Origin of the sequence: Cyclobacterium jeungdonense, from assembly GCF_010994275.1 — a bacterium.
Lineage (GTDB): Bacteria > Bacteroidota > Bacteroidia > Cytophagales > Cyclobacteriaceae > Cyclobacterium > Cyclobacterium jeungdonense.
On record NZ_WMCD01000011.1, the window covers coordinates 115,343 to 173,013 of the forward strand.

The following is a 57,671-nucleotide window of genomic DNA, read 5'->3' on the forward strand; positions in this document are numbered from 1 at the left end:
TTGCACTTAGGCTTATAGATGAGTATGGTGACATAAATGAAGTTCTTAGTAATCTAAGTTCTAATATGGGGACATACTCTTGGACAGGTTCTGTTGTTCCTTTCCTTGAATCTAAAAAGGAGTTATTTAAGCAATTAACCAATCATAAAACAGAATTAGTAAGAGACTGGGCAACATCTTACATTGGCTTTCTTGACAAAGATATTGTAACAGAAAAAAATAGAGACGCAGAAAATTTCATTTGACTAACGTCATTGACAGAATGAATTCAATACGGAATACAAAAAAAGCCCGAACCGCTAACAGGCGTTTGGCTCAATAGCGGATGAAGTGGTTAATTGAACATTCTACCTCGCATCTACTTTTGTGGTGTATCGACAGTGTTATGCTCCGAAATCCGCCAGTGTGCCAATCGCCAAAACGTTGCCTGCAACTTAAATTCAAAACATAATGGACACTCAAAAATTGATTGACTATATTCCAGCTATTCTTATACTTGTTTCCGTCATGACTATTATTCTTGTAGTTCTGATGAAGTTTGGAAACAAAATTTTTAATAAAGATTACAAGGCAGATAGTGCGCTTATTTTTATCGCTTCATTTCTTTTCATAATTGTTCTTATTTCTCATTTATTCCGAGACCAGTCGTGGACAGCAGACACTTTGAAAGTTATCATCGGTGTTTTGATTGGTGCTGGTTCCTCAAAAGTGGCAAATTCAAAAGACAATGAGACTAAGGATAAAACAATGGAGTTTTCTGGAAATGAAATAAGAGACGGCATTGTTAATCAAGCACTTCGTGACATAAATCAAAAAATTGACCATTTCAATTCTGAATTAAGTCAATTTGAAAATGCAATTGTTAATCAAAGCAATAATTCAACAAAGCCAACAATCAAAAAACCAGAAAGATTTAGACTGGAAACGGAAGACCCATACTTTCTTTCACGTCTCAAAGAAATACAGGACACTCGTGATGACGATTGGGCGTGGCGCTGGATGGAAGAATGTATCAGATATCCGGAATTTCACAAACAGCTAACTGACAAAATTAAAGACTTAGAAGGCGACGGTTGGAAAATTGCTTCAATGAATTTTGACAATACAATGAAAGGGATTCACATAAATATGGAATTAGAAAAACCATTTGATTGAATGCTTGCTGCTTAACGACAAGCTACAGGCAATAGCACCTACCCGCAAGCAGAGGTATCGTGCTTCGTAGGACAGGAAAGTAAATTTAAAGTTCAGTTCTTCGTAGGGAGTTCAGTGGTTAAATTCCCCGACGTGTATAGCTGAGAACCGTGTATGAATTGAAGTCACAAAGCCTTGGAACAGTTTAGTGGCATGCTGATGTGCTGATGGGAGACCAACGCAAGTTGGGCAGGCCTCCTGAACACGCCCTTCCGGGGGAGTTTTCAAAACGTCCTATGCTGCTGCAAAGGAAATGATGTGGACTGATCAACTACTACCACAAATTTTGGTAGGCAGGCATGCGCCAGGTATAGAATGGCCAGAACTATAGTTTGCTAAAATGGGTCAAATGGGAGAAGGGTTTGTATAAATATGCGACAGTTCGCTGGCTCAAACGACAATACAAGGAAGCTCCCGGCTTATTTGAACATTTGAAACTGGTACAACCATGAGTATATTCAAAGCGACAAAGAACATGAAGAGCCGTGTGAGGTGAGAGTCTCACACACAGCCTGTCCCGATTTCGGGAGTTCCGTGGGAAGGTGAGGGTGAAATTCCCTTGCCTGACCCGATTATCTGCAAGGTTAGACAGAACCATCCCATGACAAACAAAAAGCCATATGACAACATTTTACAGTAGTACTACAAACCTAAACCATTGAAAATCAAAAGAAATTTCAAAAAAAAAGAATGCTACACCACAACTCTAACGAGATGTTTATATATAGCGTGATATGACAACTTTGGAAGACATATTAAAGAGCAAAGGCCCAATGATGTCAAGTGAACTTGCAAGCATTATTGAAACGAAATTGAAAATTCCGAAAAACTCAGCAAGTCAAAAGGTTGTTAGAGACAAATCGATTTTGAAAGTAAAAGGTTTTTTTAGTAGCGGACAATCTTTTTGTTACTTAGAGCAACACACAAAGGAGTTTGATTTCTTTGATCGACTAATGAAGTCAATGCTTGAAAATGGTAAAAAGTATTGGTTTTGTTTAAATGCAATAAAAGCAAGTGGTGGTTTGATTAGCCAAAACTATTTAGAGTGTTACACCAACTACCCAATATTGCCGTTAAAAAGTCATTTGCCATTTAAAAAAGTAATGCAAAAATTTGTCGAGAACGACATACTGATATTTAATAATGGATATTATTTTATTGCACCTAAGTTAAACCAGTCAGTTCTTAATTTCACCCAATACCAAACTATTGAATTAATAAAGGAAGACATTATTAATAATTTCAATTCATTAACAAAAAACATAGGGCTAATATCATACAAGACAGGTGAAAAATTTGCAGAGTATGGAAAATTTAAATGGGCTTTTAAAGGTGTTTGTCCAGTTTCAGGTTTAAAAGAAAATAACACATTTGGCTATCTTTTAGCAGACATTTTATTTGGACATCCCATTTATGAAAAAGATGTGCTGTTTTACCTAGAAAAATTAAAAACTATTCAAAGTTTTAAAAAGAGTTCAAGGCTATTGCCCTTTTTGATAGTGGACGACATAGATACAGACGCATTAAAATTATTAAAGAAAAATGGAATTATAGTTGGCTTTATTAGTGAACTTTTTGGCAACAAGTATGCAGAAACTTTGAAAGAGCTTGTAACTGTTTTGAATAATGCAGGAGCAAGTTTGAAAAAAGACCCCAACAAGTACTTGGACTTGATTATTGAACTTAAAAAATATAATCAAGGACTTGCAAATAATATTAAAGGAGCATTATTTGAGTTTGTTGTCGGGCATATTCATTCACTAGAAAATAATTGCAGTATAGAAATTGGGCGTGAAATTTTTGAAAATGGCAAACACGAAATTGATGTTTTTGCAACGAACAACCAGAAAATAATATTTGTAGAATGCAAAGCAACCAAAGGACAAATCACAATTGAGCAAGTCGACAAGTGGCTAGGATTAAAAATCCCTGCCTTCAAAAAATGGGCTTCTAAACAGGAAACTTGGAAAAACAAAGAACTAGAATTTGAATTTTGGTCTGTTAATGGTTTTGAGAAAAATGCCGAAGAGAAACTAAAACAAACATCAACCTCCGCAACTAAAATCAAAATCTCTTTTTTGGACGGTAAAAGTATAAGGGACAAAGCTTTAAAGCTGAAGAACAAGAAACTTAAAGAAGCAATTGATAACTTTTTCTTAAAAACAGAAGTATGAAAAAACCAGGAGATAACGGCACCTACCCAAAAGGCGGGGTTTCGTGCTTCAAAGACATATTTGTGCAAACCGAAAGTTCAGTTCTCCGAATGGAGTTTGGTGGTAAAAATCCCGCCCTTCGGGTAACTGCAAAAAGTTAAATGACCAGGAGTACCCTTATTTCAAGCTGAACAGTCCTAATGATAACCACCTGTATTAAGTAGCCTTCATTAATGTAAAAAAGGAGGGGCATTAATAATAGAAATGATAAGTCTTCTTCCTATTTTGCATCAGAGCAGACAATTGAGTTCTGTGAGATTCTGTCTAAAACTTTAAATGGTCAGATTAGACCATTTAAAATCATTCATGTCAGGTATAATGGAAGAACTTGGATGCATAAAAAGTTGGGCACTTAAATTTGCCGAATGGCTTAATCAAAAATTTGAAACTGTTGGTATATTAGCAATTAAATGAAGCCTATCATTAAGTTGATTTTTTCCAGAGAATGTAATTTTAAGAACAATAACTCTACCTTTTTGATTATTCAATTTGAGGGAATTCACTCATTTAATTCCTCCCTTTTAGTCAGATTAAAGAAAAATTAAAAAAATATGAGATTTTTGTTTTTTTATCCAGTGCCATTAATTAAATTAATGGGTTTAAATATTTGGGTAAATAATGGCTTCGTTAAATTGCAATTCCTGCAAATCTAAAGATATTACAAAGAAAATAATCGGTGACTACTTTTTTCACATTTGTAATAATTGCTTTGGTTTAATCTCCAACCACAAAGCTAACTTAGGTTATTTATGCTGTGACAAAAGCAATATTCAGTATGTTCTCTTTGCTAAGGAGAAGTCAAGTCACGTTGTAAAGCAATGCCTTTCCTGTGGTTTTAAACCAAGCGGAATGTTTAAGAAATCTTTATTAGGGGATAAGGTCCACCTTTTTAATGCCGCATTATATAGCTATTATAAAAAGAAACAATCCAAGCATGATAAAGAAATAAATAAGCTTAAGTCATTTTATGCCTACAAAAGGCGGTGTAGGTTAAAATCTGAATGGTTTGAGGAGGAATACAATGAATATTTATCCTCTGAGGTATGGCATTACAAACGAGAAAGAGTTTTAAAGAGAGATGAAAAGATATGCAGAGCTTGTGGAATCAATGAAGCTACCCAAGTCCATCACCTATCCTACAGATTTGTAGGGAATGAGCCTCTTTTTGATTTAGTTTCTATTTGTGCCAGATGTCATGATAAAATAACGCAATTGGATGAAAATGAGGTGAAAAATAATTTTAATATTGAATAATGGACGCAGTGGAAGAATCAGTTAAAATTTGTCAAACGTGCAATAATAGACTTCAAGTAATTGAACACCTAACTTTCATTGAACTTTACTGCTCAACCTGTTCTATTTATGAGGGTTATAAATTGAATGAAGAGGTCGGCAAACCCTGCTGTGATAATAAAAACATTCAATATACCAAAAGACTAAATAATGGGGTTGGTCACAGATTTCTCTTGCAGTGCCAGTCTTGTGGTTATACTGATAACCAAGCGATTTCCAGAAAGAAATTCGCTTCATGTGAACCAATTTTTCCATTTAATGAGAATCTTTATGAGGCTTTTGAAAAAACCATCCATGAAATAGTTCGTGATAATTGGAAGGAAAGCTATGACGAAAGAAAAAAGAAAGAATTTATTACTTGGCTTAATGAGAATTATTATCCCTATTTAGAGTCGGAAACATGGAGTAGAAAGGTAGGGGCAGTACTTAAGAGGGATAAATATTTATGCCAATCCTGTTTAGTTAATAATGCCACGACAGCCTATCAGATAACCTTTAGGCATGTCTTTAGTGAACCATTATTTGATCTAGTAGCTGTTTGTGTTGGCTGTAAGGAAAAGATAATAAATATGGAAATTGATAATACTGTACGATCTAGAGAATTGAAAAAATTATCTAATACTAATGAGGTAATTTAAATTGAGTTTTAGTCAAGGTAATATTGTGGCGCAAAAAAATAGACAGGAATAATCTTATAAGGTGTTAAATGTACTAATGATAATCATCTGTATTAGGTTCACTTCATTAATGCAAATGTGCAGGGGCATTAATAAGGGAAATGATAAGTCTTCTTTCTTTTTAGGTTAAATTTCATTAGTTGAGCCATATAATACACAATTTAATGGAAACCATACATATAATTTATGTACTTCTATGGTTTTCAAGCCTTCCTTGTCATAAGGGAGGCTTTTTTCTTATTATTTTTCTATACTATTTAAACTCTATACTAATTAATTGTTCATTTGCTTGTACGATACGTTTTTGTACTGTACATTGCTACCTAATTAAACACTTGTTTAAACGGTAGAGAGTAAATTATGAAAGCAGTTGCATACACTAGGGTCAGCACATCAGACCAATCCACCAAAAGGCAGGTTAATGATTTAAAGCAGGTGGAGGGATTCCAAATTCAGAAGGTCTTTTCAGAAAATATAAGTGGGTTTTCCAAAAGTATGGAGGAGCGAATGGAATTGCAGAACATGCTCAAATATGTGAGGAAAGAGCGGATAGAATGTATCATGGTATCCGAGATTTCTCGCTTAGGCAGGAATACCAGAGAAACCTTAACTTTGATCCATAACCTTGAGGAGGCAGGAATTTGCCTTTATATCCATAATTTGGGTATTACCCTTGGTGCAGACAGTGAGAAAGACAGGATATTCAACAAATTGATAATCACTATCATTTCAGATATTGCCAGGCTGGAATCCGAGAACCTCAGCTACAGGATAAAATCTGGTATTAAAAACAGAAAAAAGGAAGGGTTATCCACTGGTAGGAGGGTAGGGTCAATTGAAAGCAGAGAGAAATTCTTAGGCAAGCATAAGGACATTCAAAAATACCTTGTGCTGGGAAGGAGTTACCCTGAGATCGTAAAGCTTTGCCGATGTTCTATGAGTACCATACATAAAGTAAAAGGAGCCTTGGCGGAGGTGGGAGAGGAGTAAATTGGAGACCCCCCCAGTCGCCCTAAAAAAATGGAATGGCAATCATTTGGCAGTAAGGGTATCTGCAAATTTTGGCTTTTTTCAAACTTTTGAGTTCTAGGCAAAGCTTTCCTATTACCTCAAATCCCAAACTAAAATCCAGTGAATCGCTGATTACGAGACCCGTACCCTTGGTGGTGTGAGAGCCTCAACCTGAGCCATTTGGCTCAGGTCGGGCTACTAGATTAGCAGCTTTAGTTTTTACCAATTCTTTTTTAAGACTATCAATTTCCAATATCATCTTATTCTTGAAATTTTTTGCTCTGAGATATTCCATAAACAAAAACCGTTTGCCATTCTCATAATTTGAATTCTCATCGTCATAGTATCTTCTACCTAGTAAAGAGATAATTGTTGAGTCGTTCATTACAGTGTCAAGGGTTAATTGGTACATGGTTTCTTCGTTAATTGTTTCCAGTTTCTCTATTATTTCTTTTCTGATTGAAGCGTTATTCTGAAAAGTCCTTTTCTGAGTCGTGTTGGCTTCATTTAAGAAAAAGACATAAACCACGAGTCCGAGTGCCACAACTGTTGGAAAACCAGAAATAATCATATTACGTCTCTTGAATTTTTCGAGACTGTTCAATGAAGGCTCTATCAATTCTAAGTCATAAATTTCCCTTTGGATTTGATCTAGTTCATTGTAAATGCTTTCTGTATTCCTATCTCTGCTGATGGAAATGATTTCCCTTAACCGAAGGGTAATGTTCCTTAATCTGGCTAATAATTCTTTCATTTGGTTAGTCTTTGTCGTAGATTATTTTCATTTCTTCTTCAGAGTAGGTGCTCTTAAAGAAAAGGTGGAAGAGAGTGTCTATTTTTCTCCACATAGGAAATAGAAATCCCTTCGCTACAAATGTTATATACGGTGCAAGAATTGCTCCCAGAGCCTGTAAGTATTGTAAATAGGAATCATTTCCTGCGTTCTCGCTTATCAGAATCTTCTCAAAGATTATCGCAAGCAATACTAAACTTATAGTGTTTAGAAGAGCGTAAATGAAATTCATAAACAAGATTTGACTCTTGTAGTTTTCTATCTGATTTATAATAAGTCTTCTCATGTTTTTTTATTCTGACTAACGGTTAGTATAAAAAATGGGCAGCGGTTTAAAATCAGTAAAGTATCCCTTGAAACCGCAGTCAGCGAAAAGAACAGAAGACTACACTACCACTGTACCCGCTTGCTCTTTTTTATATAATGTTAGCGGTAGTTTCTATTTCTTTGTCAGTTTGCAAGGGCCACTATTGATGTTCCCTTTATCACCCCAGCCTATCCAAGCTCCATTAAATTCATTTCCTTTTCCGTTTAATTTCATTTGAAAGGATCCATTATATCCAACTCCATTCGCTGGAATCCATTCACCTGTTAAATAAGGATTATGAAACCTAGCCTTTACTATGTATTTTTCATCATCTGAAATTGTATGTATAAATTTCAAGGTGTTTTCGTAATGGAAAACATCCACTTCTTCCTTTATAGGGTCAGGATATTTGTCTGATTCTAAAACCTGCCACATAAATTCCCACCTTCCTTTTAAAACATATTCAGAATTACTAATTATTTGTCTCTTTACTTTAGATGTAAAATTTGATACAGAAGATTCAGGATTATTTAATTTGTTAGTGTCATATTCTCCAATATATAAAGCGGATAGGTCACTAGGTAAATGAAAGTCCTTTTGATTAGAAGGTTTAACAATAAATGCATTTCGTCTTCCTAATTTCCCTGTATACAACCCCAGTTCGTAAATAACATTATCCCTCGCAGCCACATATTCATTGCCCCTTATTTTTGTTATATCATCAGGTGAAAAAATAAAAATCCCAAAGTCAGATTTATCAAGTTTATTTAATAAGTCTTCAAGGGTTGTATTACTTAAGTTAAATACACCATCGGTCCAAAGTGTGACATTAAAATCATGAGAGAGCTTTGTTTCTACAGCTTCAGCTATACTTAGGCCTTCTACTGAAGAACCTATAAATAATTCAGGTTTCATTTATTCTTACCAGTTTATCGTCACTATTTGCCATTCTTTGCTGGCTTGTAACCAGTTTATCGTTCTTATTTGGAACTAATTATTTCAAAGATCGTCAAATGGTGAACGGATTTCTGTGATCTTTTTCTTGCTTACATGCGTGTAAATCTTCGGCGGTTCTTTTACAGGAATTTTTGATTCTTCCACAATTTCTGCATATGCAGTGGTTTTATAGGTGCTTGTTGTAGACATACCAACCATTACTTCTTAATTTTTAGAATTGCCCTTAGAAATCCCCTCTGTTTTGGAATTATTTTTTAGGGATCTTTTTAATCAAAATTTCATTATTTCATTTTCCCATGCAAAATAGTGAAATTTTTGTACTTACTCTGGCTAATGCTTTCTTATGCAGTTCAAATTAAGTCAGTCAGATGTCCGTTGACACATTTTTTCCCTGTGTTGGGTAATGGTTTTGCTGTGTAGTGGGGTCAATTTTTTTCTTTCATTATTCTGAGAGTCTTTAGATGCTTAGTTTCGATCACAGTGCTAATTTCTTTCAGTCCTGGAAGATTCAATGTAGATGATGGGGTAGTAAGTTGATAAATCAAGATTCTAAACTCCTTCTGATATTGGAATCGATCGTCTTTGTGAAAAAGGGATATTTCACCGTCAACTTCTTTAGGATCATAATAACTCACTTTTTTTCCTTGAATCCCGAGATTTTGTTCTGACACAGCTTTGTCTAGTATTTCGAAAAACCGTTTCCAGTCCAAAATAAGAAGAGTTTTATCGCCTAGTTCTAATAACTTTTTGTCAAAGGCAGCTAGGTCTCGGTCAATTTCAAATTCTAACCAATGCAGGGAGCAGCAATGGGTTCTTGGGTCTACTAGGTGTTCAGAAAATTGTCCATTAAAGTTTCTAAAAACTTTATGGAAATGGATTTCCTTTTCTTCAGTCTTTAAGGTCAGGCGGATTATTTGTTTGTTGTTGACGTTTAATTCCTTTCTGTCCAGTCTACCAGTATTGTCAGGTTTAGGACTTCTGAAATTTTTAATGTTGCTGAAAAATAGGTACTCGTTTTCGTACATGTCAATGATGTGGTTCGCTTTCCCTATTTTGCTTAAAATCAAGTACATCTTAAATTGAGGCTAACGTAAAGAAATTTAAACGCAATCTAGAAAAAAAATAACTACTGTTCGACGATGACAAGATCCCGTGATCATAACATACCCTTTTTTAGCCTCTGGTTAAGTAACAAGCAGACTTGATGTTCAACCCTACCCTATTAAGCTTTTTAAGGGCCTGTAAGGGCTTGTTAAGGGTCGCATGGTTACTGATGCCCCCGTGAGCTATCAGTTGCTAGAAGGCCTCTTTGAGGGCTGATTTTTCCTAAGCATAGTAGATTTAGCCATGGCCTCAAGGAATCATAATGATTAAAAGGTTAATTGGGGGAGACGAGAGAAAGGTAGCCGAAATCCCATGTCTATAATTTATGAAAGGCCGGTGATTTCTCATAACGGGGGTAAAAACATTTGCAAACTTGACATTTTTCAGCTTTTAGGCTTTTTTGTCCAAATAAATCCATTGTTCCAATTTGAAACGTTGAAGCCCCCTTATCTTGAAAAAAGGAGGGCTACCCCTACCTTTGGCTGTTGGGGCATATATATTTTTTGGTCAATTTTCAGGTTTTAAAAGTATTTTTATACCCAGGTAAACCCAATGCACCACTTTTGCCTATACTTTGTAAAGGATGATAGAGACCTAGCATAACGCTGAAAACTATATTTTCGTGATGTATCGGTCCAAAGACACAGTTCCGTCATGAATCTTACCAGTGACTAGAAGTGCTCAGAGTCACAGCCGAGAATAAAGCGAAAGCGGTGAGTAAGGATGCAATAACTGTAACGCATTACAATTCGCAAGCCTTTAAGATTTTTAGTTGTTTGTCTTAAGGTATGTGGGAACCTCAAAAACAGTTTCTCATTTAATTCTCTCTGTACTATATGTACCAAGGGAGAATTATGTGTCTTCCTAAAAACAGTGAAAACAAATAAAAAAAATAACCACAAAGGAGAAACACAGTGGAAAAGGCCTTAAAGCCAAAAAGCCATACGCATATTCAGTCAATTATTACAGCATTTAGCAGAAAATGGAAGGCAGGCAGGTAATAATTATTAATGATCAGCAGACTGAAAGGCTTTACCCAGCTTCCCTGTAGGAATTTAAGTGGTAAGCAGGCTGGTTTGAAACAACCATGGCAGGATTTACAGATTTAAGGCAGTAAGATTAGTAAATTGGAGTCTATTTATGAAAAATTAAGTTCAATTTCGTTTATTTGTCTAAAATGGAGAACTTGGCGTAATTGCGCAAATCTCCAAGTTAGCGGAAATGTTACAAAAAACAGATAATGAGATTACACTACGCAGAAGATGTATATGAACATTTGCAAACTTTTTTGAGTGAGTTTATTATTCAAAGGAACAGTATTCTGTCAAATACGCCCAATGTATTGACAAGGGCTACCCTTCAAAACTGCTTTAAAAATTATGTAGAGAATTTCAAAGGAGGTGGAGAGAGCTTTGGCTCCAAGGTTAAGGCTCAATTTAAAGATGCTGATTTGGAAACTAAGTTGGTTTTTGCCCATGCCGAATGGCTTTGGGGCTTTGCAGTGAGAGATATTTCGGTTTGGCGGAAACAAGAACAAACCAAACGCACTACAGGTCTGAGCAATGAAGAATTAAAGGATGTCTATCCTGAAGGTTTTGGCAATGCAGGTATGTACCATAAAAACAACAAGTATTACGAGATAAAATTTGTCTTGTATCTCATAGAGCTGTTGTTTCAAAAAGCGCAAGAGAATGAAGATATTTCTGTCAAGGATTTAGCAACCTACACCGAAGCCTATTGCCTTTGGCATAAATACAAGCAAGAGTTAGAAGAGTATGAAATACCTGAATCAACCAAAGAAAACATACCTGATTGGAGCTTGGCTACATCAAACATTTTACTCTATGTAAGCAATCCTGATGAGTACGAACGAATTGCTTCAGATACACACAAGCGAGACATAGTAAATGGGTTTAAAAGCCTTTTGCCAGATGATGAAGAAACCAAAGAGAAAACAACAGATGAAAAAATCTATCTGATCCGTCAAGAATTAGGCAAGTACGTAACTAATACAGACTTCGACTTCTATGAGGATCGCTTCACGCGTATTTGGAATTATTCACTCACCCAAGAAGGTTTTTCAGAGGTTCAAGGGCTACAGTACAAAAAAGCAATTATCCTGTATGGCCCACCGGGAACCAGCAAAACCCATACCGCTAAAAGGCTTTCAACCGCCATTATTATAGATCAATATCTCTCTAATCGCAATAACGTGAAAACTTACTTTGAGCAGGATGTTGATGTAACAAAAAACAGAATTCACCGATTGCAACTGCACACAAATTATACTTACGAAGACTTTGTAGTAGGTTATCAATTGGTCTCAAACGAAACCAAAGCGGTTAAAGGTAAGCTATTTGAAATTTGTGAAGCGGCCATGGCTGACGGCTTGCCACACGTTTTAATACTTGATGAAATCAATCGAGTGGACTTATCTCGCTTGTTTGGTGAGGTTTTTTCAGCACTTGAAGACCGAGAGCAAGAAATTGACTTGTCCATTGGTGGTCTAAGTCTATCTATTCCCAAAAACCTATATGTAATAGGCACCATGAATGAGATAGACTTCTCTTTAGAGCAAATTGATTTTGCCCTAAGAAGAAGGTTTCTATGGTTTCCTTACGGCTTTAACGAAGATGTCTTAAAGAGCATTATTTGGAATAAAAACACGAGCCTTAATACCAAGCTAAAAGGGGAGGAAGTAAATCGATATATACAAAACTGTAAAGCCTTGAATGATCAGTTGCGAAAGATGCCAGAACTAGGCTCACAGTATGAAATTGGGCACACTTTTTTCGCAGAGATTGTAAACATATACAGCAGCTTCAAAACCATTAATGGCTACTCAAAACTCAAGTATCAAATATTCAGGAATGGTGGTGCGATCGATATTATTTGGAGTATTTCCATAGCTCCAATTATTGATGCCTTTCTAGGCAACTTAGATAAAGAGAGCAAACAAGCAAGCTTGAAGGCATTAGGGAAAACATTTAAAAAATAGTGTCGGACACAATTAAAATATCTGCATTAGACTGTTTGCCTTTTAATGAAAAGGAAGCTAGTGGAGATGTTATTTCTCACTTTATAGAGAAGAGTCAGAAAGCCGTATTTTGGTTTAATCCCTTTTTTGAAAAAGACCAGGACGATTCTCAGTTAGCTGTATATGATTATGGTAAACACAAATGGCGGGCAGGCAGATTTATTGGTGAAGCAAACTTCAATTATCGAGGCAACTCATATCACATTTCAATAAAGCCACGCTTTGGCGAAGAGGTTTTACTGAAAATGCTCGAACAGATTTTCAACATAAGAATTTCACCTTCCCAATCTAAAGTAGCAAATGACACCGATTGGCAACACTTTATAAAGCGACTGATTACCATTATTTGGGTTCAACATTTAGCTAATGCAAATCTTCATGGCCTACCCAAAAAGACTCTAAAAAAACAATATCAAAGCCTTCAGGTCAGAGGTAGATTAGATATTCGGAAATCATTTAAACCATTTAAAACGAAAAACGAACTTGTTTCTCATTCATATGAGAAAGCTATTGATACCGAGATTATATCAATTGTAAATGAGGCCTACCAAATTTTGAAAACCGACTTTGACCTAGGAGCAAGTAAATTGAATCTGCCCGATTCTGCTCAGTCAGCCTTAAATCGAATATTTGATGCTAAAATTCCAAGACAAAACCTTTTGTATTGGCATTATCAGCGAATCAGGTACAAACCAATTTACAGGTCGTGGAAACCCTTGGTTGATTTTTCTTGGGATATTATCTCTCAGAAACAACAAGGTCTCAATCAAGAGGAAAAAAATAAAGGCTTTGGTTTTTTTCTTGATATGGCAGAAATATGGGAGCAATACCTTAGGTCCTTGTTACAAAAGAATCTCATGCCATTGGGTTGGAACCTCAAAAAAAATACTTCGGTTGCTTATGATGGGTATTTTTTTAAGAGGCAACTCATACCCGACTTGGTATTCGAAAATGATGATAAAGCGATTATTTGGGATGCAAAATATAAAAAAATGCAGGCTCGACATACGGATGTAGATAGAGGTGACTTTTTTCAAATTCATACGTACCTACTATCCTACACACATAAGGAAATAAAAATTGGCGGCCTACTTTTCCCTTTCACAATAAATGAAGACTATGAAGAAGATAAATTCAGAAGTCCATATCTACTGTATCCCAATGGGTTAAATGCATGTTTTGGTATTGATGGAATTGAGTTTAAAAGAGAAATGAAGTCAGATGAATTTTTTGAAAAGGAAACCGAGTTTCTAAAAAGAATTAAGAATGATATTATTTGATCTTGGATCCAGTGGTTGCAAGGAGCCTAACCTAAGCCCTGTAGATTAATAAAAATGGGGCAAAACGTTGGGTGCAATTCCCCAGATATGAAACACATTTAATCTCAGAGCTAACGGGGTGTTGTATTATCCAGACTTTTTCTAATGTTGATAAAGTTCGTTATAGGGAGGATTTTCAACTTTTGCTCCTGGTTATTCGGGAAGCAAGGGCGCAATCCTGGTTGGGATGCTTGCGATTGCTTTACTTTAGTGGCGGTCTCGATTAGGCAAGAACCCCTTTCAGAATTTTTTCTTACTAAAAGCATATCCCCTTAGAGCTTAAGTTTTCTGATCATGAGACAGGAATTCGTATCAATTCAAGTCGTCAATCCGCAAGCTGCGGGTATTAATGTAGGCATCCGCTCCCATAGGGTGGCTGTGGGGCAGTCCGAAAAGGATGTGCGTTAATATGGGATCAATCAGGATCAGTTAGCTTTAGCAGATTGGTAGAAAGAAAACATGTCAGAACAGTGGCCATGGAGAGTACCGGAACTTACTGGTAGAACCAGTATGCCGTTTTGATTTCCAGAGGGCCTCATGTGGTGCTTTGTAATGGATAGTTTATAAAAAACATGAATAGTAAGAAAACAGATGAATATACCGGACTAAGCTGACCCCCCCCATCCGGAGCCTTAAAATATGAAAAGTTTATCTTCCAATCCGGGATCACAACAAATATACGGGTGGTCAAGATGAATAGGTATCTACATTAATTAATAAAAGTTTTTTTCACCGACAGCACCAGTTTTACCTATACTATGGAAACTAAGGTTGAGATTGGATTCAGCATTTATGCAAGTCCTCCTTCTGCCTAATTTAATTCATAAACTATTTCACAACAAAAACAAGTAAATCATGGTGGATTTTTACACAGTAAAGGAATTTAAAAATGAACTTGAGTCACGTGGCATTAATGTCTCGGAAAAAGCGATTCGTCATTTTATCGCAAATGGGAACCTTAAAGCCCAAAAAGAGATCTTGAGGCCTAAACGATGGCAAATTCCTGCTTCTGAATTGGGAAGAGTCATAAATTAAGATAGACGAAAATAGTAAAAAAATTAATGTTATGTAGAAGGAGGAAATATGACGATGGAAAACATTATGATGACCACTATGGAAACAGTGATTGAGAAAAAACTCTCAAATACTGAGAACCAAATCCATAATTTAACGATGCAGGTTAATAGCCTTGTCGCTGTTATTAATGACCTTTTGAAAAAGGCCAACCCCGAAGAAAAGCTAACTGTTAAGGAGGCGGCAGAAATTTTAAGGGTGAAAGAGAATACCGTTAGGGAAATGTGTAAAAATGATAAAATTGGCTATGAAAAGCTGGGTGGCCAGTATCGGTTAAAGCGGAGCGCCATTGCCGATTATTTGAACCGTCATAATTAAGCACGAAAATTTATGGAGCAGGCAATTAGTCCGCTCCTCTGCTATTACCCCGTTCATTATATTGCAAAATACAACACTACTCAATGGCAGAAAGCAACATTTTATTCTTTTTATCATCTCCCAATTTTAAATAAATTTCGGTTATGACAGCCGAGCTATGGCCAAGAAGTTCTTTTAAAGATTGCAGAGCCAAAGCTCCTTCAGCTTTATTCATTTCTAAAAATCTCCTCGCAAACGAATGCCTCCCAACATGCATGGTAACTTTTTGCCATTTCTCGCAGGTCAAGACCTTTGGCTTTCCATTGTATAGCTTTGTAAAAGAGACCAAATCTTTCAATCCAGCCGCTCTGGCTATCTTTTGGATATCCTTGTTAATATCACTGTTGTAAGATTTTGGAATATTGTTTTTGTAACGATTAAGGATCTTAACCACCTTTGGGGATAGAACAAATTGAATAGACCTACTATTTTTGAAGGTGATGCCTTGAAAATGATAGGAGCCGTCTACCTCCACAATATTATAGTCCTTAATTTTACTGACATTTTGCCATCTCAATCCAGTATAGCAGGAAATAAGGAACAAATCTTGAGCTAAAACTAATTCTTTGTGGAGGGGAACAAATTCTTCAATCTTCTTTACCTCTTCCCAAGAAAGAGAAAGCCTAAAGGGATTTTGATACATTCTTTTGAAATCCAGAAAATCTTTTGGAATAGGAATATGGTTGAATCTGGTGATGGCATAGGTGCAAATTTTTTTAATTTCCGCAATATGCTTGTCTATTGTGTTGTCGCATATCGGTACATCAACCAAATAGCCCAAGAAGTAGTCATTGTAAAAGTCCTCTGTAAAATCTTTGAAATCAATTTTGGGGTTATACTCCTTCAGGTGCTTCTCAACCTGCTTAAATTTTCTAATAGTTTCCTTAGAATTTTTAGAATTCTTTCTATAATGCTCCACTACTTCCCAAAATGTGGTAGGTAATTTTATTGATTCCTTTTTTAAAGGCCGAGCCACACTCTTTAGATTCTTAAATACTTCATCTATCCTAATTTGATACAAGGCCTTAATGTTTTTCTGGTTTGGCTCCACATCCTTTTTTTCCAGTTCTTGAACAGCCTCGATGAGCAATCCCTTTTTCTTTAAAATCCGTTTATTTATTTCAACACCATCAGGGTCTTTACGACTTACCTTTTGACCTGAAATATCCCATGCCTTTACCAATGCCCTTTCATCTGCCCCAATATTAATTCTGAGGCCATTGTAAAAAAATGAAAACCTGAGTGGGGCTTTTCCTTTATTTTTGCCTTGCTTAATTTCACTTCCTTTGATGATGTAAGTATTTATATCCATAGAAATATGTAACAAAATATGTAACAGTAATGACTCAATACAAACCTACATAAAAAACACTAAACATTAACCTAAAACATAAAAAACCCCTTAAAATGGACCTATAAGCTGTTTTTGAGGCTACCTTTAGTTTAGTTTATAGCCTATTAATAATGGTAAAAGTGGGGACAGGTGGGCCCACAAAATACCTCTTTACAGACCGTAAAGGGGCTTTTTATTTTGTATTTAAAATTGATAAAGCGCGAAGACTTTTCAGGTTCAAAAAACCTTTAAAAAAATTACCACCGGCACCAGCACCCATGCCCTGGTGGTTTTTCAGGTGGAAGGGAATTCCATTTTGGTTCCAAGAAAGGCTGTTTTGCTTTTGGGAAAGACGTTGGATAAATTGGCCAGGGAGGCGCAGGAAATTGGCTTGGGCTATTAGTCGTCCAGCATGATTTCAGCATTACTTGATGCTAATGCCAATTAGCTCGTAACAGCAAATCTAAAGGAGTTTCAAAAAATCCCATTCATTGATTTTTTGAAAAGGGTCTGTCCCAATATTTGCCGGTATTACGTTTTATTGGTGTTTTTTTTGATTTCCAATATTCGCCAAAAATCCGAACGTTTAGTATAAATTTGATTTGGAATGCCACAGAAGATAAACTAATTGAGGGGTTTAAAGGCCGGTAGCATTTTTCGCGGGAAGAACTCTTTGAATTCTATCGCTCTTTTGAACCGGGTCTGAAAGAGGGTACTTTCGAGTGGAGAATCTATGAACTCAAAGACAAAAAAATCATTAAACCACTCAAGAAAAGGCTTTATGTTATTTCCTACAAACCCAAATACAGATCTGAAATATTTCCTGAGTTAATCAAGCTCGCAATGCGAATCACAGACAAATTTGGGGATGGCAAACGCTGAAAGCAACCATGCCGTCAATTTCACCAAACGCTTCAGCTACGCAAAACGAAGGGAAAGAGAACAAGACATCAAGCAGTTTATGACGAAGCATATGTACCACCTTGTAAAAGATATTATCGAATGATCAAGAAACATTGCTTTACAGATGTGTGGTTGGTGGGGTTTAAGAAACAAAAAGGCCACCGGAAAAATCCTCATTTTTCTATTGGTACAAGAGGGTACAATTGATAATCAATAATTGAGAATTCCACCTCCTCCCGCTGTTTTTAGGGGGCTGAATTTGCAGGATAAGGCTATAATTTACAGTAATTATTAAGCAACCAAATGATCTGACAGCCAAACGAATTTTGTATTTATAGCGGACAGGCTATCCTCAACGTATCCTGAGTTTGCCAAATACTTTGCATCCAAACTGGAACCCAAATTTTCGGACTCCTTACACTCGCCCCTATATATATATACTCCAAGGTTTGATCAGTACTGGAATGTTGGAGCAGCTCCCTGACTTCCTCCAAACTCAGGGTAAATTCCCGATAACAAATCGAGGTAAAGGTTTGTCTGGCATCGTGTGTGGTTATGGTTTGATGAAGCTCGAACTCACCTTCTCTGTATTTTTTTTCCACCACACAGGAGGTGTAAACGATCCTGTCAATTTCCGCTCGTTTAGCCAGCCGCTTAATCAGTACGTTTTCGCATTGCTGCTGTACTTTGAGGATTTTCTTCTCGTGTTTATACTTTTCGTAGTATAGATCACTCAGACTGCCTTTCCGGGATGCCGAAATATCCTCCATGAAGTATTTACTATGCCTTGCTGCCGAAGCATGCCTCCAACCCTGTCGTTCATGGTTGCAAGGGTTTGAAGTCAATTAACATCGTTGAAGGTTTACTTGGCCTGCGTGGTTTTTTCTTTTTAAAAGCAATAGTTCAATCGAATTTTCTACCTCTCATTGAATCGCTAGTGCTAGATTTAATGGTACCTATGCTTCATATAAAGTAAAAATAGTCAATTCTTTCATTAAAAGAGACTATTACTTATAGCGTAAAAAAAGACACAGCAAACCTGAATAGACAATAATGTGTCATTACTTATCAATTATGCGCATTTCATTACCAAATTATTATTTTTTACTGCTTTATTGACTATTTATTAACATCTAACTTTAATTACAGGCATACAAAAATAAACACTTAATTTTAGATAGAATATTACATAATTTCAATATTATCTTACTTTAATTTATGAAGTAAAAACAAAACATCTTTTAATATTTTGATTACTGAAAAAATTGCTTTTTAAATACATAAAAAAAATCTATATTAATCATTTAAGAAATAAATCATTAGAAAGAAGTCTAAATATTTGTCATACTTGGGTTTCAGGATTGTTTTCCCGATAAGGATGGATTTGTCATTTAGCATCCTACAAGTGGGTAAATGCAAGTCGGTAGAGAGATTCAAGAAATACTGTCGTCGTCATTATTTTCCGGGTTTCCGGTGACAGAATAGGCAATGTGGAACAGTGAAGTGGCAATAAAGAACTATTAAGTGAATTCGCTACGCTGGTTCGGGAAAACCAGTATAAAAGGGAAAATTTTTACCAACTACTTATTACGACCATATTATCCAAGCCTTAGTGGAGAGGTATGCAATATTCTGCCTACTCCCGCAAACCTATATTAACCATTTTACTAACATTTCCAGTAGTATATGATAAAGGAGGATGGGAAAAGCACCCAAGCCACAAAATTATTCAGTGACAAAAACTCAATTAAATTTTAGTAAACCCAAAACCCAGAGCACTATGTCCACAGGATAAAACGAAAAAAGTATCGAGCAGTATTAAAAGCCGAGGTAAAAAAACGCACAGAACTCGGTTTCAATCCAAATTTATTTAAAAATAAAAAAAATGGAAAAAAAACTATTTTATGAAGATTTTGTAAATCTTCCCCGTAATCCCATGTGGGTTACGCAATTATGTTTGTTTATGTTGATGACCACTTCTGCAATGTTCCTCAGTACCATTTCCTATGCGCAGGGTACAAACATCGAGCAATCGCAGCAAAAAACGGTCACCGGTGAAGTAACCGATACCGAAGGTCTCCCTTTAGTTGGGGTTGCGGTTTTAGCAAAAGGTACCTCCAACGGTACCGTTACGAATCTAGACGGCGAATTTTCACTTACCATTCCTAGGGATACGGAAATTTTGCAGTTTTCTTACATAGGCTATCAACCGCAGGAAGTTGCGATTGGATCCCAGTCAACATTCAACATTACAATGTCTGAAGCTGCAGTTGGGTTGAAGGAGGTGGTTATTACCGCACTGGGTATTTCTCGTGAGAAAGAATCATTGGGATACTCGGTAGGAACAGTTGATGGCGAGGATTTAAATAAAACGCCACAGGCTAGTGTACTTAGCTCCATGCAAGGGAAGATAGCCGGTGTACAGATTTCTCAAACCTACGGAGTTAAAGGTTCTTCTATGAATATGGTTATTAGAGGAGCATCATCTTTAAACTCAGACAATCAACCTTTATTCGTTATTGATGGTGTGCCCGTTTACAATTCTACTGACAACCTATTTAATCAGGCTGACCTTGGCAATGCTATTTCAGACATTAACCCAGAAGACATAGCATCAATGTCAGTATTAAAAGGACCTAGTGCTGCGGCTCTTTATGGATCACGTGCGGCGAATGGGGTAGTACTAATTACGACGAAATCAGGTTCCGGTAAGGAAAAAGGTTTAGGGGTGGATTTCAATTCTTCCTTTATTGTTGACAATCCTTATCAATACCTTCCTGTTCAAAATGAGTTTGCTTCTGGGCAAGAAGGTGCATTTGTATTTGAAAACGATGCCTACGAATTTTGGGGACCAAAGTTAGACAATGGTTTTATTGCACAACAAAGAAACCAGGATAGTCCAGCTGAATTGGTTTCTCATAAAAACAATATAAATCGTCAGCAAGATTTTTATCAAAACGGATGGACACAAGTAAACAATGTGGGGGTTAATGGTAACTATGACAAAGCCAATTTTCGCGTTTCTTTGGGTAACTACCTTAACAAAGGTATTATGCCGAATGTAGATTTGAAAAAGAATAATATCAGCATCAATGGAACCATGAACCTGACTGATAATTTGGAGGTGACGGTGATGACGTCTTTAAATGAGTCAAGCTCGGGTAATAGGCCTAATACGTATAGAAGTTTTCTCACGCCCACAAGAGCCATTTTAACTGTTGGACCGCAAGTTGACATGTCCCTTTATAGCAACCCGGAAACATGGTGGATGCCTAACCAGGAGGGTATCGTTCAAACTCGCTGGAAAGAAAGGTGGAACAATCCTTACCTGATGCAAGAGCTGGCTACCACTAGTTTTGATCGGGTACAGGCAATGACTAAAATACAAGTGGGTTGGGAGATTGCTAAGGACCTGCGCTTTACAGCAAGATACTTACGGAGTCAATTAAACCAAAGAGCAGTTAATCAAAGGCCGTGGGATACAGTTGATTCAAAGAAAGGAAATTATGATATTCAAAATTCCGGTTTTAGGGAACAAAACTGGGAGGGGATTTTCTCTTATAACAAAACTTTTGGGGATTTTGACCTACAGGCCAATGCTGGTGGAACTCTTAGATACAACTACCAGGAAAATATTCATAATTCGACAACTAACCTGGTTATTCCTGGCTTGTATACCATTAGTAATGGAGGTCCGGGTTCGGTCATTTACACCAACTTTTTGAGTAAAAAGAAAGTGAACAGCCTATTCGGCCAAACCTCTTTAGGCTATAAAAATACGGTATATCTTGACCTGACGGCTAGGAACGATTGGTCTAGTACATTGCCAAAAGAAAACCGCTCGTATTTTTACCCTTCAGCCTCTTTAAGTGTGCTGGTAAATGAAATGTTTGCGATGCCAGCTTGGGTTAGCCTCGCCAAGATTCGTGCAGGTTATGCTCAGGTGGGAAATGATGTAGATCCTTATCAGCTTCAAAGATATTATAATTTTGGTGCAGATTGGGGAGATACCAAACGAGCCAGTATTGACAAGGTTGCTAAAAATGCGCAACTAAAACCTGAAATAGCTACGTCGAAAGAAATTGGAGTTGACTTGTCTTTGTTTAATAACAGATTAACACTAGATGCCACCTATTATACTATGGATAATAAAAATCAGGTACTTGGCATTAGTACCCCAATTACTTCAGGGGCAAACAGCAAACTGATCAATGCCGGATTGGTAAGAAGTAATGGCTGGGACATAACGCTAGGCTCCTCTATTATTAGACAACAGGATTTTTCGTTTGATTTAGGATTAAATTTCACTAGAAATAGAACTACCATTGTAGAGCTAGCTGATGGAGTCGAATACTTTGGGTATAGCCAGGGATACGCCTATTTCTATACCTATCCAGGAGATCAAGTAGGAGATATTTATCAAGCTCCTTATTTTAAAGTGGAAGATCCAAACTCTGAGTACTATGGTCATGCCATCATATATAGTAATGGTAAGCCTGAAAGAGATCAAAATCCTGAGAATTTTGAAAAAATTGGAAACTACAACCCTGATTTTATATTGGGCATAAACCCTAATGTGCAATATAAAAACTTTAGTTTTACCGCAGTTTTTGATTGGCGATCAGGAGGTGAATTCTATTCAGAGACGTTGAGGCAAGGAAAGAATGATGGAAGGTTTCCAGAATATATTAACGGAAGCGTGGATTATGACCCCAACGTAGACATTGTACAACAAATCAAAGATAACCCTGAGAAATTTTCACATGAATGGGTTGGAGGACGAGATTCTGAATATGGTGGTTTTCCTTGGCAAGACGAGCAACAACGAGAAACCAGAAGCTATATCAATGCTGATGGGGAAAAAGTATATGTAAATGATGCTAGTTTTGCTGTAGGAGTGAGAGAAGACGGCGAAGGAGGATATATTGAGAATTTTGGAGGCCCGGGAACCATATGGCTAAGTCCCTATAACGCGCAAAAGGGCGCTGATAGATACCTGGCATCAGCTAATCTTTACAGTGCTACTTATGTAAAGTTAAGAGAGGTATCAATTACCTATCGGTTTCCTAAGGCTATCGTAAATAAAATGAACCTCCAAAATATGTCTTTATCGCTATTAGGTCAAAACTTATTTATGTGGACAAAACACAATGTATTCATCGATCCTGAAACGGCTTACACCGCCAGAGGAAATAGGAATGAACCGGGGTATGAGTTTTACTCTGTGATTCCACGTACCCGTAGTCTCGGTATGAAATTAGCTGTTGGGTTTTAATTATAATAAATATTGATCATGAAGAAAATTATAATAATAATATTATCCATTACATTCATTCCAATTTTAAACTCATGTAGTGATTTTGATAAATTGAATGTAAGTCCCAATGATGTAAACGAAGTTGATCCAAACTTTCTATTAACTACAAGTACATACAATTTTGCTAATACGTATAGTGAATTTGGTTATTGGGGTTCAAGAATTCCTTCGTTGTTGCAGTATTACCAAGTGGGTGATGGTTATAAATCGGAGGAATTAAATGCGCTGTATTGGACGCCGGGACAAAGTAGTCCTTGGGGAACTATTTACTCTAATTTAGTAGATGTGCAAGCCATGTCTGATCTCAGTGTTGAGCAAGGAAACGTTTTTACGGAGGCTGTCGCTTTGGTATATCAGGCTGGACTTATAGATTTAGCTACTAAGATCTATGGTGATGTTCCCTTTTCAGAAACCAATCAGCTGGAAGAAGAAATTGTTTTTCCAAAATATGATGAGCAAAAAGAGATTTATGAAACCCTGCTGGTCAATTTGAAAACAGCAAAAAATATGATTGAAGGGATTCCCGGATCTAAAGTTCCTGTATTAGATGGGTATGATTTGTTGTACGATGGAGACAAAGACAAATGGGTAAAGTTTGTCAATTCACTCAGAATCAGGATGTGTTTGTTGTTAAATAACAAAAGAAATGAATTAAGTATTGATTTAGATGCTGAGTTCCAAGATGCTGCTCAAAATGTTTTCACAAGTAGCGATGACAATGCTGTGCTGGATTATCTAGGAAATTCTGCAGCTACTTCTTTTCGAGGGGGACCATTTAGGGCTTCTGAACTGACATATGCCAGGAGAATGGGCTTAGGTTTTCTTAATTCATTAAGAGATCAAAATGACCCGAGATTGTATAGGTGGTTACGACCTGTTGAAAAAAAATGGGATAAGGATATTGCTGCAACAACAACGATCCAATACACAGATCCGCTAGGACAGACATTCCCTATTGAAGTATTGCCATACCCTAATGGCTATGATGACCTGGATACAAGTCTGTACGTTGGATTACCGGTTGGTAGTCAGGCTTCATGGACAGCCTATAATGCCGGTCCTCAAGCAACATCAGTTGAGCCCAAAACTACTCCGTTCAATAGTCGTCTCAGTGAGATTTATTTTCAAAATGCAAATCAATATGTTGGCATGAATATTATTACCTATTCTGAAGTTGAATTTATATTGGCAGAAGCTGCAGCTATTGGGGCATTTGGTGTCAGTGATGCAGAAGGTCATTATAAAAAGGCTATTGAAGCTTCTATGGATGAATGGGGAATATTTGGTGATTATGTAGGAGGATTTGATTTTAATGAATTTTATAGTCAGGAAGATATTGACTTGAGTCAAGCAACCAATGAGCATGAGCGCATTATGACTCAAAAATATATATCGATGTTTTTCAGACCCGAGCCATGGTTTGACTGGCGTAGAACAGGTTATCCGGATTTTGTACCTCCCTATGATGGTGCTCAGCCTGCAATTCCTATTAGGTATCATTATGATTCACCTACCCCTCCTGATCCTCAGTATGTAGCTAAATACAAGGAAGCTGTTGAGAGGTTGGAAAAAACTGAATTTGTACAAGTGCCAACAAATGACGATACCCGCTCACGAATGTGGTTATTGCAAGGTACAAATAAACCGTATTAATTATTTATTGACATCCAATTAGTTAAAGAGGGTTTACTGAAACGGATATCAGTAAACCCTCTTTTCTAAATGAAAATTAATGGTAACAACAATGGGTAGTATTTATGCCGGTTGCAGCCGTACAGGAGAAGCACGATGGTGCGACTGAAGGTGCGGAATGAGTGGCAGAAGGGGCCTATTTGTCTTTGACTAGAGGTTAAAAGTCAGATTTTGGCTGGATTTACCTAGAAACCTGAAGGGAAATGGTCCTGTCGGAACTGCCTGGCAGGACTTTTTTCATGCCGATTCCCCAAGTTAAAATGGGACTGGAAAAAGGCAATCCAATTTTATCTATCTCCTGGCAGTTTTCCAGAAAATCAAAATGAAAATGCTAGTTAAAGGATTCGGTAATTTTCCTATATTTAGTGCGGATTTCTTGATTAGGCTGAAAGCAAAATAGCTGCAAGGGTGCGGTTAACCAGTAATGTTGAACAATATTTTGGCTTTCTCATTTCTTAAATGCAACACAACAAGTTGGACAGGTTCTGTCAAGGGCGGCCTGTGTTGTGTCTATGGCAAGCCGTGATGACTGGTTCTAACCAGCTGTTACCTTTTCATTTGAGATGAAAATACATTTAGGCGCCTGTCAATGTATTCGTAAAAAAAAATAAAACCTGGAACAGCCTAATCGAGGAACGGAGGGATGTGCCCTTGAGGGGTCAGTATGCTCCGGATAATTTAAAACAAGGGCACGACATCTGCCGGATTAACAGGTACATTTTCGCTATTTTTTAGTCTCCGGCTTTGGGGGGCAGCTAAGTCCGGTTTATCCAGGGGCTGAATTGAAAGTATAATTACCTTTGACAAACATTGCCCCTGGTAGACAATGAATGGGGTTTAATTCCCACCTGCTCTTAGCCTTGGCCACTAGGCTCCAGCAAAAGAACGTTTAGAAATGAAGTCAAGATCCATTATCTTAAAAGTCTTCCTGACTGGATTTCGGAATTGTCGTCGGAAAAATCCTAGAAACGTTATCCTACAATGTTCAGCACATCTGCCAGTGCCGTGGCCAATCCCAAAAAACTTAAAAATCCGAAGATGTCAGTCACCGTGGTTAGCACGATCGAAGAAGAGGTGGCGGGATCCTGTCCCAGGGACTTCAAAATTATCGGGATGACCGCTCCCGAAAACCCTGCAATGACCATAGATACCACCATTGAGATACCAATGACCACAGACAGGCCGAAGGAGGAGGCCCAGAAATAAACGATGACAGAAGTGGTTAAGGCTACGGCAAGCCCATTTATCAATCCTACCATAATCTCTTTTCTCGCCACTTTGAACCATTGCCCTATCCTGATTTCTCTGAGTGCCAAACCGCGCATGGTGACGGCCAGGGCTTGTGAACCTGTATTGCCCGACTGTCCTGCCACAACCGGTAAGAAAACTGCCAGCACCGTGATTCTCGCTATTGTATCTTCAAAAAAGCCCACAACGAGGGAAGCCATAAATGCAGTAATAAGATTGATATGTAGCCAGGGTAGCCTGTTCTTTACAGCAAGGGAAACTTTTGACAGGGCACGTTCTTCTCTACCCGCACCAAACATGGCTTGAAGGTCTTCTGTGGCCTCTTCCTTTGAGGCAGCTACCAGGTCACCGTTTCGAATTACGCCCAGTAGCTTGTTATTGATGTCAATAACCGGTAAATGAATGATCCTCTTTTCTTCCAGCAGTTCTACCACATCTTCCACGGGTGCTAAGGCATTTATCACGCCCAAAGGAGCTTGCAGGATATCCTTTAATTTTACATTGGGCTCCGAAATGGCGATTCTTTGAAGTGCCGCTACGCCCAAAAATGTGCCTTTATCGTCTATTACATAAATATTGGCAATACGGCGGTCTCCCAGTACTCGCAGGCGCTTCAGCACCTCTTCCACGGTATTTTCCGGATGGAAAGTAGTTGTCATTGGGTTCATCAAATGACCCGCAGAATCCAGCGGATAGCTCATCAGCTCTTTTATTTCCCGGGCCAGTGTAGGGGATAACAAAGCCGTTTTGGCTTGAGCTTTTTCCTTATCCAGACGGGAAAGCAATCTAGCTCCCAGATAAGCATCGATGTTGGAGAAAATGTGAACAAACAATTGATTATCCATCAGATCAATGACCTCTGTGGCAATATCAGGATTCAGGCGGGCAAACACCTGTTTGGAAACGCTTTGATCCTGTCTTTTGAGATAATCAATGATCTCCTCAGTGGAAAAGCCATTGAGCACCGAAGCAGCATCTCCGGGAAATTTCCTGAAAAAGCCATTTATCAATTTTTCTTTAGCTGTGGTAGGGATTTGTGACATGGTAAAATTTTAGCCTATTTTGATTGAATGGGGATATTGGGGTTTTATTCTCCCGAGCTCCCCAAAAAACCCATTAATCCGACGCGGTAAAGCTCTCCCAGTGCGGCACCCGCCTTGATAGCTTCTTTACCAAGCATTTCTTCGCTTTTTACACTTCCCCGGCGGACGGCTTCCAGCCTTAATGAGCCTACTAGAACCCCCGATCGATCTGTTACCGGCAAGGCATAATAGTAAAGCCAGCTATCATAGTTGATGACCGTTTCAAAATGAACATCATCGTAGAGTTTTGGCACACTAGTATTTGCCAAAGTAGTAAGAGGGGCATCCTTATCGGCCAACAGCAGGTCTTGCAGGTTTACAACACCATGAAGTGATTTGTTATGGTTAACCACAAATACGTAAGGAGAGATCAGCTGTTTGTGCTCCTTTAAGAAGGTCAACGCCTTGCCCACCTTGACGGATTTCCGCAAGGTAAATAGGATTGGATCCATCAAGGCTCCTACCGTGTTTTCAGGGCTTTTCAGCTTCAGGCGCAGGGGACCTGAAACTTCCGGTGCCAGATCTTCCAATAGTGAATCGCGGAGCGGCCCCTCCATCTGTCTGAGTATCAATTCAGCCGTTTTCAGGTCTACATCTTCCAGTATTTCGATTGCGCAGGTTTGGTCAAGGCTTTCCAAAATTCGGGATGCTTTGTAGGCATACATCGGTTCCAAAATTTTTGCTGCCAGAGCAACGGGGATTTCCTGTAACAAGCTCGCCACCTCTTCGGGCTCAAGCTCCTCGAGAATTTGCGTTGCTGCCCGGCCGTGTTCATAAATAAAAGCCTCCAATATCTTTTCATCTGTACCCATTACTTTTCTTTTTTGACCAAGACAGACTTTACTTCATTAAACTCCTTAGAAGGGACAGTCACTTGGCCGGTTTCCGATTCCAAAAGAACTGATGTATTGCGGATCTTAATAATCCTGCCTTCTATATCGCTTATCTTCACATAATCTCCCTCTTTGTACAGTTTATGTATGTAATAGGAAGCGAGAATATTGCTGACCGATGTTTTAGCTCCCAAGCCAAATGCCAGTGCCGCACCGAACAAAAGAGCCGCTAAAAGGATGTTTATCAATTGTGTAAGGAAAGCAATATCGATACCTATCTGATTAACGGCAATAATAATGGAAGTGATGAGAATAGTGTACTGCACTATATTTCCGAGGATATGGCCATAAGAAATGGCAACCTGGGCCGTGGCGGAGGTGATCAAATTCCCCACCATCCTGCCAGCAATGATTCCCACAAAAACTATTAAAATGGCAGCAAAAATTCTCGGTGCATAGGTCAGGACACTTCCTAGCCAGGTGGTAATAATCGATAAACCGAGTACTTCGGTACCGAGAATAAGAAAGAAAACAAAAATAATCCAGAAAAAAGTCTTGCTGATAAATGTGGCTGAAGGGCCGAAGTTGATGTGTTGGATCTTGTCTCTGAACCTGTCATTGATCAGGCTGTTTAAGTAATTCAACAAACGCTTGACCGCCCATTCAATGAGGCGCGCCACCAAATAACCTATTGTAAATACAATAAAGGCAAGGATTAGTTTTGGAAGGATAGTGATCAGGCTGTCCCTGAATCCAAACGCTATTTTATGAAACTCTTCTACTAGCTGACTATAATCCATTGTTTAAACTTGCCTGAATTAAAAAGACTTATCTTTAGTATCTTTCCAAAGTACAAAAAAACTTCAAATAATTTGCAAAAAACATTAATTTCAACCAGAATAGCAGGATGTCCCCGCTGAGTCTCTTGTAAAGGAGTTATCGGTTGAATAAATGCTATCCCGGGTCTATATGGAGCAATCAGACAGTATAAGGAAGTTGCCAATTTTACACCTTTTCTGGCGTTTTCATCCTATCACAGTGTCTGACAGGAAAGGATTTTGATTTGAAGTTTAAATGTTCACTCACCAGGTGGCCAGGCCTTCATTTTGTAAATAAGGTTTGGGTGGAGTTGAAGTGAAAAACCCTCCCTGTCCATCACGATCTCATAAACACCACTTTTGTCCAATTCCACAAATACCCTTTCCTTGACCTGTTTCGGCCGGCTATTAACTTTGTATTGGAGTTGAGAATACCCTTACCCAACCTTCAAGGGGTTTGTTGAACTTTCCTTAAGTTTCATTCCCGTTGACCGGCGGTTCTTTTCAAAACCCCGGATGATCCCATGGTTAGACAAATGGCGGCATGATTTAGCGGTGGGATGCGAGCCTCCTGCAAGTCTGAATGCAGCGGTTCCCGAAACTGATCAGTTTTTGCTGAGGAGCAATAAAAGGGGAGGAGTAATGTGCTCTTTTTCAACAATTTAATTTTTATTTTTGGATTAATCCATACATTTGAACTTGAAATACTTAAGCTTTCGCGTCTTCTTTGGATTGGATTATTTATCAATTTATAGGAACCATTTTCAGGTCAACTAAATTACTTCATCTTGAAAAAACTTGCCATTCTTTTCGTGATCTTTCTTTGTGGGCAATCGGGCAATGCGCAGGAACAGGAAGGGTACTGGGGTCTGGCTGTAGGGATTAGATCACAAACCGTACAGGATCAATTGATTACCCAAAGTCGCTACAGTGGTGGGCCAATCTATTTCATGATTGATCATGAGCGCCGAAAAACCCAAAAACTTAGCCATTTCCAATTTGAAGGAAGTATTGGTTCGCTTAAGACCCGGGAATTTGAAATTGGAAAATCTTTGGGCCGGTACCAGCAGCCGAAAGTTACTTCCTACTGGAATGAAATCAGCTACTCCTCCCTTTTTTTGATCCGGGAGTCTGAAAAGGGAAATTGGTGGTTTGGTCCCTCTATTTCAAGTCTGATCCATGTCCGCTTTTCACCACGCTGGGACAATAGCTCAATCAATTATGATTTCAGTGGAAATTTCCAGGCTGAACTAAGCTATCGCCGTAATTTCCAACTTTTTGGCAAGGAAATGAAAGGTAATACCGGCTTTAAACTTCCTCTTATTGGATTCATGACCCGACCGGTTTTTGCTGGTGTGCCTGATTTTTTGGATCAGGAAAGGCGCTTTGAGAGTCAGTTGTTTGATAATACCAGCATAAGTTGGTTGGGAAACTTTCCCCGTTTTCAATTCGATAATTTTGTGGAGTTTCCTATTTATGGAGGCAATAAAATCCAGTTGATCTACAATTGGGAGTATTATTCTTTCCAAAACCCTAGCCTGGTACAAACTGCTGCCCATACTTTAGGTATCAACTTTCTAATGCGCACAAGATGAAAAAGCTACCTGGAATAATGACTTTATTGACGATGTTGTTTTTTCTCTCCTGCGAGCAGATTCTTTTGGATTCACCACCGGATAATACCAATGCAGAAAATTTTGATATTCTTTGGGAGGTTATGAATGAACGCTATTCCTTTTTTGACTTCAAAAAAATAGACTGGGATAGCGTAAAAAACGTTTACCGACCCATCGCGCTTCAGGCGCAAAATGAAACAGCGCTTTATGATGTAATGGCTGCGATGCTGAATACCCTGAGGGATGGTCACGTAAACCTAAGGACGCCTTTTGACATCAGCCGTTATTTACCCTATCTGGAAGCTCCTTCCAACTATAGTTTCGATGTTTTGGAGCGTAATTACCTGGGGGATTATCGAATCACTGGATATCTTCTCAATCAGGAGATCAACGGTGTCGGCTACATACACTACCGAAGTTTTACCTCAACTATTCTGGAAAGTGAACTGGACCTTGTAATAGAGCGGTTTAAAAGTTTGCCCGGAGTCATCATCGACATCAGAAATAACGAAGGAGGTAATCCGGAAAATGGATTGAAAATTGCCGCCAGGTTGATTGACGAACGCACGAAGCTATATTCCTACCAAACGAAAAATGGTCCTGGTTCGAATGATTATTCACCACAAAAGGAAGTCTTTTTAAATCCAAATACCGAATCCCCGCATTTCGAAGGAAGGGTGGTCGTCTTAACCAATAGAAAAGTGTACAGCGCAGGTTCGTACTTTTCAGCTTATATCAAAGCTATTGATGGGGCAATCCTAATGGGAGATGATACCGGAGGGGGTTCTGGGGTTCCCGCAGGATATGATCTGCCCAACGGATGGTATTTCAACTACAGTTCCACTATAGGATACACCGTGAATGGACTTAATTTTGAGGCTGGGGTGCCGGTGGATATCCGGGTGCAAATGAGCCCTGAAGATATAGCTGAAGGTAAGGATCCAATTTTGGAAAGAGCGATTGAGTACATTAAAACCGGAAGCTAACAGACAGAGGGTTAATAAAGGCCAATGATGATCTATAAAAAAGCCGTGATCCAGCCGAAAATCCAGCCCTTTCTTATTGTCAACCATCGAATAGGCTTAGGATTTTTTCATCTTCTAAAAACCTTCCAACAAGTTGCACTGGTACAGTGAAGGTCTGGCTGAGGTGCGCCTGCGGCGGGCTTTAGGAGAGCCACTTACGAGTCCGGTTGCAGCCATACAGGAGGTGACTGAAGGCACAATTTGGGGGAAGTAACGGATATATGGTTCAGATTCACCAAGAAATTTTAAGGGAAATAATCCTGCAGGAATTGCCTGCCAGGACTTTTTCTATTCTCGTTTCTAAAGATAAAGGGACTGTAAAAAGTCATCTCTATATTACCTAAGGCCTGGCAATTTTCCTGCCTATGAAAATGAGAATGCTAATTGAAGGTTTCGGTAATTTTCCGATATTTAGAGGAGATTTCTTTTCAGGCGATAATCGAAATAACCCTAAGGCTTGCGGTTATCGAGTAATTGCTGGTAATTTAAAAGTAAATAATAGCTTGTAATCGGTTTGAAAAAATCGGTAAGAAGGCTTGCAATAGTTTAACCTACTATATTTATTGTTCCATAGAGATTGACTGTATGGTTTACGCCTAATGCTTTTGCATAATACTTCCAATCGAGCAGCGAAGTGCTGCCAAAGTTAGGTCTTGATGAAGTTTATGATTAAAACTCTGTACAAAGGAATTAGTTAACTCACATTATAATGCCAAAAAATAAAAGCTTTTCCAGCAGAAAATGCCAACCCCAAAGCATTCCTGTTAACGGAAGCGCCAAATCCCAGATGACCGTTTTAGGCAGTCAGGCGTGGTTAAATTCCAGATTAATCCATTCTGCGTTTATTCACTGGAAGGTTGGGTGCTTACTGCTTGTTTTTTTCGCATCCTTGCTGTGGGCATGTTCTCCGTCCAAAGTCCCTTCTGATACATTTTTTGATGGTCAGTCATTTAGTGGCTGGAATGCCCACACAGGATCGGTTTGGCGCATAAAGGATGGAGTCATTACGGGTGGCAGTTTAAAGGGGAATCCGCGCAATGAATTCCTGGCGACGGACAAGGTATATAAAAACTTTCACCTGCGGCTCGAATACCGGCTTGTTGGCACAGAAGGATTCGTGAATGGTGGCGTGCAGTTTCACAGCCGGCGAACCAGCAATCCGGCGAATGAGATGAGTGGTTACCAGGCAGACATCGGTGCAGGCTATACGGGCTACCTCTATGATGAGTCGCGGCGCAATCGCTTTTTGGCGGAAGCAGATTCTGATTTCGTTGCTTCGATTGAGCGGCCAGGCCAATGGAACCATTACGAAGTCATTGCCCGTGGCAAGCAGGTGACGATCATTCTCAACGGTCAAAGGACGATTACCTACCAGGAGCAGGAGGAAGATATTCCGCTGGAAGGGCACATTGCCTTGCAGATCCACGGCAACTGCAAAGCAGAAATTTCGTTCCGCAACCTGCATATTGAGGAGTTGGATGATACCGTCATCCCTCCCAATGAGGCTATCCTGAGTCGTTTCGGAAGCATACAGCACCGGGCGCCGGTTCCCGCCTTCGAAGACGGCACCTTTCAGTTGCAAGAAGAGGATGTTGTCGTATTTGTAGGTCAGGAAAACTTTGTGCGTGAGCAAAGATCGGGCGAATTGGAGTCGCTGTTGGCAGCAGGTTTTGCCAGGCAGCGCCCTCGTTTTCGTTCGATGGCCTGGGAGGGGGATGTGGTCTATGAGCAATGGCGTGATCTGAACTTCGGTGATTGGGGCGATCAATTGGATGCTGTGGGCGCTACGGTGATCCTGGCCCAATTCGGTCAGATGGAAGCACTGGATGGTCCCGACCGACTGGCGGATTTCGAAGCAGCCTACCACCGCTTGCTGGATCAATTAACCCGCCGAACCCACAAGTTGGTGTTGGTGTCACCCATCCGTTTTGAAAAGCCGCTTGCTTCCCATGCACCCGACCTTAGGGAAAGGAATGACGATCTTCAGTTGTATGTGCAATCGATGGAAAAGATTGCGGCGCAACGCAATGCGCTATTTGTGGATCTGACCACGATGCCTTACGGGAATCGGCTCACTGAGAATGGAATCCATCTGACACCGGAGGGGCTTCGCCGGGTGAGTGCGGAAATTGCCAGGCAGTTGGATGTTGAAATCGAGGTGATACCTTCGGAGGCGGTCCGTCAGGCCATCGTTCAAAAAAACCGCCTTTGGTTCGATTTTTGGCGGCCGGCAAACTGGTCCTTTGTCTACGGAGACCGCGTGAATCAAATGTATGGGCAGGGGGCCGGGGCTGAGCCCTCGCTTCAGGTCGCATTTGAGCAACAGCTGCCCCTTGTGGAAAAAGCAGATGCCGTCATTTATGATCGAATAGCAGGTAAAGAAGCACCGGGAGTATCGGTTGCTCCGGTTGTGTACAGTGAGATCGATGCGTTGACACCAGAAGAACAACTGGCAGGGTTCACGACCGCAGAAGGGTATTCGGTCAATCTTTTCGCTTCAGAGCTGGAAGGAGTAGTGAATCCCGTGCAATTCGCATGGGACGAAGAGGGAAGACTCTATGTAGCCTGTTCACCCTCCTACCCGCAGACATTGGCTGGGATGCCTGCGCAGGACTACATACAAGTCCTGGAAGATTGGGACCGTGACGGAGTAGCGGATAGCTCGTGGCGGTTTGCCGAAAACCTGAGCATGGTACAAGGCATAGAACCGGGTGGAGACGGGGTCTACGTCTGCGACTTTGATCGAATTCTCTATCTCCGTGACACCGACGGGGACAAAAAGGCCGATGAGCGGCAGGTAATATTCTCCGGTTTCGGCGTAGGCGATACACATCAAATGGTAAACAGCATTACGCATGGACCGGACGGGACCCTGTGGTTCACCCAGGGACTTCACGCCATTTCCAGGGTGGAGACCCCGCATGGAGTTGCCCGTCTGGACCGAGCCGGAGTTTGGAGATATCACCCCCGCCGCCTGAAATTGGAGAGTTTCTTCGGAGGGGGAATGGCGGGAGCCAATTGCTGGGGCGTGGCGTTTGACGACTACGGCCAGGTCTTTCACAAGACGGGAGATCGCCCGGAAGGCTATTGGACTGTACCAGGTTTGGTTCCATTTCCGGCGCAAGGAGATTCCCGCTACCATGAAGATCCGAACACGGCCTACGAAAAGACCAATCCGGAGCAGTATCATGATGTAGGTCCCCTATTTGAGACCTCGCCCAAAACGACGTCCCTGGAAATCATTGGAACATCGGCCATGCCCGAAGAGCTGCAAGGCGCAGCGTTGATCGGCGGATACTTCGGCTCTGTGGTGGAAGTGCACCAATTCGAAGATGCAGGTTCCGGATTTGCGACCAAACAGCTTCCCCGATTGATCAGCTCCTCCGATAATTCGTTTCGCCCGGTGGACGTATCTGTGGGGCCTGATGGAGCTTTGTATGTGGCGGATTGGTTCAACCCGATCATTGGTCACTACCAGGCGAGCTATGCCGACCCACGACGGGACAAGTCACATGGCCGTATCTGGAGGATCACAGCAGATTCCAGGTCGTCCTTTGACTATCCCGATCTATCCGCGATGGATGCGGGCCAACTGCTAGAACTTCTGGATTCTCAGGAGCGATGGATGCGCTACCAGGCAAAGCGCTTGCTTTATTACCAGCCAACGGAAACGGTTGTGGCTGCGGCAGACGCTTTGGACCTCCAGGATCGAAAAGACCGGTTTCTCCTCGAATTGATCGGGGTCTACCAGGCGCATGAAACTGTCCGACCGGAATTGCTCGATCGCCTGTTGGGGTCGAAGGATTTCCGGATTCGGGCCTATGGTGCCCGTGTGCTGGGAGATTGGGCGTCGCGGCTGGAAGATGGAGCCCTTGGTCGGTTAAGGCAATTGGTTAATGATGCCCACCCCCGGGTCCGCTTGGAGGCAGTGATAGCCGCCAGCTACCTGCGGGAGATCCCTGCGATCGAAGTGGTAACTGCAGCACTCGAACATGAAATGGACCCCTTTCTACAGTATGCGTTGAGGCAGAGTGCACGATCCCTTCAGATTCTCTGGGAGACTCCTTTTCAGGAGGGGGAACTCAAGGCCGCATCGAAGGTTCAGGAAAACTTTCTGCGGGAGCTGTTGGATCAGGGACCTGCGCTCGTTTCTACTGGCGAAGCCTTGTATGAAAAGGCCTGCCTGACATGCCATCAGCCTGGTGGTAAGGGTCTGCCAAAGGTGTATCCACCCCTGCTAGGTTCAAAGCGGGTCACCGGAGACGAAACGAAGCTCATCAAAATCGTGCTCAATGGGCTTACCGGTCCCCTCGACGTTGCGGGAGAAGAATACGGTGCCGGAACCCAGTCCATTCCCATGCCTCCCATGGGTGGGATGAGCGATCAGGAGATCGCTGATGTCCTGACCTACATCCGCAAGGAATTTGGTAACGGATCACCCGCCGTAGCTCCCGAAACGGTTGCGAAAATCCGGGCGGAGGTCTCTGGACGAACCAAACCCTGGACCATCAGGGAGCTGGCCGACTGATCCGGCTTTCCAACTCTAGCCTATATAATAAAATAAACTTTAATTGACAGTCCACTGTTAAATGCTGCTATCCGCCTTTCGATTGGTCGGGCCTGGGTATATGTTCTTAGATACCCGCGCAGGAGTAGCATTTTTCTTCACCTCGGAAATCCATTGTTTCCTGTTTTGTTCGCGACGTGATCGCTCTTTTTTATATCTGTTGATTTTCAGTGGTTTTAAACTAACAGATCATTTAATGAGCTATCCCAATTGGGACAAAGAGCAGGTTCTGGCTGCACTCGAGTACGCAGCCGATATAATTACCAATGAGGAATCGATTGAAACGGAATGATCATCACTAATGAAAATGTCGGTCAAGAATTGATTGAATTATCAAAACCATTAATCTTCTTTAATTCCCATAATCGGATGCAGGCAGGATGCCCAGTATTTAAAAATAATTTTCAGCAGTTCGCCCTGCGCTTCTATCGTCTCAGCCTTTTTAAAATAGCCCTGCACACTATGAGAATAGGCTTTTTTTACCGTTTTATTGGAGGCATCACTGGAGAAAAAAACAAATGGAATGGATTTTTCACGCAGGTAGCGGTCCTTTTCAATTTCCCTCTTAAATTCCAGGCCGTTCATTCCCGGCATGTTAATATCGCTAATGATTAGGAAAATCTCGTCACGGTTTTCTTTTAGGTGTATAAGCGCTTCTTTAGGATCTGCAATGTATTCTACATCAGTAAACCGGTCTATTGAGGCCAATGCTTCTTTAAGTAGTAGTTCTTCATACGGCTGATCATCCACCAGGAGGATCTTTCCGGTTATTTTTTCCATAGAATGTTGATAATTAGCGTTTACACTACTTACATGATTAAATCATTATTAAAAATAAGGTTTTTTAATAAGTATAAAAATTAACTGCGGACAAAAGCTGCTTTGGAAGCAGGGTTACCTGAGCAATATTAATACCAATGCACCTCTTTTGGAAAGCATCTTGCTGCTTATTTGTCAATACCTATCAGGTGGCTGCAAGGTAATGCGTTTGGATCGGAGGTGGTCTGTGACGCAGTAATGCTAAATGAAGTACTGTCCCTTCGGCAGGCTTAGCGAGACCGGCAGCAGGTTATTGATTCAGAATTCTGCGAGCTGACGGTAATGCTCCTGCCTTCCACATCAATTTTGTATTCTTTATTTATTAAAATACGCTTTTTTAACCGTTGAAAGGCTACTATTGGTGTAAGCGGAAAAAGGTTTGCTGTGCTTTTTACCAAAAGTAACCACATCTTCATGAATGACCAGGTCCACGTCGGCAACTTTATATGCTTTCGTTACCTTACGTATTTCAGCATCAGGATCCTGCTCTGATAAAACGACACTGACGACAAAAGCCTCCACCTTATCACCATACCTTTCTTTTAAAATCCCATAGTTTTCAGTTGCACCCGACTCCGGTTTTTCCAGTGGAACGAACCTTCCCGAAATCATTATTGGGGCTTCTTTACGCAAATCAAATCGGGTAAACTAACCTTCTCTTTTAAGTTCGAATACATCGGAATCATCCATTTGTTTAAATACCATGGGGCCACGCTCCTTTTCCCCCTGAACCTGCCAAACCGCCAGTTCCTCGCCTTGCCTTTCAATCTTGTAAACCGGGCTTTTCATTTGTTGCTCCATTTGCGTTTTGCGCATTCCGTTCCATTGCACGGCTTTCTGATGGTTTTTCTCAAAAAATTCATCTACCACTTCATCGTTTTCAAATACTACTTCTCTCACCTCATAGTATTGGGCATTTAAGAAAAAAGGTACTGTCAATAAAACAACTGTCTGCTTCTTCATCATCAATTCAATTATTGGTTTTTGGTTGGGTATAAATTTTAAAGTAAAAAAATAATGTTCTTTACCAAGCCTAATCGAATGATGAAAATCTTGGCTTATTAGGTTGAGATTCACCGCTTCAAATGACTGGTTTTTTATCAGGCAGATTAATGAAACCCGACGCCCCTGAGTCTTTCTGGGAAATGGCCTTTGGGGTTGATAGGAATCGAGAGAACCAGGTGGTTCCATAAAAAAACCTCGTTACCGGTTTAATACAAAGTGGCTAACCAAGATGCTAAGCTAATGGGTGTTTTTGGAAGCAAACTCTTCCTGGCTGCTTAAAGCTTGTTATTAGCAGAAGCGGACTGCTGTTTGATTTAGACAAATCCAAAAATGGAGAGATATTTTTTATTAAACCCAAAAAACGTAATTTTATGTTTAAATATGCGTAAATTGCAGCTAAATATTCTACTAAAAAGAAAGTTGAATTTCTCAGAAAGTTCTGGTATTTTATATTCAGATGGTGGGTAGGGTGTTATTTTTATTTCTAAGTAAGAACCCCTAAGGTAAGAAGAGATGGGCTATAAACATGAGTTGGAAGAAGCCAACAGAAAAATCGAATTTCTTTATCAGGAAAAGGAAAAAAGGGCGGGGGAGTTGTATATAGCTAATCTGGAGCTTATCTACCAAAACGGGGAAAAGGAAAAACGCGCTGATGAACTGGTAACAGCCAATCTGGAGTTGGAATTTCAAAACGAGGAGAAAGAAAAGAGAGCTGATGAATTGATTATAGCCAATCTGGAATTGGACTTTCAAAACGAGGAGAAGAAAAAAAGGGCAGATGAATTAGCTATTGCTTACCTGGAACTTACTTTTCAAAATAGGGAAAAGGAAAGTAGAGCCGAGAAACTAATTCTGGCAAACAAAAGGCTTTCGGTACAAAAAGTCCAATTAGAAGATTTTTTCAATATTGTTTCTCACAACTTACGAGGTCCTTTGAACAATATTTTCATGCTGGTGGATGATATTACCGAAACTAAAGAGGAATCAGAAGTTGCCACACTTAAAGAACTTCTAAAAGGATCAACCGTAATCCTTAGGGAGATTTTAGATGAACTGATGGAATCACTTCAGGTCAAATATGATCTAGAAATCAGATCAAAAAGAATTGACCTGAAAGATTATTTTTTTAAAACCTGCGTTGGCTTGCGAGGGCAAATAGATCGTTCCAATGCACTGATTGAATGCGATTTTGATGAGTCGCTTTTTCTCCATTTTCCGCCAACGTATGTTCGGAGTATCATGCATAACCTGATTAGCAATTCATTGAAATACAAATCACCGTTACGTACGCCCCATATTTGCGTCAAAAGTAAACGAGAGGGAAATAAAATTGTACTATCTGTCGCGGACAATGGATTAGGTATTGATTTAAGTAAACATGGCAAGGACTTGTTCAAAATCCGAAAGGTATTTCACACGCATCCAGACGCTAAAGGATTTGGTTTGTACATCACAAAATGTCAGATGGAAGCCATGAATGGCCGAATCTGGGCCGATAGTATCCCTCAGGTGGGCAGCACCTTTTATGTGGAGTTCACTAACCAACCTTTATGACCGTTATTTCAACAACACAAGCATTTACGACGAAAGATGCTACTCCCTATTCTAAAAGCCATTATTGCGTTTGCTAACGAACCCGCTGCGAATTAGACAGGCAGGCAACAGATGTTTTTGAGAGACCGGTCCTGATGTCAATCAAGAGCTACCGGGATGCAAAATCGGCCGGAGGACTGGGATTAATCTTATTCTTTGAAGGCTGTTTTCACAACAGAAAAACGCTCCATTCGATGATCTTTAAAGAAATAATTAGTATTATTAACTACTGGTGCACAGGTGGATTTTGTGGGGGAGATCTATCCGGAGTTCGTTGTACGTCCCTGATGCTGTTGGGTATCAGCATATTTCAAGGGCATGTTGAGGAAAACCGTATGGCGAAAAAGGAAAGGAATTAGGGCCATTTGCTGCCAAATTAAAAAAACGGTTGGAGTAATTAGTAGACAAAAAAAAACAACAATTTTTCAAAAATGAATAAAAAAGTAAAGGACTATGGTCACTTTCAATGGATAGATATAGAAAATCCACTAGAGGAAAGTCTCACAGACCTTGAATTGCCTTTCCGTTTAGATGTAAATTTTCTTGAAGACGCTCTTAAATCCGGGCATTTGCCTAAACTGGAAAATACGGATGCTTATACATTTATGATTCTTAGAGCCCATACGGCATCAGAAAATGAAAAAGCCATTGAAGTTGGTCAAATCAGTAATAAGATTGCCTTTTTTGTAAATAAGGAAGCGTTAATTACGATACATCGGGCTTCTTTTTCTTTTTTGAACAATTTGCCTGACAATTTTGAATCTTCAGAGGAATTGGTCTTGCATATTGTCAATGACTTACTTCAAACGTTTGAAGAACCCATCAAAACACAATCTGAAAGAATGGACGCGTTAGAACAGAGTATTTTCCTTAAAGGAGGAGGTAATCTGTCTATCGAAAAGCTCTACTTTGAAAAGTCTAAAGCAAGATTAACCAAGAAACTATTGGTAATTATGCAGTCTGTGTTCCAACACTTTAAGGTTGATGATTCTTTAAATACCAATCTACAAGACATCAAGGATACCCTATTGGATTTGACATTACGAACGGAAGAGGTGGTAGATGACGCAAATGCCTTGTTAAATTCATACATGACCTTCCAAGCCCAAAAAAGCAATGATGTAATGAGGTTGTTGACTGTGTTTTCTGCGTTCTTCCTTCCTTTGACATTCATCGCAGGTGTTTACGGAATGAATTTTGAAAATATGCCCGAACTTCGGTGGGATTATGGATATTTCCTATCATTATTGGTAATGCTCATTATTGCTAGTGCTATTTTTATATGGTTCAAAAGGAAAAAAATAATTTGAATTCAAGAGAATCATGGGAACTGCAATGGTCAAATGTGCAGACATAGAAAACGGAACATTCGTTTTTAGATTAGTTCGAAAATCCTGCGCCCTGCCACCATCTGGTTCCGTTATAGAAAACGTTGGAGCGCAACCCATCGGACAGGGATGTCATGGGCGGCCTTTGTTGTGCCCGAGGCAGGCTCCTTTGACGGGTTCTGGTCAGCTGTTAGGCCTTTGCCAGCTCCAAACAGGCTTTCACCAGCACATCCAGCTCATCCAGTGTCGTATAGAGATTTGGGCAAATACGACAGCCATGGACATTTGAACCGTCGATGGCAACGGTATAAATCTTGTATTTTTCCATCAGGATTTTCGCAAAGTCAGCTGGTTTCAGGCCTTCAATTCCTACATTTCCTATGCCGCAATGTCGGGCAGGATCCTTGGGCGTGTTGACAATTACCCCCGGGATATCCCTGACTTTGCTTGTCCAGTAAGTTTGCAAATACCGGAGACGTTCTTCTTTCCTTTTTCCGCCGATGGCATTATGGTAATCAATGGCATCATTGATGGCCAGGTCGGTATAGGCAGGGTAAGTACCAATATGATTCAGGCTGTGAATGTCATTGGGTTCTGTTTCCCCTTCGGCAAGCAAGGGCCAGACATTTTCAACATTCCCTTTCTTTACATACAAAAGTCCGGCCCCAAGGGGCGCACTCAACCATTTGTGCAGACTGGATCCGTAATAGTCGCAATGCAGATCTGGTAGATTAAATTGGAAATGCCCAAAGGCGTGTGCTCCATCCACCAAAACTTGCACTCCTTTGCTATGGGCCATGTCACAAATTTTTTGCACCGGCAGGATATGGCCTGTGATATTGATAATATGGGAAACCATCAGCAACCTTGTCTTTGATGTGATCGCATTGGCATAGATCTCTACGATTTCTTCGTCCGATTGGGGCTGATTAGGGACAGAAATAACCTTATTTACCACGCCGTACCTTTTTTCGGCCAGTTTGAACTGATTCAACATGGCACCGTAGTCCTGTTCGGCCATGACGGCCTCGTCTCCTTCCTTCCAATGAATGCCGGTGATAATCAAGTCCAGGGACTCGGTGGCATTGCGGGTGATGACTACCTCCTCCGGGCTGCATCCCCCCATTTCTGCCAGACGGGCAGTAGTGACCTTTTTGTTTTTCTTTCTTTCGTTTCGCATGTACCAGGATCCCTGGTAATTTACCTCCCGCATGTGCCCGATTAAATTTTCAAGTGTTTCCTGCGGCACAAAGCAGTAAAAGCCGTTTTCCAGGTTGATATAATCGGGTTTGAGCTTGTATCCAGCCCTTATCCCGGCCCAGAAATCTTCGTTTGAGGCAAGTTGAGCGGGGGGGATGTGGTCAAAACGGGTCAGGAGCTGGCCAAAGGAATTGACACCTGGGCTGGCCGTGGCACCCAGAGCCAAAAGGTTTTTCAGGAAGGTTCTTTTTCTCATCTTCTGGAACATTTGTATAAATATAAGAAAAAAACGACCAGGTTTAAAGGGAGTATTACACCCCTGGAAGGATTGAGGGGCTGAAAGTTATGCTGGAGTAGGGGTAGGTGAAGCGGTTAAAAAAGTTGGTCGCTTAAAAAATTCAGTAGAGGTATTGCTCACGCTTACCGGTATTCCTGTGGCTAACGGGGAACTCAAAGAAATCCGTTTAGCGGCAGAATTCCAGAAAAAATCCAAGTTAAATTTGGTGTATTCTAAAATTTCAGAATGTTTTGCATTCACTAATTTACAATCAGAAACATGGTATTAAGCTGGGAACCGATCAAATAATTTTTTAGTGGTTCATTATCGAAAACAGCAGATACCTCAGCCATTGGGATGATTATCATTGGGAGATCCGGGTTAAGCTGGCTAAAATACCATACGTTTTAGATAAAATAAAGGACTGTAATTTTTTGCCTATCATTTTATTTTGGTTCGTTTGAACGGTTTTGTACTTGATTCCGGGCTTTTTTGGAAAAAAAATGTTCAACCCTCTCCAGGGTTGCTGGAAGGATAGATTGGCTTATGACCCCCGGGTTTCGCCAGGGGTTATTATTGTTTAAGCCCTGCAGGCTTCGGAGGTGAATAGGCGCTTGTTTCTTGGGAAGTGATGTGGGACTTCACTGCGTCTGATTGGGTTAAAGAAAAATTAATTTCTTTAAATGCTGTTTTGGACTGTTGATAGTTCTCCCGGTAAAAGCAGGCCTGAAGGGCCTGAACATCAATAACCGTGGGTGCAGCCCACGGGAAGCGAACAAAAACCAACCTCCCACCCCGGAAGGGGTTGAACCTTTTTACGGAAAATAGATCGAACTTAGGTTGTCAGGTTTTTAAAACCTGACAGATCTACTATTCCTACTCTTTTAAGAACCTAATCCGATCGGTAAATCCGCTGTTTTCCAGTTTGATAATATACAATCCTGTTTTCAGGTGTGCTACCGGTAAGGGAAGCACCGTTTCGTCGGCAGGAAGTACATAGGTTCCTATCACCTGCCCATCCACAGACAGTATGGTCAATTGGCTGGGCTCCGGAAAGGGGCGTTTTACCTCGATGGCGGCCATTCCCGTTGAGGGATTGGGGTTCAGGGTAACCTGGCTTTTGACTTCAAAACGAACCGCATTGGTAGTCAGCAGCTGACCATCGGCACCTTTAAGCAGGGCGGAAGTTTGGTAGGAGCCCGGGGGGAGGTAATCCAGAAAGCTGTACCAGGTAAGTTCATCGCTTTTTTCCCAGGAAAGGACCTCATTTCCCAGGTTTAGTGGGTGCGTTAAAGCAATGCATTCCGCACCTACCAGCGGGCTGCCGGTCGTAAGGATCAATTTCACTTTCCCATCGATTTCCTCCGATAGTAAGCTGGCATCTTGCCGCATCCGCATCGTGCTATGGGAGGATTTGCCCAGCTTTATAAGTAGCGGTTTGGAAGACAGGGGCAGTATTATGTGGCCATTTTCATACCTGACGGTAGCAACTTCTCCCTGAGGGTCTAGTCCCGAAAGGTACCAGGCCGCTTCCGCAGCAAATTCATAGGGAAATGGAAGGGTAACCGCCACAGAATCATCCCCTGTGACCGGTCTCCAGGCGATCAAATGGCTGTCTTCACCAGCTTCGTTGCGCAGCAGGTAAATATAGGCTTTTTCGTCTTCCTTCAATACTTCCTGAAATCGTAGGCTAGCCATTCGGTTTTGAAGGGCTTCGGCAGCGATAAAGGACCTTTTTTCTTTAAAGTTAAAATTGAGGGACTCTGTGAGCCCGGAGCGGTCGTAGTTTCGTTGCGAATCCCTGCTTTCCAGGTCCACATTCGCATAAAAATACCAATGGGCCCGGTCTACGCCCATGCGGCTCAGCCAAAGCAAGCCCCTTACCGCATAAACGGCCTGAGAAATACTACTCACTGCTTCACTGTTGGAGGCAGTTTCGTTTTCACTGGAAGCATCCCAGCCCCATTCGGTGACGTGCACTTCTTTACCGGGCATGTTATGATCCCGGAACCGCAGACCGGCAAAGAGCGCCCGCATTTCAGAAGCGGGATGCTCGGGGTGAACGGCGATGCGGATTCCCCGTTCGTTTCGGATATAGCTGTACAGGTGCAGGTTGATGCCATCCAGGTACGGAGCTGCGGCTTCGGATAGTTTGTAACCTATGTAATTTTTGGTGACGCCCGAATTACCGGCCTCCGGATTGGAGGCCTGAAGCGCCGCAGGCAGCACGGTCAATGCAGGGTCAGCCTCTTTCATTCCCTTGGCCATGCCTTCCAGGATAAGCTGGTACGTCTCATTGCTGTAATCCCAGGGCTCGTTGCCAATCTCAGCGGAACGGATAAGATCCAGGTTTCCAGGCCCGAAGGTAGCGGCAAAGGCCTGTCCCAATGCCTGAGCGGATTCATAGGGGCTATCCCAATCCGACTCCCGAAAACGATCAAAGGTATAGGTTGCATCGACTGTAAATCCTTTGTTTTTCCAATCACTGTATTCCTGAATCCACTGGGTCCATTTGAGATGCACCTGCGGGTTGTCCGGATCGTAACTGGGAATGATGTCCGGCTCAGGAGTGTCCCAGTGGATGTTGTGGTAATTTCTGGCCTGGGAAGCTGCCCGGATAAATTTTTGGGCACCTTCGTCGGGGCCCTGTAGGTTGGGTACTTTTTTTGTGCCCCAGGCCCAGACGGTATTTAGGCCAAAAAGTTCGCCGAAACTCAGGTCCTGTGGTTTTGGGGCAGGAGGGGGGCCGTAGTTGCCAAATTCATCGTAAACGGTGATTTCCTGTATGGCGGCCTTTTTGTAGTTTTCATCGGCCAATTGTATTTCCAGTCTCAGATAGCGGGCCTGCACGGGTTCTGGCAATTGGATGAATTGTAAATCCAAGATGCTTGGGTCCAGGTCTTTCACCCCTACCAGGCTGTCGGGATGGTTTCCCAGGAGCAATGTAGCCGAAATGGCCGTACCTGCACCGTTCCATTGCCGGGATCGGATCCAGGATACTTGCTTTGTCTCTCCCAGATCCATGGTCAGGTGCTCGGTAAGGGGCTGGCTGTAGGCCGCCATTTCCTGAATGCTGAAGGCCGAAGGGGAACTCAAATAAACTTCGGTAACCTGGTCCAGTTCGACGGTAAACCGTTGGTGCCCACTGGTACCTACCGGATAGGAAAGGTCTTTCCTTTCTCCGTTGGCCGTGGTTAGCCGTATGCTAATGGGTTCGCTGAAATTATTCGAAATCCGCAATCCCAGCCGGTGAATGGGCAGGGAAGGAACCGAAAGGCGATACCAGGCGAGGTTTTCTCCCTCGGGTATTGGAATACTTGCCGTACTGTTTCCTAATAATCCATCGGTGGCCTTTTCGATAGGGATGCCACCGGAGGCTTCGCCGGATAGATTTAGGAGCACATTTTGCAGGGGATTGGAAACGTACCGGTCAGGCAGGGGATTATCGGATACCCAGGCTGTGGAATAGTCGTTGTCCAGGACCCTGGAAGCATGATTTTGTTCTCCGGCTGCAGTGGAACTGACAACTACGGTTGCTTCTGAGGACAAGGCCGGGTAGAGACCCGCATGCGGATCCCATGTAACGGAAGACGGTGGATTCGGGGCGTTTTCCCCAAAAATTTCCAGTTCAAATACGGATACCTTCTTATAATTTTCAGGTACCAGGGTATGGGCAATTCTAACATATCGTGCCTTTATGGCCTGTGGAAATTCGGTGATGACGACCGAAAGGTCAGCTGGGTTGAGGCTGCCTACCTGTACCAAACTGTCCAGGTGGGTACCCACCAGCAGGGAAGTGGCCGTGGCATTGCCCCAGCCGGCCCAGTGCTTGCTGTGGATTTGCTTTATCCATCGGTCTTGCTCCAGATCAATGGTAAGGTATTCCACTGCGGGTTGGTCCAGGGCCGCCAGGTCATAGATAAAAAAGGGGGAGCCGCTGGAAAGGGTGATGCTGACAATGTTTTCGGCATCCGGAGTAAAACGGATCGTGGCGTTATTTTGTGTGGTTGTGTAAAGCAGCGAGGTAAAGGTGCCGGAGGCGTCAAAAAGTTTCATTTCAACATCTTCCTGAAGACCACCCAAACGCAAGCCCAATAAGAGGATTTTTTTTGGATCGGAGAAAACCAGTTCTGCCGTTGCCATACCATCGATAAGGCCGACTTGAGGGGTATAAGTGCCTAGTTTCCCATCGGTGGCATTGGCCAATACGGCGCCCGAGGGGCTGATCAGGGCTTGCCCCAACAGAATGTTTTGTTCCGGATTGCTGAAATAAAGGTTTGGAAAGGGATTGGCCGATACCCAGGAGGTACTGAGATTGCCGTCAATGGCTTGTAGTGCCGGGGCATTGGCTGCCGCTGTGCTTGCGGTGATGGTACCGCCCACTTTAAAAAGCGGATTTTCTGTGGAAAAGGCAAAAGCAGGGCTTTCGCAGCGCAGTAAAATGCAAAGGAGGAGTAATCTAAAAGGCATAGGCTTGAAAGAGGAATAGGGAGAATGACCCTGCAAGTTAAATCAAATTCCCTGAAGTTAGTATTGGTTTTTTTGGGTGGATGGAAAAACGGTTGCCGGGTGGCAATTGCCCTATCCTCCAATACGCTGGTAGGACTTGGATTAGAATTCAGCCAGGATACGACCTATGGCGTAGCGAGTGATGGTCAAGCTACAAAGTTGGCCTTTATCAATCCTTCCCTCACCTTTTTACCTACTTGTTTTAACTCAAAGGGCGAAGAGAAAAATTGACGAGCGACACATGGAGGGGTGATTACCAATCATGCGAGATTTTCCCGATTAAGGATTGGGACAGGCTATCCCGACCTTCGGTGCGGGACAGGTTATGACCATTGAAAAACAAAAAATAAACAGATGAAAGCAAAGCTGAAAATCGTGCTAACGTAAAATTATTTACCTACCGATAAATAAGACCTCAGGAAAAATAAAAACGACAAAAACAGAAAATACTTTGCGCATGGGAGCTTCTCATGTGCAGTTCTATTGCATTCCGGCAGGTAGTGGTGGAAGGGTATTCTCCCCTTTCCTGAGTTGATTAGGTCTAAATAGAGAAAAGACTTGCCGAATACGTATGTAATTCATATATTAATACGTATCAGTTATAATGCATCATGGATAAAAAATTAACATTGAAACTTGACAAATCCGTTATTGAGAGAGCGAAAGCATACGCTTCTCCTCATAATAGAAGTTAACCCAATTTGATTCCCTCAAAACACTCATTGACCAAGACAAAGCTCCCTCTGTAAATGATATGGAGATTTCTCCATTTGTAAAGAGCATCAGAACAGGTGTTAAATTTCCAGCGGATTATAACTACAAAGAGGCTTATAAAGACTATTTATCGGAGAAATATAAATGAATGACAAACTATTTCTTGACACCACCGTGGAGGTCGATTTATTAGGTGAACGAAAACCCCATTATGAATCGGTTGCCAGAATTGCCACTCTTGCCGATGGAGGTAGCTTGCAATTGATCGTTTTTGCATTACCTTATGCGACGGTATATTACTTACTTTCAAGGTTTGAAGCTAAAGGTTTACAACGTTTGCGGGAAGTCACCCATAAATTGCGATTGCCTTTATTACCAACCACTATTCCATGAATACAGACCAGTTTACCAGCGACTTTTTACCAAAAGAAATCGTACTCAAATTGTACCGAGACGTTCCTATTTGGGATTATCAACAGCAAATTGATCTGGTAAATAGCTATGCCGAGACTGTTAAAGAGACCATGGATCCGGATGTTTTTGATATTAAACTTCATCATCAAATCGGATTTTGCTATTGGCAGGCAGACGCCCACCCTCAGGCGATCGTCCATTATAAAAAGGTCATCGAAAAATTAAAGCCTCACCATTACCCATTCCTTTATTTTAATGTGATTAGCCTACTGATCCGTTGTAACCGGCTAATTGCGGAGTTTAGCGAGTCCTTTTATTGGTGCGGAATCGCCTTTAAGTACCTTGAAGCGACTACATCCTCCTTTGATAAATTGAATATCCTAACGGAGTACGTGGATGTATTGGCGGATGCCAACGAATCCTTTAACAAGGAGTACGAACCTATCATCAAGTATGTGATTGCCGATTTGGGCTTTCCGGAAACGTTAACCGACCCCCTTGAGACGGTAAATGCCATGCGTACTACCAATCATATCTGGAACCGCAAACTTTCTGATGTTGAACTATCCCAAGTGCATCTGGAAGATACGGATCAAATCATACGGGCCTTTGAAAATTTCAAGCAGCACTGTCCGATTGAATGGTATCGAAATTACGCTGAGAACGCAATAAATATTAGAAAGCACAAATAATATCAGACACTGTTTAGTCCACCTTTAGTTGTAAATGAGGCGTGAATTTTGTTTTATGCCTCCATATTTAAAGAATTCTAATGACAAACCGTATTATCCCGCCTGTTTTAGTTCTTTTTTGCCTAATTGCGCTCCAGTCCTGCAAGGGACAAGCGAGCCGTCCAAACATCATCTTAATCCTAACGGACCAGCAAAGTGAAAGCATGATGAGTAGTTCTGGCAATCCCTATCTCCATACCCCGGCTATGGATTATATCGCCAACAACGGCATTCGTTTTACCCGTGCGTATGTCACCAATCCGGTATGTTCTCCCTCCCGGGTAAGTTTGATGACCGGGCGTTTTCCGGGGTATTTTAAAGATTCGAAGGGCAATCTTGTTCGGGATAATGCCAGCTCCATGGATATCCCGGCAACTTCTCGGGAAGCGTCAGGTGAAAATTTGGCCAGCTACCTGAAGAAAGCAGGCTATGATTTGGTGTATGGGGGCAAACAGCACTTGCCGGCATTCCTTGACCCGGATTTGGGGGGCTTTCACGTGCTCACAGAAGATGCCAGAGGGGAATTGGCAAGCAAGGCAGCCGACTACATCAGGGGCGATCACGAAAACCCTTATTTTATGACGGTATCCCTGATTAACCCTCACGATATTTGCTTTATGGCCATACGCGATTTTGCGGATTCCCTGTACTTGCAGCAATTGCAACGGAATTTTAAAACGGAATTAACAAATCTGGACAAGGCACTGGAGCTGCCGGAAGGCGTAAGTCGGGAGGAATTTTTTGAGAAGTACTGCCCACCCTTGCCTCCCAATTTCGAACCCCAGGAAGACGAGGCAAAAGCCATTGAGTTGTTTTTGAACCGCGATCCCCGCTCCTTTCGCAGCGGAGCCCGTGAAGAATACACGGAAGAGCAGTGGCGCATGCACCGCTGGGCCTATGCTCGGTTGACCGAAATGGTGGATGTCCACGTTCAGGAAATTTTGGACGCGCTAATTGAAAGTGGCAAGGAAGAAGAAACGCTGGTAATTTTCACCAGTGAGCACGGAGATAATGACGGCTCCCATAGACTGGAACACAAAAATGTACTGTACGAGGAGTCGGTTAAGGTTCCGTTTACTGCTATGTGGAAAAGACAAATACCCGCCGGACAGGTAAATGATCGGCAACTGGTGTCGGTGGGTCTGGACGTATTGCCCACTTTAGCCGACTATGCCGGCATCGCTGCCGTAACGGATCCGCGTGGCAGCAGTTTGCGTCCGCTTTTCGAGGGGGAAAAAGTGGATTGGCGGGAAAGCCTGGGCATAGAGGGGGAAATTAGCAGGGCGGTGATCCTGGAAGACGGGCTGAAATACATCCGCTATGACGCCGCCGGGTTTGAGGAGCGCCTGATGGACCTGAAGGAGGATCCCTATGAGACCACCCATTTTACCTACGATTCAGCCTACCGGGACCGATTACAAAAAATTCGGAGGGAGTTTGAGGATAATTGGTTTCCGGATTTGTAGTTTCGTTTTCCGGAATAAGAAGATCCAACCATGCAGGTATCCGGGTAAGAATATACGTAGTATTTAGATATTAATTGAATCAATCATGAAAATCAACCTTTTCTATCTTTGGTTTTACCACTGTTTGTGAACCCTTTGCAAAAAACAGCGGCCCACCAAATGCCAAACATCCTCATCATCATGGCGGATGACATGGGGTATTCGGGCCTGGGAAGTCTTGGCGGCGAAATAGCCACGCCCAACCTGGACTGCATGGATCAGGGAATCGGACAAATCATTCGCGTATTAGAAGAAACCGGACAATTAGACAACACGTTGATATTCTAACTACAGGATAATGGAGGTTGCCACGAAGTACTTACAGATGGTTGGCCGAGATCCCTGCATTTTCCGGCCTTCCAGCGCGACGGATCTCGCTTGCTCAGGGGAAATGATGTTAGCGTCCTACCAGGACCGGAAAGCACCTATATGAGTTACTCGGCCGAATGGGCAAATGTCAGCAATACCCCTTTCCGGCTTTATAAACACTATATCCATGAAGGCGGCATTTCCACTCCACTGATTGCCTTTTGGCCCGATGGCATTCAGCAACCATCCAGGTCCGTGGATCAAATAGGGCACATTATCGACATCACGCCCCCCTGTGTGGAAGTGGTAGGGGCAGCGTATCCGAACGAATACAAGGGAGAAAAAATCAAACCCATGGAAGGACAGAGTCTGGTTCCTGTTTTTCACAACGAAAGCTTTTCCCATAAGCCGATAGGATGGGAGCACGAAGGGAGCCGGGGATTCCGCGAGGGCAAGTGGAAGTTGGTGGCAACCGTCCGGGGGCGGAATGGGAATTATACGATATAGAAGCTGACCGTACCGAACAGCATAACCTGTCGGCGGATTACCCGCAACTAACCCAATCCATGATTGAAAAGTACGAGCGGTGGGCCAATCGGGTAGGGGTAGTTGACTGGGGAAATCGATAGCTTGCCCGGGCCTGCCTTCAGGGATCGCGAAGAGTTGGGCTTAGCAGCGGCTCTTGACGGCTTCTCCACCTACTCCCAAAATGTGGTTGCCAGGCTGTTTTATGCTGGTGATACATCGGGTTTCAGGGGTATGTAATTGGCTGACATTTTGCAGGAAGAACCGCTCCAAAGCTATTCCCATTATTGCCATAGAATTAAAAAAACGCAATATGTTCCCGAATTTCTTCGTGCCCGCCCGCTGACAAAGATTTTATGGCGGTTGTATCCCTGCATTTTTTCCGCAAAACCAGTGGTGTTAAAATACGACACATTTTGGTTAAAATACTGGATAATTAAGACAGGTCGTCTTAATACTTTTATCAATAAATAAGTTCGATTATAAAATGGTATTAATTGGGAATCCGGTTACCTTCCAAAGGGATAGGTTATGAGTATCATTCTAAAAGTAATTCTGGGCCTCATGACGGGCTCGTTTGGGTTTTATTATATTTCTGATGTTCTTAGAAATAGGAAAATGTTTTCTGGTAAACCCTGGTCGGGACTTTTAGTAACCGGATTCATCACTAACTTTTTCGACACCCTGGGGATTGGAAGTTTTGCACAGCAGACCGCCATTTTTAAGTTTTTTAAACTTGTCGATGACCGCCTGATTCCCGGAACAATGAATGTGGGAAATACCATTCCTACTGTAACGCAGGCATTTATATTTATGACAGTAGTTCAGGTAGACCCAATAACTCTGGTCAGCATGTCAACAGCCGCACCAATCGGTGCATTGCTGGGTGCCGGTATTGTCTCAAAGATGTCGCGGCGCAGGATTTAGATAGGGTTAGGATTTGGCCTCCTGGCGGTGGGCCTGATTATGATTGCTGGTTTTTTAAATCTGATGCCTGTTGGAGGCGAAGCGATAGGACTAAGGGGTTGGAAACTCGCAGTTATTGTTGGTATGAGTTTTATATTTGGCGCCTTGCAAACGGTGGGAGTCGGATTTTATGCACCCTGTATGGCGATGGTCTATGCGCTTGGTATGCATCCGCTCACCGCCTTTCCAATAATGATGACCGCAACGGGCATGTTAATGGCAGCAGGCGGGGCACGGTTTGTCAAAAAAGGGGCCTATGACAGGAAAATTGCGATTTCGCTAACGATCGCTGGAGTTGTTGGCGTATTTCTGGCGGCTTATGTTGTCAAATCTTTACCATTGTTGGTTCTCAAATGGGTGGTCTTATGTATTATTCTTTATACATCAGGATGGATGTTTCTTTCTGCCTCCCGAAAAGAACCTGATAAGTATGAAAAGAAAGCCTACCTCTAAAAGAACTCTTTAGGTTCAAATTCAGGAACAATTGAGTATTATTTTTAAATATGATCATAGCTAAAGTTTTGAAAAATTCTCTTTTATTCTTTGAGGCACTAAATTTCAATTTAACCACCGGTATTTCAAAAGTGAATTAGGAAAAAGTTTCTGCAAGAAGGTTCTGTTTGTTTTCCCAGTAGCACACAACATTTAAATCTGAATGATTAGCAAGGCTTAATTGATTAAGATTTGAAATTGTGGGATACTCATTATTTAGTTGAAAGATAGGAAAAGCATCATCTTGAAAACCTATAATAGATGTCCCACCATCAGTGTCGCAGGATATGTTAAATACACCCTGGATAATTCCCATTACTCCAAAAATTCATTTTACTGTTTTATTTAATTAATTATCCCAAAAGATCCTGTAGGTTCCTGGGGCTTGGAATTCGGGGATTGGGGAGCTTCAAATTTATTTTCTTGCCATTAGAAGGCAATCGTCGTAATCTACTTATCGAAATGATCTAAATTTAATATATAATCATCCCACATGGAAATGAGAATGCAAAAGTTGCAACTAAAGATATTCTTGGCTGAGAAGTCGAAAAATTAGTAGAAGAAAACAAAAAAATCAGGAAGAGTTGTATATATTAACATATTGATGTGTCTGATAAGAGCTTAGGTTATGTTTACGGCGAAAAAACCAACAGTTTCATTTAACATTAGATTTTTGAAAGAGAGCGCCATAAATTTGGCCAAAGCCCATAGGGTTTCACCTACCTCCAATGATCCGAAACCTATTAGACCAATCCTTGATGATTCAAAACAGATACTTACAGAAACCTATCGAACGCTCTCTAAAAGCGTAAAATCTGGAAGAGAAATTTCATCAGCATCAAAATGGCTGATGGATAATTTTTATATTATTCAGGAACAGACGGTTCAAATTGCTGCTGATTTTCCAAATGCTTATCAAAAATCCATTCCCATTTTGGCAGTAGGTGAATATGAGGGGTTTCCAAGGGTATATGAAATAATACGCAACCTGCTTACCCACACAGACAATGTTTTGGACAATGAAGTCCTGGTAGAATATATTCAGGGATACCAAGAAGAGGAGACACTCAAATTAGGTGAGCTTTGGGCCATTCCCATTATGATACGCCTGTGTCTCATACAAATACTCGCAGAAAAAGCTTCCCGGATTTTAGATCAAAAACAGATTTCAAATGAAGTTGATGATTTTATTAAAGAAATTGAAAAGGAAAACCTGCAGGAACCCGGGGCATTATCACATGCTATATCCCATTGGGTTAAAGATCATTCAGAAAAATTGGGACTATCATATCTTTTAGAGTTATTTAATCAACTTAATGCTGCAGGCCTGCTTCAAGAGGAACAAAAACGATGGTTCAATTACCGTGTAAACCAATATGAAATAAATCTTGAAGATGCTATACGCTTAGAGGCACAAAAACAGTCAAGACTTCAGTTAAATATTCAGAATGCGGTGGTCTCCTTGCGGGAAATAACTGAAACTGACTGGTCAGATTTTGTGGAGGAATGTTCTGTTATAGACCGTATCCTGATGCAGGATCCTGCTGGACAGTATTCAAAGATGGACTTTCAAACAAGAGACATATACCGAAAAGCCATAGAAAAATTGAGCAAAGGTTCAAGTCTTTCAGAGACCGAGGTTTCAAACTGCGTTTTGCATTTGGCAAAAGAACAGGCAAAAAAAAAACCTGAAGTTAATGAGGATTTGTTATATGACAGCAATCGTATTAAGCAGCACATTGGCTATTTTCTAATTGGGGATGGATACGATCAAATTACCAAGAAAGTTGGATATTCAACTCCTCTGAGAGAAAAATTTATCAGGCTCTTTGAAAAACATTTCTTTTTATATCTGGTATTACTTTTTTGTTTTACAATTTTATTTATTTGGGTTTTGCTAATGGCAACCGGGGCATTGAGCTCTTCAGTAACAGTCCTGACAATTGTTATTCTTGTTGCTTTTTTCCCGGCTCTAGAACTTTCAATAATAATTATAAACAGGTTTTTTTCGTTTTTCCTGCCGCCTCGCGTACTTCCAAAAATGGATTACAAAGAGAACATTCCCACCACTTCAAGGACTCTGGTGGTTGTCCCAACAATGGTAACCTCCCGGGAGGATGTTTTGCGCCAAATTGAAAATTTAGAAATCCATTCTTTAGCAAATCCTGATTCCACACTTCAATTTGCTTTGCTTTCAGATTTTAAAGATGCAAATGAAAAGGTGCTGGAAGGTGATGATGAAATTCTAAAAACAGCTGAAAACGCGATTGAAGATTTAAATAACAGGTATTCATCACAGTACGGAAACAGGTTTTTTATGCTCCACCGTGAACGCCTCTGGAACAAATCAGAAAATGTTTGGATGGGGTGGGAAAGAAAAAGAGGGAAATTAGAAGAGTTAAACGCATTAATTTGTGATCCTGTTGCAAAAACATCTTATACCTTCACTGCGGGGAACTTTTTACAATCATTAAGCTTAAATCCGGTGCAATTTGTAATCACCCTTGACGCTGATACAAAATTGCCGCCTGATACAGCAGAAAGACTGATCAGTACAATTGCTCATCCACTTAACAGAGCGTGGTATGATCGTGATAAGGAAAGAATCACCAAAGGCTATTCAATTATCCAACCGCGTATTTCCTTCACTCCGGAATCTGCAAGGAAAACGTGGTTCTCCAAAATATTTTCTGGAAATGTTGGGATAGATCCCTATTCTGCAGCTGTTTCAGATATTTACCAGGATCTTTCAGGAGAAGCTATTTTTACCGGCAAGGGAATTTATGACGTCAGGGCTTTTCATCATGTTTTATGTAACAGGTTCCCTGAAAACAGGATTCTTTCCCATGACCTCCTCGAGAGTACCTATTTGAGGACAGGGCTTGCCACCGATATAGAATTGTTTGACGATTACCCGAGCACTTATATCAATTATTCTAGAAGGATTCATCGATGGACAAGAGGGGATTGGCAAATTGCTGCGTGGCTTTTTTCGAGAGTTCCCGGACAAAATGGGAAAACCCGAAACCCAATAAACCTTTTATCAAAATGGAAAATATTTGATAATATTCGTCGATCGCTGAATTTCTTATTCCTGACAATTTTCTTCGTTGCAGGATTGTTCTTGTTGCCCGGATTATGGTGGGTTTGGATTGGGGCGGCCTTTGGGATTTTAGCGTTTCGCATTTATGAAAATCTGTCGAGCGATCTTTTAAACCGGCCAGCAAGGGTAAGGTGGAAACTTTATATGGAGAAAGTAATCGATAACCTGAAAATAAATACAGTTCAGACTATATCCACGGTTATTATTTTTCCCCATCAGGCATTTAATCAACTGAATGCTCTTGTAAGATCTTTATATCGGGTATTTATATCAAAAAAATGGTTGCTTGAATGGGCAACAGCTTCTCATACAGAAGGAGTAAGCCCAAATTCATTGAGTTCCTATTTTCGCATAATGGTATTTCCCGTTTTATTAGGTGTTTCCATATTTATAACTGCTATTTTAACTTCACCGCCCTATCTATGGGTTGTCATCCCGTTTTCCCTGTTATGGACAGGATCACCTTTTTATGTTTGGTATATCAGCCAGCCTATAAAAGAACGGTTTACGGTAGTTAAAGACAAAGACCGGCTAAAACTCCGTATGTATGCCAGGCGCACCTGGTTCTATTTTGAGCGATTTGTCAATGAGGAACATTATTGGCTTCCCCCGGATAATTATCAGGAAGACCCTCCGCTACCAGTTGTAGAAAGAACCTCTCCCACAAATATGGGATTGGGACTTGTATCTAATCAGGTGGCATATAACATGGGTTATATAACTATGGGTGAATTACTGGAACGGCAACAAAAATCTTTACATGCAATTAATGCTCTCGAAAAATATAATGGTCACTTTTTTAACTGGTACGAAACGCGGCTTGGAGCGGTTTTAAATCCCAGGTATATCTCCACAGTGGATTCCGGAAACCTGGCTGCGAGTTTAATTGTAATCAAAGAAGCCATTAAGCAGGTAATGAGTATAAGAGGGATCAACAAAAATTTCAAAAATGGCCTAGAGGATACATTGCTCACGATTAAAGAAATTTTTAATGAATTTAATAGCAAGGATCTACTGCCCGGAGATTCCTTTAATCAGGTTTCATATTTTACCACTTTGATGCTCAAAAAACTGAATTCAGAAACTGAATTAAATCATCATGCTGGCCTTGAAAGATTGATGGATTTGAAACATGACGCAGTAAGTTTAAGCGCGGTAGATCTTCAACCTATTAGCAACTTGCTGGATGACAGAAAGCTCGAAAACCTGCTTTTCTGGATTGAAAGCCCGTTAAAGCTAATTGAAAATGCAATGGACGAACACAAATTTTTACTCCTACCGGATGAAATTGATGGAAATATCTATTCACCTGAGGAATTAAACATATTGATAAAGGATAAATACAACAATCACAGTTGTTGCATGCTTCTGGAAAAATGGCAAAACCAGGCTGATAATATAGTATCACTTTCAGAAAAAATGATTGACGATATGGATTTCTCTTTTCTCTATCAAAAGAAAAGGGGGCTGTTCAGTATTGGTTATAATTTGGATATCGCCCAGTTTGATAAAAGCACTTATGACCTCCTGGCCAGTGAAGCGCGAATCGCCTCCTATATTGCTATTTCAAAAGGAGATGTATCCGTAGAACACTGGTTTCGGCTAAGCAGAAGGCTAACCAGTATAAATCGTGAAGAAATTTTGCTTTCCTGGGGTGGAACCATGTTTGAATATTTGATGCCCTTACTTTTTATGCGTTCTTATCCTGATACGATAATGAGTCACACTTATAAGAATGTAATCAATTGGCAAAAGGAGTATGGTGACAAACGGGATCTTCCCTGGGGTTTTTCTGAAAGTGCTTATTATTTTCTTAATATCGACATGCAATACCAATACCGCACCTTTGGTGTGCCCGGGCTTGGATTAAAACGCGGTTTGGCTGACGAATATGTTGTGGCACCTTATGCTTCCATGCTTGCCCTAATGGTCGATCCTAAAATTTCAATCAAAAACCTGAAAAGAATTGAAAAATCTGGGGGCTTAGGACTTCTAGGTTTCTACGATGCCATTGATTACACCCCTTCACACCTCCTGGCTGGCGAACCTTTTAAAACGGTAAAAACATATATGGTTCATCATCACGGTATGAGTTTGATAGCACTTGATAATTTTCTCAATGGCTGGACAATCAATAACAATTTCCATGCTGACTTATCAATAAAAAGTTGTGAGCTTATTTTACAGGAAAGAATACCAAAAGGAGTGCCTATCAAAGAGCCACATCCCATTGATGCTGAACTCGAACCAGGGAGGAAAACATCTATGAGCACTATAGTAGAACACTCCGGGATAAATGAACTCGATATGAGTCCACCAAGATTACATACCCTCTCCAATGGTAATTTCTCTGCGATGATAACTCATGCGGGCACCGGTTATTCCGCTTCAAAAAGTATCATGATAAATTC

The 57,671-nt window shown here is 41.1% G+C and carries 45 protein-coding genes (2 of these 45 running past the window's edge); 30 read left to right on the forward strand and 15 right to left on the reverse strand.

All coding sequences use genetic code 11. From position 1 onward, the window contains the following. The 7 genes from GKS34_RS19440 to GKS34_RS19470 form a co-directional block, all read left to right on the forward strand. Positions 1–245, forward strand: partial view of a hypothetical protein gene (locus GKS34_RS19440; protein ID WP_163386652.1) — the 3' portion only. Its footprint begins 3,601 nt before the window's first position; 245 of the gene's 3,846 nt are visible here — the last part of the coding sequence; the start codon falls outside the window, past its left edge; the stop codon is at positions 243–245. A gap of 205 nt (positions 246–450) precedes the next feature. Continuing rightward, complete coding sequence (locus tag GKS34_RS19445; protein WP_163386653.1) at positions 451–1,155, forward strand: hypothetical protein; 705 nt, start codon at positions 451–453, stop codon at positions 1,153–1,155. Positions 1,156–1,928: 773 nt separating this feature from the next. Next, positions 1,929–3,368: a hypothetical protein gene (locus tag GKS34_RS19450; protein ID WP_163386654.1), complete on the forward strand. Its 1,440-nt coding sequence runs from the start codon at positions 1,929–1,931 to the stop codon at positions 3,366–3,368. Next, entirely contained in the window at positions 3,365–3,508 is a 144-nt protein-coding gene (locus GKS34_RS19455; protein ID WP_163386655.1) for a hypothetical protein, read from the forward strand. Before GKS34_RS19450 ends, GKS34_RS19455 begins: the two co-directional genes overlap by 4 nt. 748 nt (positions 3,509–4,256) lie before the next feature. Further along, positions 4,257–4,661 carry an HNH endonuclease gene (locus GKS34_RS19460; RefSeq protein ID WP_163386656.1) on the forward strand — a complete coding sequence of 135 codons (405 nt, stop codon included), beginning with the start codon at positions 4,257–4,259 and terminating at the stop codon, positions 4,659–4,661. Beyond that, positions 4,661–5,338: a hypothetical protein gene (locus GKS34_RS19465; protein ID WP_163386657.1), complete on the forward strand. Its 678-nt coding sequence runs from the start codon at positions 4,661–4,663 to the stop codon at positions 5,336–5,338. Before GKS34_RS19460 ends, GKS34_RS19465 begins: the two co-directional genes overlap by 1 nt. Positions 5,339–5,737: 399 nt before the next feature. Continuing rightward, positions 5,738–6,367 (forward strand): recombinase family protein, encoded by a 630-nt coding sequence (locus GKS34_RS19470; RefSeq protein WP_163386658.1) that lies wholly within the window; start codon positions 5,738–5,740, stop codon positions 6,365–6,367. A 187-nt stretch (positions 6,368–6,554) separates the two neighbouring features. On the opposite strand, the gene GKS34_RS19475 is transcribed toward GKS34_RS19470, so the two are convergent. The 5 genes from GKS34_RS19475 to GKS34_RS19495 form a co-directional block, all read right to left on the reverse strand. After that, entirely contained in the window at positions 6,555–7,142 is a 588-nt protein-coding gene (locus GKS34_RS19475) for a hypothetical protein (RefSeq protein WP_163386659.1), read from the reverse strand. A gap of 4 nt (positions 7,143–7,146) precedes the next feature. Continuing rightward, the gene (locus tag GKS34_RS19480) at positions 7,147–7,467 is read right to left on the reverse strand and encodes a hypothetical protein (RefSeq protein WP_163386660.1); all 321 of its coding nucleotides are present in this window, start codon (positions 7,465–7,467) and stop codon (positions 7,147–7,149) included. A gap of 153 nt (positions 7,468–7,620) precedes the next feature. Beyond that, a complete protein-coding gene (locus GKS34_RS19485) occupies positions 7,621–8,403 on the reverse strand; it encodes a nucleotide-binding protein (protein ID WP_163386661.1) in 783 nt (260 codons plus the stop codon). Positions 8,404–8,487: 84 nt separating this feature from the next. Continuing rightward, entirely contained in the window at positions 8,488–8,634 is a 147-nt protein-coding gene (locus GKS34_RS19490) for a hypothetical protein (RefSeq protein WP_163386662.1), read from the reverse strand. Positions 8,635–8,870: 236 nt separating this feature from the next. Further along, entirely contained in the window at positions 8,871–9,470 is a 600-nt protein-coding gene (locus GKS34_RS19495; RefSeq protein WP_163386663.1) for a hypothetical protein, read from the reverse strand. A 1,319-nt stretch (positions 9,471–10,789) separates the two neighbouring features. On the opposite strand from GKS34_RS19495, the gene GKS34_RS19500 reads away from it, so the two are divergent. From GKS34_RS19500 to GKS34_RS19510, 3 genes are all read left to right on the forward strand, one after another. Further along, positions 10,790–12,547: an McrB family protein gene (locus GKS34_RS19500; RefSeq protein WP_163386664.1), complete on the forward strand. Its 1,758-nt coding sequence runs from the start codon at positions 10,790–10,792 to the stop codon at positions 12,545–12,547. Next, the gene (locus tag GKS34_RS19505; protein WP_163386665.1) at positions 12,547–13,866 is read left to right on the forward strand and encodes a 5-methylcytosine restriction system specificity protein McrC; all 1,320 of its coding nucleotides are present in this window, start codon (positions 12,547–12,549) and stop codon (positions 13,864–13,866) included. The genes GKS34_RS19500 and GKS34_RS19505 overlap by 1 nt, the downstream gene beginning before the upstream one ends. A 1,152-nt stretch (positions 13,867–15,018) precedes the next feature. Next, positions 15,019–15,297 (forward strand): helix-turn-helix domain-containing protein, encoded by a 279-nt coding sequence (locus GKS34_RS19510; protein WP_163386666.1) that lies wholly within the window; start codon positions 15,019–15,021, stop codon positions 15,295–15,297. A gap of 76 nt (positions 15,298–15,373) precedes the next feature. Here the strand turns inward: GKS34_RS19510 and GKS34_RS19515 are convergent, their stop codons facing one another. Continuing rightward, entirely contained in the window at positions 15,374–16,648 is a 1,275-nt protein-coding gene (locus tag GKS34_RS19515) for a phage integrase SAM-like domain-containing protein (RefSeq protein WP_163386667.1), read from the reverse strand. Positions 16,649–17,371: 723 nt separating this feature from the next. Here GKS34_RS19515 and GKS34_RS23780 point away from each other — a divergent pair. Beyond that, complete coding sequence (locus GKS34_RS23780; RefSeq protein WP_353960092.1) at positions 17,372–17,551, forward strand: DUF6577 family protein; 180 nt, start codon at positions 17,372–17,374, stop codon at positions 17,549–17,551. Positions 17,552–17,904: 353 nt separating this feature from the next. Here GKS34_RS23780 and GKS34_RS19520 read toward each other — a convergent pair whose 3' ends face one another. Next, positions 17,905–18,417 (reverse strand): site-specific integrase, encoded by a 513-nt coding sequence (locus tag GKS34_RS19520; RefSeq protein ID WP_163386668.1) that lies wholly within the window; start codon positions 18,415–18,417, stop codon positions 17,905–17,907. A gap of 1,040 nt (positions 18,418–19,457) precedes the next feature. Between GKS34_RS19520 and GKS34_RS19525 the strand changes: the two genes are divergently transcribed. Beyond that, complete coding sequence (locus GKS34_RS19525; RefSeq protein ID WP_163386669.1) at positions 19,458–22,847, forward strand: SusC/RagA family TonB-linked outer membrane protein; 3,390 nt, start codon at positions 19,458–19,460, stop codon at positions 22,845–22,847. A gap of 18 nt (positions 22,848–22,865) precedes the next feature. Further along, complete coding sequence (locus GKS34_RS19530; protein ID WP_163386670.1) at positions 22,866–24,542, forward strand: SusD/RagB family nutrient-binding outer membrane lipoprotein; 1,677 nt, start codon at positions 22,866–22,868, stop codon at positions 24,540–24,542. Positions 24,543–25,552: 1,010 nt separating this feature from the next. Here GKS34_RS19530 and mgtE read toward each other — a convergent pair. The 3 genes from mgtE to GKS34_RS19545 are packed head-to-tail and all read right to left on the reverse strand — an operon-like array spanning position 25,553 to position 28,544. Then, positions 25,553–26,872 carry a magnesium transporter gene (gene mgtE, locus GKS34_RS19535; protein ID WP_163386671.1) on the reverse strand — a complete coding sequence of 440 codons (1,320 nt, stop codon included), beginning with the start codon at positions 26,870–26,872 and terminating at the stop codon, positions 25,553–25,555. Between the two features lie 44 nt (positions 26,873–26,916). Further along, positions 26,917–27,723, reverse strand: a complete 807-nt coding sequence (locus GKS34_RS19540) for a CBS domain-containing protein (RefSeq protein ID WP_163386672.1) — start codon at positions 27,721–27,723, stop codon at positions 26,917–26,919. Beyond that, the gene (locus GKS34_RS19545) at positions 27,723–28,544 is read right to left on the reverse strand and encodes a mechanosensitive ion channel family protein (RefSeq protein WP_163386673.1); all 822 of its coding nucleotides are present in this window, start codon (positions 28,542–28,544) and stop codon (positions 27,723–27,725) included. The genes GKS34_RS19540 and GKS34_RS19545 overlap by 1 nt, the downstream gene beginning before the upstream one ends. Before the next feature lie 806 nt (positions 28,545–29,350). Between GKS34_RS19545 and GKS34_RS19550 the strand changes: the two genes are divergently transcribed. The 3 genes from GKS34_RS19550 to GKS34_RS19560 all read left to right on the forward strand — a co-directional run bounded on the left by GKS34_RS19550 (position 29,351) and on the right by GKS34_RS19560 (position 35,731). Next, positions 29,351–30,157 carry a hypothetical protein gene (locus GKS34_RS19550; protein WP_163386674.1) on the forward strand — a complete coding sequence of 269 codons (807 nt, stop codon included), beginning with the start codon at positions 29,351–29,353 and terminating at the stop codon, positions 30,155–30,157. After that, positions 30,154–31,164 carry a S41 family peptidase gene (locus tag GKS34_RS19555; RefSeq protein ID WP_163386675.1) on the forward strand — a complete coding sequence of 337 codons (1,011 nt, stop codon included), beginning with the start codon at positions 30,154–30,156 and terminating at the stop codon, positions 31,162–31,164. The genes GKS34_RS19550 and GKS34_RS19555 overlap by 4 nt, the downstream gene beginning before the upstream one ends. Before the next feature lie 748 nt (positions 31,165–31,912). Then, positions 31,913–35,731: a PVC-type heme-binding CxxCH protein gene (locus tag GKS34_RS19560; protein WP_163386676.1), complete on the forward strand. Its 3,819-nt coding sequence runs from the start codon at positions 31,913–31,915 to the stop codon at positions 35,729–35,731. Between the two features lie 381 nt (positions 35,732–36,112). On the opposite strand, the gene GKS34_RS19570 is transcribed toward GKS34_RS19560, so the two are convergent. From GKS34_RS19570 to GKS34_RS19580, 3 genes are all read right to left on the reverse strand, one after another. Continuing rightward, positions 36,113–36,550, reverse strand: coding sequence for a response regulator (locus GKS34_RS19570; RefSeq protein ID WP_163386677.1), 438 nt, complete (start codon positions 36,548–36,550; stop codon positions 36,113–36,115). A 354-nt stretch (positions 36,551–36,904) separates the two neighbouring features. Next, positions 36,905–37,222: a hypothetical protein gene (locus GKS34_RS19575; RefSeq protein WP_163386678.1), complete on the reverse strand. Its 318-nt coding sequence runs from the start codon at positions 37,220–37,222 to the stop codon at positions 36,905–36,907. Between the two features lie 15 nt (positions 37,223–37,237). Next, positions 37,238–37,555, reverse strand: coding sequence for a hypothetical protein (locus GKS34_RS19580; RefSeq protein WP_163386679.1), 318 nt, complete (start codon positions 37,553–37,555; stop codon positions 37,238–37,240). Between the two features lie 552 nt (positions 37,556–38,107). On the opposite strand from GKS34_RS19580, the gene GKS34_RS19585 reads away from it, so the two are divergent. Together GKS34_RS19585 and GKS34_RS19590 are read left to right on the forward strand one after the other, a co-directional pair. Beyond that, positions 38,108–39,148, forward strand: a complete 1,041-nt coding sequence (locus GKS34_RS19585; RefSeq protein ID WP_163386680.1) for a sensor histidine kinase — start codon at positions 38,108–38,110, stop codon at positions 39,146–39,148. Between the two features lie 470 nt (positions 39,149–39,618). After that, positions 39,619–40,497: a CorA family divalent cation transporter gene (locus tag GKS34_RS19590; protein ID WP_163386681.1), complete on the forward strand. Its 879-nt coding sequence runs from the start codon at positions 39,619–39,621 to the stop codon at positions 40,495–40,497. Positions 40,498–40,705: 208 nt separating this feature from the next. On the opposite strand, the gene GKS34_RS19595 is transcribed toward GKS34_RS19590, so the two are convergent. Both GKS34_RS19595 and GKS34_RS19600 read right to left on the reverse strand, forming a co-directional pair. Continuing rightward, positions 40,706–41,971 carry an aminotransferase class V-fold PLP-dependent enzyme gene (locus tag GKS34_RS19595; protein WP_163386682.1) on the reverse strand — a complete coding sequence of 422 codons (1,266 nt, stop codon included), beginning with the start codon at positions 41,969–41,971 and terminating at the stop codon, positions 40,706–40,708. A gap of 897 nt (positions 41,972–42,868) precedes the next feature. Continuing rightward, complete coding sequence (locus tag GKS34_RS19600) at positions 42,869–46,462, reverse strand: T9SS type A sorting domain-containing protein (protein ID WP_163386683.1); 3,594 nt, start codon at positions 46,460–46,462, stop codon at positions 42,869–42,871. A gap of 24 nt (positions 46,463–46,486) precedes the next feature. Here GKS34_RS19600 and GKS34_RS19605 point away from each other — a divergent pair, with 24 nt between their 5' ends. The 12 genes from GKS34_RS19605 to GKS34_RS19645 form a co-directional block, all read left to right on the forward strand. Then, positions 46,487–46,732, forward strand: a complete 246-nt coding sequence (locus tag GKS34_RS19605) for a hypothetical protein (RefSeq protein ID WP_163386684.1) — start codon at positions 46,487–46,489, stop codon at positions 46,730–46,732. Between the two features lie 380 nt (positions 46,733–47,112). Next, complete coding sequence (locus GKS34_RS23785; protein WP_353960093.1) at positions 47,113–47,196, forward strand: DUF6364 family protein; 84 nt, start codon at positions 47,113–47,115, stop codon at positions 47,194–47,196. Positions 47,197–47,255: 59 nt separating this feature from the next. Beyond that, on the forward strand, positions 47,256–47,363 hold the full coding sequence (locus GKS34_RS23635) for a DUF6364 family protein (protein WP_262888591.1): 108 nt from the start codon (positions 47,256–47,258) through the stop codon (positions 47,361–47,363). After that, positions 47,360–47,608, forward strand: a complete 249-nt coding sequence (locus tag GKS34_RS19610; RefSeq protein ID WP_205602107.1) for a hypothetical protein — start codon at positions 47,360–47,362, stop codon at positions 47,606–47,608. The genes GKS34_RS23635 and GKS34_RS19610 overlap by 4 nt, the downstream gene beginning before the upstream one ends. Next, a complete protein-coding gene (locus GKS34_RS19615) occupies positions 47,605–48,321 on the forward strand; it encodes a hypothetical protein (protein WP_163386685.1) in 717 nt (238 codons plus the stop codon). Before GKS34_RS19610 ends, GKS34_RS19615 begins: the two co-directional genes overlap by 4 nt. An 80-nt stretch (positions 48,322–48,401) precedes the next feature. Beyond that, positions 48,402–49,826, forward strand: a complete 1,425-nt coding sequence (locus tag GKS34_RS19620) for a sulfatase family protein (RefSeq protein ID WP_163386686.1) — start codon at positions 48,402–48,404, stop codon at positions 49,824–49,826. 159 nt (positions 49,827–49,985) lie between these two features. Further along, positions 49,986–50,153 carry a hypothetical protein gene (locus GKS34_RS19625; protein ID WP_163386687.1) on the forward strand — a complete coding sequence of 56 codons (168 nt, stop codon included), beginning with the start codon at positions 49,986–49,988 and terminating at the stop codon, positions 50,151–50,153. Between the two features lie 141 nt (positions 50,154–50,294). Continuing rightward, the gene (locus GKS34_RS19630) at positions 50,295–50,681 is read left to right on the forward strand and encodes an alkaline phosphatase family protein (RefSeq protein ID WP_163386688.1); all 387 of its coding nucleotides are present in this window, start codon (positions 50,295–50,297) and stop codon (positions 50,679–50,681) included. A gap of 102 nt (positions 50,682–50,783) precedes the next feature. Next, positions 50,784–50,939, forward strand: coding sequence for a hypothetical protein (locus GKS34_RS19635; RefSeq protein WP_163386689.1), 156 nt, complete (start codon positions 50,784–50,786; stop codon positions 50,937–50,939). 291 nt (positions 50,940–51,230) lie between these two features. Then, positions 51,231–51,626 (forward strand): sulfite exporter TauE/SafE family protein, encoded by a 396-nt coding sequence (locus GKS34_RS23310; RefSeq protein ID WP_205602109.1) that lies wholly within the window; start codon positions 51,231–51,233, stop codon positions 51,624–51,626. A gap of 63 nt (positions 51,627–51,689) precedes the next feature. Continuing rightward, a complete protein-coding gene (locus GKS34_RS23315; RefSeq protein WP_205602110.1) occupies positions 51,690–52,118 on the forward strand; it encodes a sulfite exporter TauE/SafE family protein in 429 nt (142 codons plus the stop codon). A 667-nt stretch (positions 52,119–52,785) separates the two neighbouring features. Beyond that, positions 52,786–57,671 carry the 5' portion of a glycoside hydrolase family 94 protein gene (locus GKS34_RS19645; protein WP_163386690.1) on the forward strand. Its footprint extends 3,811 nt past the window's final position, so the window shows 4,886 of its 8,697 coding nt (coding positions 1–4,886); it begins with the start codon at positions 52,786–52,788; its stop codon lies beyond the right edge, outside the window.

Excerpts from the sequence above, each read along its gene's own strand:
- GKS34_RS19570 (WP_163386677.1), bottom strand. The coding sequence starts at position 36,550 with ATGGAAAAAATAACCGGAAAGATCCTCCTGGTGGATGATCAGCCGTAT.
- GKS34_RS23635 (WP_262888591.1), top strand. The coding sequence starts at position 47,256 with ATGGAGATTTCTCCATTTGTAAAGAGCATCAGAACAGGTGTTAAATTT.
- GKS34_RS19445 (WP_163386653.1), top strand. The coding sequence starts at position 451 with ATGGACACTCAAAAATTGATTGACTATATTCCAGCTATTCTTATACTT.
- GKS34_RS19450 (WP_163386654.1), top strand. The coding sequence starts at position 1,929 with ATGACAACTTTGGAAGACATATTAAAGAGCAAAGGCCCAATGATGTCA.
- GKS34_RS19580 (WP_163386679.1), bottom strand. The coding sequence starts at position 37,555 with ATGATGAAGAAGCAGACAGTTGTTTTATTGACAGTACCTTTTTTCTTA.
- GKS34_RS19620 (WP_163386686.1), top strand. The coding sequence starts at position 48,402 with ATGACAAACCGTATTATCCCGCCTGTTTTAGTTCTTTTTTGCCTAATT.
- GKS34_RS19530 (WP_163386670.1), top strand. The coding sequence starts at position 22,866 with ATGAAGAAAATTATAATAATAATATTATCCATTACATTCATTCCAATT.
- GKS34_RS19610 (WP_205602107.1), top strand. The coding sequence starts at position 47,360 with ATGAATGACAAACTATTTCTTGACACCACCGTGGAGGTCGATTTATTA.
- GKS34_RS19455 (WP_163386655.1), top strand. The coding sequence starts at position 3,365 with ATGAAAAAACCAGGAGATAACGGCACCTACCCAAAAGGCGGGGTTTCG.
- GKS34_RS19490 (WP_163386662.1), bottom strand. The coding sequence starts at position 8,634 with ATGTCTACAACAAGCACCTATAAAACCACTGCATATGCAGAAATTGTG.
- GKS34_RS19480 (WP_163386660.1), bottom strand. The coding sequence starts at position 7,467 with ATGAGAAGACTTATTATAAATCAGATAGAAAACTACAAGAGTCAAATC.
- GKS34_RS19615 (WP_163386685.1), top strand. The coding sequence starts at position 47,605 with ATGAATACAGACCAGTTTACCAGCGACTTTTTACCAAAAGAAATCGTA.
- GKS34_RS19590 (WP_163386681.1), top strand. The coding sequence starts at position 39,619 with ATGAATAAAAAAGTAAAGGACTATGGTCACTTTCAATGGATAGATATA.
- GKS34_RS19585 (WP_163386680.1), top strand. The coding sequence starts at position 38,108 with ATGGGCTATAAACATGAGTTGGAAGAAGCCAACAGAAAAATCGAATTT.
- GKS34_RS19500 (WP_163386664.1), top strand. The coding sequence starts at position 10,790 with ATGAGATTACACTACGCAGAAGATGTATATGAACATTTGCAAACTTTT.
- GKS34_RS19560 (WP_163386676.1), top strand. The coding sequence starts at position 31,913 with ATGCCAAAAAATAAAAGCTTTTCCAGCAGAAAATGCCAACCCCAAAGC.
- GKS34_RS19495 (WP_163386663.1), bottom strand. The coding sequence starts at position 9,470 with ATGTACGAAAACGAGTACCTATTTTTCAGCAACATTAAAAATTTCAGA.
- GKS34_RS19475 (WP_163386659.1), bottom strand. The coding sequence starts at position 7,142 with ATGAAAGAATTATTAGCCAGATTAAGGAACATTACCCTTCGGTTAAGG.
- GKS34_RS19600 (WP_163386683.1), bottom strand. The coding sequence starts at position 46,462 with ATGCCTTTTAGATTACTCCTCCTTTGCATTTTACTGCGCTGCGAAAGC.
- GKS34_RS19595 (WP_163386682.1), bottom strand. The coding sequence starts at position 41,971 with ATGAGAAAAAGAACCTTCCTGAAAAACCTTTTGGCTCTGGGTGCCACG.
- GKS34_RS19605 (WP_163386684.1), top strand. The coding sequence starts at position 46,487 with ATGACCCTGCAAGTTAAATCAAATTCCCTGAAGTTAGTATTGGTTTTT.
- GKS34_RS19485 (WP_163386661.1), bottom strand. The coding sequence starts at position 8,403 with ATGAAACCTGAATTATTTATAGGTTCTTCAGTAGAAGGCCTAAGTATA.
- GKS34_RS19510 (WP_163386666.1), top strand. The coding sequence starts at position 15,019 with ATGGAAACAGTGATTGAGAAAAAACTCTCAAATACTGAGAACCAAATC.
- GKS34_RS19630 (WP_163386688.1), top strand. The coding sequence starts at position 50,295 with ATGAGTTACTCGGCCGAATGGGCAAATGTCAGCAATACCCCTTTCCGG.
- mgtE (WP_163386671.1), bottom strand. The coding sequence starts at position 26,872 with ATGTCACAAATCCCTACCACAGCTAAAGAAAAATTGATAAATGGCTTT.
- GKS34_RS19540 (WP_163386672.1), bottom strand. The coding sequence starts at position 27,723 with ATGGGTACAGATGAAAAGATATTGGAGGCTTTTATTTATGAACACGGC.
- GKS34_RS19470 (WP_163386658.1), top strand. The coding sequence starts at position 5,738 with ATGAAAGCAGTTGCATACACTAGGGTCAGCACATCAGACCAATCCACC.
- GKS34_RS19460 (WP_163386656.1), top strand. The coding sequence starts at position 4,257 with ATGTTTAAGAAATCTTTATTAGGGGATAAGGTCCACCTTTTTAATGCC.
- GKS34_RS19525 (WP_163386669.1), top strand. The coding sequence starts at position 19,458 with ATGGAAAAAAAACTATTTTATGAAGATTTTGTAAATCTTCCCCGTAAT.
- GKS34_RS19515 (WP_163386667.1), bottom strand. The coding sequence starts at position 16,648 with ATGGATATAAATACTTACATCATCAAAGGAAGTGAAATTAAGCAAGGC.
- GKS34_RS19625 (WP_163386687.1), top strand. The coding sequence starts at position 49,986 with ATGCCAAACATCCTCATCATCATGGCGGATGACATGGGGTATTCGGGC.
- GKS34_RS19555 (WP_163386675.1), top strand. The coding sequence starts at position 30,154 with ATGAAAAAGCTACCTGGAATAATGACTTTATTGACGATGTTGTTTTTT.
- GKS34_RS19465 (WP_163386657.1), top strand. The coding sequence starts at position 4,661 with ATGGACGCAGTGGAAGAATCAGTTAAAATTTGTCAAACGTGCAATAAT.
- GKS34_RS23315 (WP_205602110.1), top strand. The coding sequence starts at position 51,690 with ATGCCTGTTGGAGGCGAAGCGATAGGACTAAGGGGTTGGAAACTCGCA.
- GKS34_RS19545 (WP_163386673.1), bottom strand. The coding sequence starts at position 28,544 with ATGGATTATAGTCAGCTAGTAGAAGAGTTTCATAAAATAGCGTTTGGA.
- GKS34_RS23310 (WP_205602109.1), top strand. The coding sequence starts at position 51,231 with ATGAGTATCATTCTAAAAGTAATTCTGGGCCTCATGACGGGCTCGTTT.
- GKS34_RS23785 (WP_353960093.1), top strand. The coding sequence starts at position 47,113 with ATGGATAAAAAATTAACATTGAAACTTGACAAATCCGTTATTGAGAGA.